This is a genomic window from Mesobacillus maritimus (genome assembly GCF_023715205.1).
Lineage (GTDB): Bacteria > Bacillota > Bacilli > Bacillales > Cytobacillaceae > Mesobacillus_B > Mesobacillus_B maritimus_C.
Window position 1 is genome coordinate 1 of sequence record NZ_JAMBNR010000016.1, and the last position, 57,671, is coordinate 57,671.

56 protein-coding genes, 2 rRNA genes and 1 pseudogene (1 of these 59 running past the window's edge) are annotated in these 57,671 nt (G+C 37.6%); 46 read left to right on the forward strand and 13 right to left on the reverse strand.

All coding sequences use genetic code 11. The features are described 5' to 3' along the window. A 23S ribosomal RNA gene (locus tag M3182_RS20030) occupies positions 1-121 on the forward strand; the annotation flags it as partial. 377 nt (positions 122-498) lie between these two features. Further along, positions 499-614, forward strand: a 5S ribosomal RNA gene (gene rrf / locus M3182_RS20035). Positions 615-747: 133 nt separating this feature from the next. On the opposite strand, the gene M3182_RS20040 is transcribed toward rrf, so the two are convergent. Beyond that, a complete protein-coding gene (locus M3182_RS20040) occupies positions 748-1,422 on the reverse strand; it encodes an SOS response-associated peptidase (RefSeq protein ID WP_251426595.1) in 675 nt (224 codons plus the stop codon). A gap of 28 nt (positions 1,423-1,450) precedes the next feature. After that, entirely contained in the window at positions 1,451-2,662 is a 1,212-nt protein-coding gene (locus M3182_RS20045; RefSeq protein WP_251559774.1) for a CynX/NimT family MFS transporter, read from the reverse strand. A 1,032-nt stretch (positions 2,663-3,694) separates the two neighbouring features. On the opposite strand from M3182_RS20045, the gene M3182_RS20050 reads away from it, so the two are divergent. Then, positions 3,695-4,450, forward strand: coding sequence for an NADPH-dependent oxidoreductase (locus M3182_RS20050; RefSeq protein ID WP_251426599.1), 756 nt, complete (start codon positions 3,695-3,697; stop codon positions 4,448-4,450). 54 nt (positions 4,451-4,504) lie between these two features. On the opposite strand, the gene M3182_RS20055 is transcribed toward M3182_RS20050, so the two are convergent. After that, positions 4,505-5,464: a D-2-hydroxyacid dehydrogenase gene (locus M3182_RS20055; protein ID WP_251426601.1), complete on the reverse strand. Its 960-nt coding sequence runs from the start codon at positions 5,462-5,464 to the stop codon at positions 4,505-4,507. 329 nt (positions 5,465-5,793) lie between these two features. Between M3182_RS20055 and M3182_RS20060 the strand changes: the two genes are divergently transcribed. The 3 genes from M3182_RS20060 to M3182_RS20070 all read left to right on the forward strand — a co-directional run bounded on the left by M3182_RS20060 (position 5,794) and on the right by M3182_RS20070 (position 9,283). After that, a complete protein-coding gene (locus tag M3182_RS20060) occupies positions 5,794-6,327 on the forward strand; it encodes a hypothetical protein (RefSeq protein WP_251426603.1) in 534 nt (177 codons plus the stop codon). A gap of 512 nt (positions 6,328-6,839) precedes the next feature. Further along, complete coding sequence (locus tag M3182_RS20065) at positions 6,840-8,489, forward strand: PTS transporter subunit IIBC (protein WP_251559776.1); 1,650 nt, start codon at positions 6,840-6,842, stop codon at positions 8,487-8,489. 2 nt (positions 8,490-8,491) lie between these two features. After that, positions 8,492-9,283, forward strand: a complete 792-nt coding sequence (locus tag M3182_RS20070) for an endonuclease/exonuclease/phosphatase family protein (protein WP_251559778.1) — start codon at positions 8,492-8,494, stop codon at positions 9,281-9,283. Between the two features lie 44 nt (positions 9,284-9,327). On the opposite strand, the gene M3182_RS20075 is transcribed toward M3182_RS20070, so the two are convergent. Then, positions 9,328-10,290, reverse strand: a complete 963-nt coding sequence (locus tag M3182_RS20075; RefSeq protein ID WP_251559780.1) for an endonuclease I family protein — start codon at positions 10,288-10,290, stop codon at positions 9,328-9,330. A gap of 254 nt (positions 10,291-10,544) precedes the next feature. Here M3182_RS20075 and M3182_RS20080 point away from each other — a divergent pair, with 254 nt between their 5' ends. The 3 genes from M3182_RS20080 to M3182_RS20090 all read left to right on the forward strand — a co-directional run bounded on the left by M3182_RS20080 (position 10,545) and on the right by M3182_RS20090 (position 15,418). Then, positions 10,545-11,336: an HAD family hydrolase gene (locus M3182_RS20080; RefSeq protein ID WP_251559782.1), complete on the forward strand. Its 792-nt coding sequence runs from the start codon at positions 10,545-10,547 to the stop codon at positions 11,334-11,336. A gap of 1,090 nt (positions 11,337-12,426) precedes the next feature. Continuing rightward, positions 12,427-13,905 (forward strand): NCS1 family transporter, encoded by a 1,479-nt coding sequence (locus M3182_RS20085; protein ID WP_251559784.1) that lies wholly within the window; start codon positions 12,427-12,429, stop codon positions 13,903-13,905. 169 nt (positions 13,906-14,074) lie between these two features. Further along, the gene (locus M3182_RS20090; RefSeq protein ID WP_285868937.1) at positions 14,075-15,418 is read left to right on the forward strand and encodes an aspartate aminotransferase family protein; all 1,344 of its coding nucleotides are present in this window, start codon (positions 14,075-14,077) and stop codon (positions 15,416-15,418) included. Positions 15,419-15,512: 94 nt separating this feature from the next. Here M3182_RS20090 and M3182_RS20095 read toward each other — a convergent pair whose 3' ends face one another. Beyond that, the gene (locus M3182_RS20095) at positions 15,513-15,908 is read right to left on the reverse strand and encodes a hypothetical protein (protein ID WP_251426616.1); all 396 of its coding nucleotides are present in this window, start codon (positions 15,906-15,908) and stop codon (positions 15,513-15,515) included. 412 nt (positions 15,909-16,320) lie between these two features. Between M3182_RS20095 and M3182_RS20100 the strand changes: the two genes are divergently transcribed. From M3182_RS20100 to M3182_RS20195, 20 genes are all read left to right on the forward strand, one after another. Next, positions 16,321-16,632, forward strand: a complete 312-nt coding sequence (locus tag M3182_RS20100) for a YbjQ family protein (protein WP_251426618.1) — start codon at positions 16,321-16,323, stop codon at positions 16,630-16,632. A 79-nt stretch (positions 16,633-16,711) separates the two neighbouring features. After that, positions 16,712-17,089: a DUF488 domain-containing protein gene (locus M3182_RS20105; protein WP_251426620.1), complete on the forward strand. Its 378-nt coding sequence runs from the start codon at positions 16,712-16,714 to the stop codon at positions 17,087-17,089. A gap of 497 nt (positions 17,090-17,586) precedes the next feature. Further along, positions 17,587-18,801, forward strand: a complete 1,215-nt coding sequence (locus M3182_RS20110) for an acyl-CoA dehydrogenase family protein (RefSeq protein ID WP_349775467.1) — start codon at positions 17,587-17,589, stop codon at positions 18,799-18,801. Between the two features lie 72 nt (positions 18,802-18,873). Then, the gene (locus M3182_RS20115) at positions 18,874-19,191 is read left to right on the forward strand and encodes a DUF3870 domain-containing protein (protein WP_251426623.1); all 318 of its coding nucleotides are present in this window, start codon (positions 18,874-18,876) and stop codon (positions 19,189-19,191) included. Between the two features lie 284 nt (positions 19,192-19,475). Beyond that, the gene (locus tag M3182_RS20120; protein ID WP_251559786.1) at positions 19,476-21,158 is read left to right on the forward strand and encodes a sigma-54 interaction domain-containing protein; all 1,683 of its coding nucleotides are present in this window, start codon (positions 19,476-19,478) and stop codon (positions 21,156-21,158) included. Positions 21,159-21,608: 450 nt separating this feature from the next. Beyond that, positions 21,609-22,757: an acyl-CoA dehydrogenase family protein gene (locus M3182_RS20125; RefSeq protein ID WP_251559788.1), complete on the forward strand. Its 1,149-nt coding sequence runs from the start codon at positions 21,609-21,611 to the stop codon at positions 22,755-22,757. A 108-nt stretch (positions 22,758-22,865) separates the two neighbouring features. Next, a complete protein-coding gene (locus M3182_RS20130; RefSeq protein WP_251559790.1) occupies positions 22,866-24,824 on the forward strand; it encodes a TRAP transporter permease in 1,959 nt (652 codons plus the stop codon). A gap of 18 nt (positions 24,825-24,842) precedes the next feature. Next, positions 24,843-25,859 carry a TAXI family TRAP transporter solute-binding subunit gene (locus M3182_RS20135; RefSeq protein ID WP_251559791.1) on the forward strand — a complete coding sequence of 339 codons (1,017 nt, stop codon included), beginning with the start codon at positions 24,843-24,845 and terminating at the stop codon, positions 25,857-25,859. Between the two features lie 17 nt (positions 25,860-25,876). Then, complete coding sequence (locus M3182_RS20140; RefSeq protein ID WP_251559793.1) at positions 25,877-27,499, forward strand: long-chain-fatty-acid--CoA ligase; 1,623 nt, start codon at positions 25,877-25,879, stop codon at positions 27,497-27,499. Beyond that, a complete protein-coding gene (locus M3182_RS20145) occupies positions 27,489-28,370 on the forward strand; it encodes a 3-hydroxyacyl-CoA dehydrogenase family protein (RefSeq protein WP_251426652.1) in 882 nt (293 codons plus the stop codon). The genes M3182_RS20140 and M3182_RS20145 overlap by 11 nt, the downstream gene beginning before the upstream one ends. A gap of 11 nt (positions 28,371-28,381) precedes the next feature. Next, complete coding sequence (locus M3182_RS20150) at positions 28,382-29,155, forward strand: electron transfer flavoprotein subunit beta/FixA family protein (protein ID WP_251426654.1); 774 nt, start codon at positions 28,382-28,384, stop codon at positions 29,153-29,155. Between the two features lie 14 nt (positions 29,156-29,169). Then, complete coding sequence (locus tag M3182_RS20155) at positions 29,170-30,147, forward strand: electron transfer flavoprotein subunit alpha/FixB family protein (protein WP_251426656.1); 978 nt, start codon at positions 29,170-29,172, stop codon at positions 30,145-30,147. Positions 30,148-30,203: 56 nt separating this feature from the next. Continuing rightward, a complete protein-coding gene (locus M3182_RS20160; protein WP_251426658.1) occupies positions 30,204-31,064 on the forward strand; it encodes a 3-hydroxyacyl-CoA dehydrogenase family protein in 861 nt (286 codons plus the stop codon). Then, entirely contained in the window at positions 31,064-32,218 is a 1,155-nt protein-coding gene (locus tag M3182_RS20165; RefSeq protein WP_251559795.1) for an acyl-CoA dehydrogenase family protein, read from the forward strand. Before M3182_RS20160 ends, M3182_RS20165 begins: the two co-directional genes overlap by 1 nt. Before the next feature lie 26 nt (positions 32,219-32,244). Further along, positions 32,245-33,441 carry a thiolase family protein gene (locus M3182_RS20170; RefSeq protein WP_251426663.1) on the forward strand — a complete coding sequence of 399 codons (1,197 nt, stop codon included), beginning with the start codon at positions 32,245-32,247 and terminating at the stop codon, positions 33,439-33,441. Positions 33,442-33,499: 58 nt separating this feature from the next. Then, the gene (locus M3182_RS20175; protein ID WP_251427625.1) at positions 33,500-34,279 is read left to right on the forward strand and encodes an enoyl-CoA hydratase/isomerase family protein; all 780 of its coding nucleotides are present in this window, start codon (positions 33,500-33,502) and stop codon (positions 34,277-34,279) included. 79 nt (positions 34,280-34,358) lie between these two features. Beyond that, positions 34,359-34,580 carry a YozE family protein gene (locus M3182_RS20180; RefSeq protein WP_251426666.1) on the forward strand — a complete coding sequence of 74 codons (222 nt, stop codon included), beginning with the start codon at positions 34,359-34,361 and terminating at the stop codon, positions 34,578-34,580. A 179-nt stretch (positions 34,581-34,759) separates the two neighbouring features. Next, positions 34,760-35,458 carry a germination protein YodN gene (locus tag M3182_RS20185; protein ID WP_251426668.1) on the forward strand — a complete coding sequence of 233 codons (699 nt, stop codon included), beginning with the start codon at positions 34,760-34,762 and terminating at the stop codon, positions 35,456-35,458. A gap of 321 nt (positions 35,459-35,779) precedes the next feature. Next, positions 35,780-35,953: a YozD family protein gene (locus tag M3182_RS20190; RefSeq protein ID WP_251426670.1), complete on the forward strand. Its 174-nt coding sequence runs from the start codon at positions 35,780-35,782 to the stop codon at positions 35,951-35,953. 502 nt (positions 35,954-36,455) lie between these two features. Beyond that, complete coding sequence (locus tag M3182_RS20195) at positions 36,456-37,226, forward strand: sporulation protein (RefSeq protein ID WP_251426671.1); 771 nt, start codon at positions 36,456-36,458, stop codon at positions 37,224-37,226. Between the two features lie 44 nt (positions 37,227-37,270). Here M3182_RS20195 and M3182_RS26250 read toward each other — a convergent pair whose 3' ends face one another. Further along, a complete protein-coding gene (locus tag M3182_RS26250) occupies positions 37,271-37,399 on the reverse strand; it encodes a hypothetical protein (protein ID WP_285868950.1) in 129 nt (42 codons plus the stop codon). A gap of 170 nt (positions 37,400-37,569) precedes the next feature. Between M3182_RS26250 and deoD the strand changes: the two genes are divergently transcribed. The 4 genes from deoD to M3182_RS20215 all read left to right on the forward strand — a co-directional run bounded on the left by deoD (position 37,570) and on the right by M3182_RS20215 (position 42,057). After that, on the forward strand, positions 37,570-38,274 hold the full coding sequence (gene deoD / locus M3182_RS20200) for a purine-nucleoside phosphorylase (protein ID WP_251426672.1): 705 nt from the start codon (positions 37,570-37,572) through the stop codon (positions 38,272-38,274). A gap of 170 nt (positions 38,275-38,444) precedes the next feature. After that, on the forward strand, positions 38,445-39,224 hold the full coding sequence (locus M3182_RS20205) for a M15 family metallopeptidase (protein ID WP_251559797.1): 780 nt from the start codon (positions 38,445-38,447) through the stop codon (positions 39,222-39,224). 390 nt (positions 39,225-39,614) lie between these two features. Continuing rightward, on the forward strand, positions 39,615-41,120 hold the full coding sequence (locus M3182_RS20210) for a lmo1851 family serine protease (protein ID WP_285868990.1): 1,506 nt from the start codon (positions 39,615-39,617) through the stop codon (positions 41,118-41,120). Positions 41,121-41,232: 112 nt separating this feature from the next. Then, positions 41,233-42,057, forward strand: coding sequence for a hypothetical protein (locus M3182_RS20215; protein WP_251426675.1), 825 nt, complete (start codon positions 41,233-41,235; stop codon positions 42,055-42,057). 30 nt (positions 42,058-42,087) lie between these two features. On the opposite strand, the gene M3182_RS20220 is transcribed toward M3182_RS20215, so the two are convergent. Then, positions 42,088-42,330 (reverse strand): DNA alkylation repair protein, encoded by a 243-nt coding sequence (locus M3182_RS20220; protein WP_251426677.1) that lies wholly within the window; start codon positions 42,328-42,330, stop codon positions 42,088-42,090. 252 nt (positions 42,331-42,582) lie between these two features. Between M3182_RS20220 and M3182_RS20225 the strand changes: the two genes are divergently transcribed. Continuing rightward, positions 42,583-42,744, forward strand: coding sequence for a hypothetical protein (locus tag M3182_RS20225; RefSeq protein WP_251559799.1), 162 nt, complete (start codon positions 42,583-42,585; stop codon positions 42,742-42,744). Here the strand turns inward: M3182_RS20225 and M3182_RS20230 are convergent. Beyond that, positions 42,712-42,837: pseudogene (locus M3182_RS20230) on the reverse strand (response regulator); the annotation flags it as partial. The gene M3182_RS20225 and the pseudogene M3182_RS20230 overlap by 33 nt on opposite strands. Positions 42,838-43,121: 284 nt before the next feature. Between M3182_RS20230 and M3182_RS26615 the strand changes: the two are divergent. The 3 genes from M3182_RS26615 to M3182_RS20245 all read left to right on the forward strand — a co-directional run bounded on the left by M3182_RS26615 (position 43,122) and on the right by M3182_RS20245 (position 44,497). Then, positions 43,122-43,268, forward strand: coding sequence for a helix-turn-helix domain-containing protein (locus tag M3182_RS26615; RefSeq protein ID WP_490715556.1), 147 nt, complete (start codon positions 43,122-43,124; stop codon positions 43,266-43,268). A gap of 435 nt (positions 43,269-43,703) precedes the next feature. Then, positions 43,704-43,886: a cell wall metabolism sensor histidine kinase WalK gene (locus M3182_RS20240; RefSeq protein ID WP_251559801.1), complete on the forward strand. Its 183-nt coding sequence runs from the start codon at positions 43,704-43,706 to the stop codon at positions 43,884-43,886. A gap of 287 nt (positions 43,887-44,173) precedes the next feature. Beyond that, the gene (locus M3182_RS20245) at positions 44,174-44,497 is read left to right on the forward strand and encodes a sensor histidine kinase (RefSeq protein WP_432806727.1); all 324 of its coding nucleotides are present in this window, start codon (positions 44,174-44,176) and stop codon (positions 44,495-44,497) included. A gap of 236 nt (positions 44,498-44,733) precedes the next feature. Here the strand turns inward: M3182_RS20245 and M3182_RS20250 are convergent, their stop codons facing one another. Together M3182_RS20250 and M3182_RS20255 are read right to left on the reverse strand one after the other, a co-directional pair. Beyond that, entirely contained in the window at positions 44,734-45,252 is a 519-nt protein-coding gene (locus M3182_RS20250) for an Hsp20/alpha crystallin family protein (RefSeq protein ID WP_251426686.1), read from the reverse strand. A 19-nt stretch (positions 45,253-45,271) separates the two neighbouring features. Continuing rightward, the gene (locus M3182_RS20255; RefSeq protein WP_251427634.1) at positions 45,272-45,745 is read right to left on the reverse strand and encodes an Hsp20/alpha crystallin family protein; all 474 of its coding nucleotides are present in this window, start codon (positions 45,743-45,745) and stop codon (positions 45,272-45,274) included. 167 nt (positions 45,746-45,912) lie between these two features. Here M3182_RS20255 and M3182_RS20260 point away from each other — a divergent pair, with 167 nt between their 5' ends. The 4 genes from M3182_RS20260 (at position 45,913) to M3182_RS20275 (ending at position 49,905) form a co-directional block, all read left to right on the forward strand. Continuing rightward, positions 45,913-46,692, forward strand: coding sequence for an SDR family oxidoreductase (locus tag M3182_RS20260; protein ID WP_251426688.1), 780 nt, complete (start codon positions 45,913-45,915; stop codon positions 46,690-46,692). 214 nt (positions 46,693-46,906) lie between these two features. Continuing rightward, complete coding sequence (locus M3182_RS20265) at positions 46,907-47,431, forward strand: YbaK/EbsC family protein (protein WP_251427636.1); 525 nt, start codon at positions 46,907-46,909, stop codon at positions 47,429-47,431. A 404-nt stretch (positions 47,432-47,835) separates the two neighbouring features. Then, on the forward strand, positions 47,836-48,591 hold the full coding sequence (locus M3182_RS20270; RefSeq protein WP_251426690.1) for a CAP domain-containing protein: 756 nt from the start codon (positions 47,836-47,838) through the stop codon (positions 48,589-48,591). A gap of 111 nt (positions 48,592-48,702) precedes the next feature. Next, on the forward strand, positions 48,703-49,905 hold the full coding sequence (locus tag M3182_RS20275) for a DHH family phosphoesterase (RefSeq protein ID WP_251426692.1): 1,203 nt from the start codon (positions 48,703-48,705) through the stop codon (positions 49,903-49,905). Between the two features lie 62 nt (positions 49,906-49,967). Here M3182_RS20275 and M3182_RS20280 read toward each other — a convergent pair whose 3' ends face one another. Together M3182_RS20280 and M3182_RS20285 are read right to left on the reverse strand one after the other, a co-directional pair. Then, positions 49,968-50,528 carry a GNAT family N-acetyltransferase gene (locus tag M3182_RS20280; RefSeq protein WP_251426694.1) on the reverse strand — a complete coding sequence of 187 codons (561 nt, stop codon included), beginning with the start codon at positions 50,526-50,528 and terminating at the stop codon, positions 49,968-49,970. Positions 50,529-50,984: 456 nt separating this feature from the next. Continuing rightward, entirely contained in the window at positions 50,985-51,764 is a 780-nt protein-coding gene (locus M3182_RS20285) for an undecaprenyl-diphosphate phosphatase (protein ID WP_251427639.1), read from the reverse strand. A gap of 157 nt (positions 51,765-51,921) precedes the next feature. On the opposite strand from M3182_RS20285, the gene M3182_RS20290 reads away from it, so the two are divergent. The 5 genes from M3182_RS20290 to dapF all read left to right on the forward strand — a co-directional run bounded on the left by M3182_RS20290 (position 51,922) and on the right by dapF (position 56,452). Next, positions 51,922-52,242 (forward strand): DUF4870 domain-containing protein, encoded by a 321-nt coding sequence (locus M3182_RS20290; RefSeq protein WP_251426696.1) that lies wholly within the window; start codon positions 51,922-51,924, stop codon positions 52,240-52,242. Between the two features lie 405 nt (positions 52,243-52,647). Then, a complete protein-coding gene (locus tag M3182_RS20295) occupies positions 52,648-53,493 on the forward strand; it encodes a patatin-like phospholipase family protein (RefSeq protein WP_349775468.1) in 846 nt (281 codons plus the stop codon). Between the two features lie 102 nt (positions 53,494-53,595). Further along, positions 53,596-54,366, forward strand: a complete 771-nt coding sequence (locus M3182_RS20300; RefSeq protein ID WP_251559803.1) for a hypothetical protein — start codon at positions 53,596-53,598, stop codon at positions 54,364-54,366. A 101-nt stretch (positions 54,367-54,467) separates the two neighbouring features. After that, the gene (locus M3182_RS20305; protein ID WP_251559805.1) at positions 54,468-55,043 is read left to right on the forward strand and encodes a redoxin domain-containing protein; all 576 of its coding nucleotides are present in this window, start codon (positions 54,468-54,470) and stop codon (positions 55,041-55,043) included. Positions 55,044-55,495: 452 nt separating this feature from the next. Further along, positions 55,496-56,452 (forward strand): diaminopimelate epimerase, encoded by a 957-nt coding sequence (gene dapF / locus M3182_RS20310; protein ID WP_251426704.1) that lies wholly within the window; start codon positions 55,496-55,498, stop codon positions 56,450-56,452. A gap of 130 nt (positions 56,453-56,582) precedes the next feature. Here dapF and M3182_RS20315 read toward each other — a convergent pair whose 3' ends face one another. Further along, positions 56,583-57,671: the 3' portion of a DNA ligase D gene (locus M3182_RS20315; RefSeq protein ID WP_251426707.1), read on the reverse strand. Its footprint extends 753 nt past the window's final position; only the last 1,089 of its 1,842 coding nucleotides appear in the window; the start codon falls outside the window, past its right edge — the gene reads right to left on this strand; the stop codon is at positions 56,583-56,585.

Sequence of the window (57,671 nt, forward strand, 5' to 3'; positions counted from 1 at the left end):
AGATTTCCTTTTAGCATTAGCTAAGTAAGATCCCTGAAAGATGATCAGGTTGATAGGTCAGAGGTGGAAGCGCGGTGACGTGTGGAGCTGACTGATACTAATCGATCGAGGACTTAACCAAAAATAAAAAGCGGAAGAAGCCCGTTTAAACCGCTAGGATGTTGGAGCTCTCGAGAAGAAGTCGCTTTTTGATTTCGCAGGAGAGAGCGAAACAGCCGTACGGTTTGGCTTCTGGAGCTAGATTGCGAAAAGCGAAGGCGACTGTTCAACTTCGACAGACGTTGGAGAGCCGGCCATGCAAATCCCGGTTTTGGATTTGTTTGGACGGATCGAAAGGGCCGAGAAGTTAGGAGCCGTAGCTAGACAAATTGAAAGTTATTTTCGCTAACGCGAAAAAACTTAGATACTCAGTATTTACTTTTCTTCTTACAAACATTATCTAGTTTTGAGGGAACAAATATTTTTGCGATAGCAAAAGATCTCTCCTTAATTAAATAGTCTGGTGACGATGGCGAGAAGGTCACACCCGTTCCCATGCCGAACACGGAAGTTAAGCTTCTTAGCGCCGATGGTAGTTGGGGGTTTCCCCCTGTGAGAGTAGGACGTCGCCGGTCAACTAGAAAACAACCAACTATGGTTGTTTTTTTGTTTCTTCTTATAAATGCGAAACATTAAGAGACCATTCTACATTAAAATCGATTTGATAAAACAGCACACCCAATTAAATTGGGTGTGCTGTTTAACCATTTAACAAATCTTTTGAATCAGGCCAATTGAGTTGTTTTTTGGAGAATTCACTAATGAGCTAACCTCGTAAACTTCTAATAAGTTTTCCTCAATTGGTTTAAGCAAAGGTTTAAGTTCATTCATAGGTGTATTTGGGTCTAGCCAAATCTTTTCTGTTTCTGGTTCTAAAATAACTGGCATCCGATCATGAATATCTTGAACAAGTTGGTTTGCAGTAGTAGTAATAACTGTACATGTAAAGATGGCCTGGCCGGTAGGGGATAACCATTTTTCCCACAAACCAGCCATACCGAATAATTCGTTTGATTTAAGTTTGATTCTCATCGGTGTCTTATCTTTCCCATTCTGACGTTTCCATTCATAAAAGCTATCGGCTACAATCAGACAGCGTTTCTGTTGATAAGACTTGCGGAAGCTCGGTTTTTCCTCCAATGTTTCTGCTCTTGCATTTATCATCTTGTAACCTATTTTTTCGTCCTTTGCCCAAGGAGGGATTAATCCCCATCTGAGATAGCCCATTTTATTTATCTCCCCGTTATTAATTATTGCTAATACGGATTGAGAAGGTGAGATATTATACTGAGGTTGATATGGAACTTCTAATGCAAAAGATTCGATAACAAACCGGTCTATGACCTGTTCAAAAGTTGCAGTCAGTGTAAAGCGACCACACATATTTTTAACCCTCTTTCACTTTATAAAATTACCTAACATGGCTAATACTCTCTGTATTTTTTTGAAGAACAAATTGATTACGACCGGCGCCAAAACCAGCAATCGTAAATAGGACCGAAACAACTATAAGGAGAATAAGTGGAATCATCCAAGTTGAAAAGATATCAAATAAGTAACCCAAAATAAATGGCCCCATTGAAGCAAGGAAATAGCCGACTGATTGAGCCATTCCAGATAAATCGGCTGCTTGGTGTGAATCGGCAGCACGTAGAGTAATCAAAGTTAAAGCATGACTTATAGCTGCACCTAATGCAATGCCTATTAAAATAATACTAATCGTTAAAAATAGTGAGTTTCCACCAATGAAAAGCCCGGCAAGGCCTAGAAAACAAAAAAGGCCAATTCCAAGTGCAATCCCCTTTTGATGTGGCAGTCTGTCTGCTAAAACAGGAATTAGGAAATTGGCAGGTAAACCCGAAAATTGCATAAGTGTAACCATCCAGCCAGCTGTAGCAATGTCCATTCCTTGGCTATTCAAAATTTCTGGTAACCAAGCTGTTAAACTAAAGTATATCATAGACTGAAGTCCCATGAACAAGGTGACTTGCCAAGCGATTGGAGATGTCCATAATGAGGTCATTGAAGTTTTTGTTATGGCCAGAGCTGGTTTACTCTTTTTTACTTTAAGCTGTGGTAGCCAAATCAAAATGGCCGATAATAATAGAATAACCCAAATTGCAAGAGACATTTGCCAACGCGTTTGGAATGTTTCGGCCAAAGGGATACTAAACCCTGGAGCTAAACCAGCAAATACGGCCATTGAAAAAGTGTAACTACCAGTTAAAAGGCCAATTTTTCCTGGGAAGGACCGTTTAACCATGCCTGGTAGCAAGACATTACAAATAGCAATCCCAAAACCAATGAAAATGGTTCCTATGTATAATGGAGCTATAAATCCAGTTGATCGAATCAGAATTCCTGCACCTAATAAGCAGAGCCCAATGAAAATACTTCCTTCCGTTCCAAATTTATTAGCCATTCTTGGGGTAAATGGTGAAATAAGTGCAAAGGACAAGAGTGGGAGAGTAGTTAATAAACCTGCCAATCCATTTGAAATTCCCATATCTTCTCGAATAAAACTTACAAGTGGTCCTACAGCCGTGATTGCTGGTCTTAAGTTAAAGGCCACAAAGATAATTCCAAGGATTAAGAGCGTATTTTTTAGTTGTTTTGCTTCCATATCGATGTCGCCTCCGATATAAATGATCGTTAGATGATTCATACTATTCGAATTATTATAAGAAATATTTTCATTTTTGTATATGATAATGTTTCAAATATTTCCCTGTTTATTGTTTGTAATTTAGGGAAAAGAACAGAACCAAAGCAAAAACATTGGATATGCTTTAGCAGGAATTCTCAAACGTTCTGTCGTATTACTAAGAAATCCATAAATTTAAAGGAGGGAATAGATGATGACAAAAAATTACTGTAAACAATGCATGGGTTTTACAAAAGATAGACTAAGATGTGATCATTGTGGCAACGAGGAAATTGCCCAAATTGAGATTTTTAATCAAAAATAATTACATCATTTTTTAGTTTCTTGCTTCTTTTAGGATTTTCCCCATTTATTCTGTGTAAATTAAATGTCTTTTCACTTACTTTCCTCACATAGAAATCTAAGAAATTACCAATTTATGTAATCTTATTACGGTGAACTGGTTAAGGGAGAGGTATTTTAAAACTTATAGAATCGCGCGTCCACTGTCAAATATATTCATGAAAAGCTGTGATAGTTCATCCCGCATTAACTGACAGTAAGACCCAACTTCAAGACTTGAGGAGGACGCAAAAAGGATAAGTAGGGAATCAACTGAAAGTCAAAAGCCCGATAGGTGAATGATCAATTAGGCTATGCGTGACTAATATTCAGTGGGGGATAGAGAACCCCCACTGAATGAAGTTCCGCTTTATCTAGCTTTGTTACTAAGAAAAGAGGGAGTAAAAAACAGAACAATCATCGTAACGGGGTTTGAATCACAAATATTAAATATGGAAGTCAAAATGAGTGCATTTTGCATATAAAATTGACACTCATTTTTTATTGGTGTAAAGCCCAAGATGGAAATAACAACGCAGTAAAAATTGGCAGCACTTTCAGGTGTTGTAACAGTACGGAATCTGTTATTATCATCATTCTGGTTTTTTGGTCACATTATTTGATTCTATTAGATGCGTTCAGTTAAGGTGAAGATGAGGAGTGATTGCAATGAATGATATTATCCAATTATTAAACAACCATCGTTCAATCCGTGAGTATGACCCGGACAAACCTGTAACGGAAAAAGAGTCGCAAATGATTATTAAAACAGCAATGGCGGCTCCAAATTGGATTAATGGACAACAAGTGAGTGTTATTGAAGTACGTGATAAAGAAAGAAAGGCAAAATTAGCCAAAGCTGCTGGTGGGCAAAGCTGGATCGAAGTTGCCCCGGTGTTCTTTGTCTTTTGTATGGACTTTTATCGTGCCAAGCTAGCGGCAGAAAAGAACGGAAAAGATTTCCGAATTGCCGATCATATTGAAGCAGTGATTGTAGGAAGTACAGATGTTGGGATTGCAATAGCCAATGCTAGTGCAGCTGCGGAATCACTTGGCTTAGGAATCGTTCCGATCGGAGGAATCCGTAAAAATCCTGATACTGTTATTGAGGTTTTAGGATTACCAGATTATGTTTTCCCTATCACTGGTCTAGTTGTAGGCGTACCAAAGAATGTACCAGATAAAAAACCTCGACTTCCGCTTGATGCTGTTTACCACGAAGAAACTTATCAAGAGGAAAAGCAGTTAGAACTAATCAATCAGTATGATGAAGAGATTTCAAACTATATGGTAGAACGAACAAATGGCTTGGATCAATCAACCTGGTCTTCAAAAGTCGCTGAATTTTATGATCGTGGATTTAAAAACTATGAAGAGGCCGTACCACCAGCCTTGAAAAGGCAGGGATTCCGCTACAGGAAATAAATCTTATTATACATATAACGTAAAAAAAGAGGGAAGGAGCAGCTCCTTCCTATTTTAATAGCCTTTTTTAAAGTCCACGACATTTATAAATGGAATTTGATTGTTTAAATATCCTCTGAGGTTCGGTATAAAGATGTCCTCTATCACCCTTGTTGCATAATGTTCGGTTGAACCAGCTGTATGTGGGGTAATAATAACATTCTCCATTTCCCATAATGGGCTGTTTTCATTTAAAGGTTCTTTTTCGAAAACATCAAGGCCGGCAGCTGCTATTTTCTTATTTTCTAATGCTTCGATTAGAGCCGCTTCATCAACAATTTGGCCACGGCCTATATTGATGAAAATCGTGCTTGGTTTCATCTGTTGAAATTGACTCGTACCAAACATCTGCCGTGTGTTGTCTGTGAGTGGAAGTGTTACGACTACATAATCACACTGGGGGAGCACTTCATTCAGTTCGTTTGCTAAATACATAGCGTCTACATATGGCTCAGATTGTCCCGAATTTCGAACACCTAAAACAGTCATACCGAATGCCTTAGCGATCTTCGCGGTTTCTTTTCCTATTGCTCCTACGCCAATGATTCCTAATGTTTTCCCGTGTAATTCTAATTTAAGCCCAGAATGGTTCCAAGTTTTTGAAAGTTGGTTTCTGACATAAGTATGGATATTTCTAGTTAAGGATAACATCAACGCAAAAATTGTTTCAGAAATTGGATAAGCATGGACTCCATTTGCACTTGTTAAAACCACATGATTTGATTTTAACTTTGTTAGTGGCATACTGTTGACTCCAGCACTCCAAGATTGAAGCCATTTTAGTTTATGCTCATGGTCAAATAGAACACTCATTTCTTTTTTCCAGCCCACAATAATTTCTGCACTTTGGAGATGATGATTCCAACTCGAGGGTTCTCTGCCAATAATAACTTCCCAGTCAGGTACAACCTCCTTAACCGACTCAATAAGATTTTCATTAAGATTATGAGTTATGATTAATTTCCGTTGCGTCATTTTTTTCCTCCCTTTCTGTTTTTCCGTATAAATCAATAGAGCTAAGCAGAAGCAAAAGGAAGAAAAGCTTCATTAGGCGTTTCCATCCCTTGTGCTTCTAATGTTGTATAATATTTTTTCAATTTGCAAGTTTGATTTTGAAGATATAAAAGGAACTAAATCTCCAAAGGGTTTTCATACAAATTGAGTTTACAAGAGTTTTTCTATTAATTCAAAATTATTTTAATAAAGAAAGGAGGGATTTTTCTTTTTAAAAGGAAGAAATAATAGAAGTGGTTTTAGTAGCAATATTATTCAAATAACACATACCGTTGGGAGGGGGAGTTCAAATGTTATCTTTTGATGAGAAGAAGGAAATTTTTCGTTCATTTGATTTAGTCGAAAAAGAAATGAGCAATGGAAAATTAAGTTATCACTATCCAAAAAGTAAACAGCGAGGTCAGGTTTTAGCGACTCAATTGCATACAACTGGCAACGGCTATGTTATTGGAAAGTATATGTCCGAGGAGATCGTTATCGCAAATGATTTTCAAGTCGATTCAAGAGGATGGATTTCAATTAAAGAGTTCTCCAAAGAGGAATTAAAAAATCTCATATCACACGCGATGGATTCGATGTTAAATGTTGATGAGTCAGAGCAGCAAGAACCAAAAGAAGAGTCTCCAACTGTAGTTCAAGGTGAGCAAGAGGTGAGGAGATTAAATGTAGACAAGCAACAACAAGCGGTAGAAAATAAAGTAGCTTCCTCTGAATCTCAAAGTCGCTATACACCATGTTTCTTCTATTGGGTGGGAGTGACGAAATCCATCTTGCGCTTTCAAAGCACAATGTGGAATGAAGTTAGAAAAACATTTAACTCATAACTAAATGTTCTTGAGCTAATGAACCAGTAGGTTCATTAGCTCTTTTTCATTTTAAATCTATCTCTTTTTCAAACTATTAATAATAATAAATTTTTGCGCAAACGATTGCACGAGGAGAAAAATTATGTTATTTTTAATTCAGAGTAAAGAAGGTAGTTCTGTAAGCGATTTATTCGAAATCGAAAGTATCGTTTATCTGTTCTACTTTTTATGAACAATCATTTTTTAATAAATGGTTCCATACAAATCATTTTTATAGCCTGGGCGGTACTAACTTGTATTGAAGCAATAATAGAGAGTACTAGTAGGATGGGGGTTGAAGATTACAGAGGGGTTCAAAAAGAATCATTTTTAACGATAAGATGTAAACGTTTTGATTTTGAGACTGATAATATATTATAGGTCGTCTAAATAGTTATATTTGTGGTTTTTTGGCAAGCGATTACGAAATGATTTCTTTGAATTATTCGTGCAAACGTTTGCCTGAGATTAAGTAAAAGGGAGATAAAACAATGAAATTCATGTCATTTGATTTTTGGCAAAAGTTTGGTAAAGCGTTATTAGTCGTTGTTGCTGTTATGCCAGCTGCGGGGATTATGATCTCGCTCGGAAAATTAGTCGCTATGGTAGGTGGAGACATTGGTCTGGTTCACACCATTGCCGTCATTCTAGAGGAGATTGGTTGGGGAGTAATAGGGAATCTTCATATTCTATTTGCTGTAGCGATTGGGGGATCTTGGGCAAAAGAACGTGCGGGCGGTGCTTTTGCAGCTTTAATCGCGTTTATTTTAATTAACCGTATTACAGGAGCAATTTTTGGTGTGAACAGCGAGATGCTAGCAAATCCTGAAGCAACTGTAAACTCGCTATTGGGGAATGAATTAATTGTATCGGATTACTTCATTTCAGTTCTAGGAGCTCCTGCATTAAATATGGGGGTATTTGTTGGTATTATCTCTGGTTTCTTAGGGGCCAATTTATTTAACAAATATTATAACTTTAATAAACTACCTCAATCTCTTGCGTTCTTTAATGGAAAGCGTTTTGTTCCGTTTGTTGTTATTGGAGGATCTATTTTAACAGCCATTATCTTATCGCTTGTTTGGCCATATATTCAAGGAGCTTTAAATGACTTTGGCCGTTGGATTGCTTCCTCAAGGGATACAGCGCCTGTTGTTGCTCCATTTGTATTTGGATCTTTAGAACGTTTGTTATTACCTTTTGGTTTGCATCATATGTTAACGGTACCAATGAATTATACTGAATTAGGTGGAACTTATACCATTTTAACAGGAAGTAGTGCTGGTACAACCGTTGCTGGACAAGATCCTTTATGGTTAGCATGGATTGCAGATCTTAACAATTTGCTTGCGACTGGTGACACCGCTGGTTACCAGGCTCTATTAAACGACGTAACACCTGCACGTTTTAAAGTTGGACAAATGATTCTTTCAACAGCGGCTTTAATCGGGATTGCATTTGCAATGTATCGAAATGTAGACAAAGATAAGCGTACAAAATATAAATCTATGTTTTTATCAGCTGGATTAGCAGTGTTTTTAACAGGTGTAACAGAGCCAATCGAATTTATGTTTATGTTTGTTGCTCCAGTTCTTTATGGTGCATATGCAGTAATGACCGGACTAGCATTCGCGATTGTTGATATTGTGAATATCCGAATTCATTCATTCGGGTTTATCGAACTATTAACTCGTACACCAATGATCTTGAAGGCAGGCTTGTGGCTTGACTTAGTTTATTTTGTTGTAGCGTGTTTGTTATTCTTCGGATTAAACTTTGCGGTTGCAAACTTTATTATTAAAAAGTTTAAGTATGCAACACCAGGTCGGTTAGGGAACTATATTGAAGAAGATGCTACAGAAGCTTCAACAGGCTCTGATAAGGGTGTAAAACAGCAAGACGATTCTCTAGCAAACACAATTATTGAATTACTTGGTGGCGAAGAAAACATTGAGGATGTTGACGCATGTATGACTCGTCTTCGTGTTACTGTTAAAGATATTGAAGCTGTAGCTACTGAGAAGGAATGGAAGCTAAATGGAGCATTAGGCTTAGTCTTAAAAGATAAAGGGGTACAAGCTATTTATGGCCCCAAAGCGGATGTCTTAAAATCTGATATCCAGGATCGATTAGGGGCGTAAGTATGAAATTATTAACATTAAATTGTCATTCTTGGCTTGAAGAAAATCAGTTAAATAAAATAAGGATCTTAGCTGAGGCAATTAAAGAGCAATCCTATGATGTGATTGCTCTTCAAGAAGTAAGTCAAAAATTAAATCCGGAAAACATTGACGGAGAACTGAAGCATGATAATTTTGTTCTCTTCTTATTAGAAGAATTAAAACAAATCGGTGTAACTGGTTATGAATTTGTCTGGGAATGTGCACATATTGGCTTTGATATTTATGAAGAAGGGGTAGCTCTTCTAACAAAACATCCCGTCGAAAAAACTTATTCTTTCTTTGTGACGAAATCTAGTGATATCACGAATTGGAAAGCGAGAAGAATTGTCGGTGCTAAAATTCGTTATCAGGGGAAACTTGTCCGATTTTATAGCTGTCATCTCGGGTGGTGGCATGATGAACAAGAATCATATGAGCATCAAGTAGACTCTCTATTCAGTAAAATAAACGAGGAATCTCCCTTCTTCCTAATGGGAGATTTTAATAATGATGCGAACACAAGACATGAAGGGTATGACTACCTTCTAAGCAAAGGTGTTTTCGATGCTTACCATTTAGCGAATACAAAAGACCATGGTGCGACCGTGGTGGGGGAAATTAAAGGATGGGATGATAATAAAGAAGACCTCAGAATCGATTTAATCCTTACTAGCACGGATGTTGAGGTGAAAAGCAGTAAAGTCATTTTTAATGGAAAACATAAACCAGTGATTTCTGATCATTACGGCATAGAGGTCGAAGTAAATCTCTAGGATAAAAAGGTATAGCCACAGCTATACCTTTTTGCGATTTCGCTTTACTTTTTCATGGGAAATTCAACGAAATCAACTAATCTGGGAAAATCGATAAAAGGGTTTCGGTTTCCTTGAATAAGAAAAATGGCTTGATTTCGATGTTTTTCGTAAAGAGTAATTGGAAATTGACGATGCCAGTTTACCAGCAAAGGAATGTCAATCAGTTCTAAAAAAGACTTTTTGATTGCATGTGGGTACCGAAGTAAGAAATAGAGCATAGCCCGTGCACATTTCCCTTTACCGTGTTCTGGTTCAAACTTGGCATTAACTGTGATTCCACAATGGTTTTGGATGGGCTCATTTGCCAATTCTGGAGTATAGAATGCGAAATCAGTATAAGGAAAATTGGATCTTGATATATTGCACTCAGGCTGACAGGTAAACAGATGATGTAAATCACCCTTCATTGGTTCAAGACCATTAAACCAGGATTGTGGTACGATGTGCTCGGTATTATACTTATACTTCCATTCTATCGTTTTGATTTTTTTTAAGGGCAGATAATCATCGTGACCTAACTCTTGTAGAGTTTTTATAAATTCTTTGTATCTAAGCTCAATGATTTCATGATCTTCTTCAATTAAAGAAGCGGGGTTTTTTTCTTCTCCTGAGTATATACTTTTCACGGATCCGTCTGGATATAAATCAACCCAAGTATATAAATACAAGTCTTTGCTAATAGAGTAGGGGACTTGATTTTTATGTGTATTTGCTAGTAATTTTGTGAGTGCTTGAGTATTAATGAATGGTTCATTACTATCTGATAAAATTGAGCTATAATATTGTTTTATCTGTTCTTGATTTGATATTTCACTAAAGTAGATTTCATCATTCGAAAGCATTCTCCGTTTATTTGAAGACAAAAAAGCTAATTGTTTCCGTAAGTCAACTTTTTCATTTGGATTTGTGTTAAGACGATTAGCTTTACTCTTTTTGCGTACTCTCTTTTGCTTCCTTCTTCGCATTCGTCTCAATCCGTTCTTTTCTGTTTGTTTCTATTATACAAAAAAGAGATTCACAGTATAATGGATTGATAAAGAAGATCAAAAAAAATGCTAGTGAATCATCCAAATTTAATTAGATAACATATTAGAAAAGTATTGGAGAAGAACTTTGAAAACAAGTAAGCCCTAAAAAATAGTTTCATTTTTCGTATATTCATTCTATTTAAATAATGATAAACTAGTAAAAAATAAAAATGTAGAAAGAGCGAGGACATATGATAAAAGCGATTTTTTTTGATTTAGATGATACGCTTCTTTGGGATCAAAAAAGTATCAAGGAAGCATTTGTAGCAACTTGTAAAATAGCTGAGGAACGCTACGGAATTCATACCGAACAATTGGAAGAGGCCGTCCGCGAATCCGCACGAGAATTATATGCATCCTATGAAACGTATACGTTCACACAAATGATTGGCATTAATCCATTTGAGGGATTATGGGGCAACTTTTTAGATGATCATGACCAATTTAGAAAAATGAAAGAGATCGTCCCTACCTATCGAAAAGATGCGTGGACCCAGGGATTAAAAAAGGTAGGAATCGAGGATCCAGAATTTGGGCGTGAATTGGCGGAAACCTTCCCAGTAAAGAGAAAAGAACTACCTTTTGTATATGAAGAAACATTTAAAGTACTTGAGAACCTGAAGAAAAATTACCGTCTTTTATTATTAACAAATGGTTCGCCAGATTTGCAACAAACGAAATTGACGATTACAGCAGAACTGGTTCCATTTTTTGATGAAATAGTAATTTCAGGGGATTTCGGTAAAGGAAAGCCAGATCCAGGTATCTTTCAACATGCATTATCTCTCATGCAATTGACAAAAGAGGAAGCCATTATGGTGGGTGACAATTTAATGACTGACATCCTTGGAGCAAATACAATCGGGATGAAATCTGTTTGGATTAATCGTAACGGTAATAAGCGAAATGAAGTGAACCCGACTTTTGAAATACAGCATTTAGAACAACTGTATCCATTACTTGATAAATTACAAGATTCCTAGCATTTTAAATTAAACTCTTATTTTTCTTTTGCTTCATTTTTTAAAATCAGAAAAAGGCATCATGCTATTGCGGGATGCCTTTTTCTTATGCTCAAGACGTTTGTACCTTGCAATTGTGAGTTTTCTTCTTATTGTGGGTTCTTTTTTTCGTAACGCATCTGACTAGCTTCTTTTTCTCCTTTTTGCTTGTTTCTTTTCCCTTTCAAGTTCACATTAGGATAATTTACTTGTTTATCGCTCATTCTGTTCACCTCCATTTAGTAGTTTTTTCTAAAGGGGCGAGAATATGTTATTTAATTTGCAGGGATAAATACCTACAACTTTTGTTTCAAGAGTCATTTTTTTCACTTCCATAAAATATGTTAGATATCATTACAAAAATAAGGCAAACCTTATTTGGTTGATATATTCTTAGTGCATTAAAAAGGCAAGAACTTAGGTAAAAACCTATGTATGGATCAAAAAGAGGAATGTCAGATTATCTAAATATTTATTTTCTGAATATTCAATTATTAGGAAGGGATACCTAGTTGATTGCAGAAATTAATATATTGGAATGGTTTATACTAGCTTTTTAGTAACTACTTTAACAAATGAATGGTCCATATCCAGGATTGGAGGGATGTTTTTTATGAATTAATAAATGGTTCGTATTGAAGAAACGCTTGAAAATGACTCCTCCTATTTCAACTTGCTCTTTCACAAACCTTGAAGGTGAGATAGAGGATATGGGCTTATCATCATTAGAATATATCCAATACTTATGAGAAATGTGTTAGCAAAGTTATTTCTAATTTAAAGCTGTTTTCGTAAAGATTGTTGTTAAAATCCTACAGCCGATTTTAATGCAATTGTAGCTTTTTCTTATGTTTGAATTAAGTTTTCAAGCTCTTTTCTCATAAGTGAAGCGGTTTTAATATAAAACTTAGCTCATACAGCAGTATTTTTTGCTCTAGACAACAAAGTTTGAGAAAAGAGCCTAATTTAAATAGCAAACGTTACAAACATGCCTGCTTTAAAATTAAAACCTACTGGCGATGTCTGGTTATTATTTATGCAATATTCAAAATATATTTAAAGGGTGGTTATGATGAAAAAAAATAGTAATTATTTGAAATCACCAGATTTATTCCCAATTACTCATGGAAAGCGTAATATTAGTCCATTCGGTTTCGCAGTCATTTGGGTTGGTATGGCGATTGTTCTAGCCGCATTTGCCATTGGTGGTGGAGGGATTATTAATCTTCCTCTAGGGATGGTCATTCTAGCAACCATTATTGGGTCTGTTGCTATTGGTATATTTATGGTTGTCATTGGTGATATTGGGGTCGAACATGGTTTATCCTTTCCAGTTTATATGAGGGCTCCGTTTGGTACGATTGGTACCCATATTCCATCGGTTGTCCGTGCGGTGACAGCTTCTTGTTGGTTTGGAATCAATACCTATTTTGGTTCTGCAGCGATCAACGGAATCTTAAATTTATTATTCGGTTGGGATAATTGGTTTGTCTGTTTCCTGCTCTTTGCAGCCGCTCAATTAATTAATACCTCACTAGGGATTAAATCAATTGAACGATTCGCTGATTTGGCTGCACCAATTATCATTATCATTTCTTGCTGGATGTATGTAACGTTGTCTGGGAATGCTGCCGACCAAGGGAAAGATATCTGGAATTGGGTGGAAAGCCCTGTGACCGGATTGTCCGCTTTCACCGCGTTCATGGTAGTAGTTATGGCCAATATGGGATTCTGGGCAACTTTAGCCGCTGACATGCCATCATTATCTAGATTTTTTAAAGCCCCCAAAAATGAACGTAATTGGTTTAAACGAAATAAGACTCAGCTAATTGGTAGTTTAGTTGTAATGCCTATTTTTAATACGTTTATGGTTACGATTGGTGCTGTATCTTATATTGCTGTATCAAATGCAGATCCTGTGTTTGCTTTACAAGAAGCAGCAAGCGGCTTTATCCTAGGGATTTTATTGTTAATGATTGTTCTAGCTCAATGGTCTACGAATACATCGGCAAACGTTGTTCCAGCTGCTACAATTTTTTCAAATGTCGGTGGCCCAAAAATTCCGTTCTGGGTTGGGGTAGTCGTAGCGGGGATAATTGGGACACTTGCACAGCCATGGAGCTTATTTGATGTATTAAACTCTGCCTTGCTAATAATTGGAGGGATTTTATCATCCGTTGTTGGTATTTTATTTGCTGATTATTACTTGTTGAGAAAGCGACGAGTAAATGTGCATGAATTATATGAAACAAGTGGGCAGTATCGATATTTGAACGGCTTTAATATGGCAGGAATGATTGCTTGGATTATTGGAGGGATTATTGCCAACCTATTACCGGCCTATTCCTCAATTGTTGGCTTTGTAGTTGGCGCCGTTCTATATTATGTGTTAGCAAAGTTTTGGTGGTTTAAGAAATATTCTCAAGCAGAAATTGAAGATCCTAGTGATGATAAGTATTTAGGAATTACAGTTGGTCGTGATTGGACGATCTCCACCGAAGAAAAAGTGATTGTTACATCAGCATCTGAAACGGTTAATGAGCATTTGTAAAAATTCTTGATGCAATATAATGAAAATGTCTGCTTAAACGGTTCTATCGTTAAAATGTGCAAAATAAGAATGGTAGAAAGGGACTGGTGACCATTATTAACGGGTACAGTCCTTTTCGCATATTACTGTTTGTTTTTGTATAGGGAGAATTATTGAAGGAGGGAGTAGTTTGAGGGAAGAAAAGGATCTGCTGTCAACGGATAAAGATTATTTATGGCATGCGATGAAACCATATAGTCCATCAGCCACGATGATAGCGGAAGAAGCTAAAGGTTCTTGGGTAACTGATCATAAAGGAAAGCGTTACCTAGATGCTATGGCCGGTCTCTGGTGTGTGAACATTGGATATGGAAGAACGGAGCTAGCTGAAGCCGCTTATGAACAATTGAAGAAAATGGCTTATTTTCCGCTTACTCAGAGTCATAAGCCAGCAATCCAATTAGCAGAGAAGATTAATGAGTGGCTCGGCGGCGATTATGTGATTTTCTTCTCCAATAGTGGGTCCGAGGCAAATGAAACAGCTTTTAAAATTGTGAGGCAGTATCATCAACAAAATGGAGATGTAAATCGACATAAATTCATTTCGAGATATCGTGGATACCACGGTAATTCGTATGGAGCACTAGCCGCCACCGGCCAAGCCCAGAGAAAATACCGCTACGAACCTTTGGCACCGGGGTTTATTCATGTTCCACCACCTGATTTGTACCGTTCCTCGGACAAAGCTAATGACAAAGCAGAAGAACTAGAGTCCGTTAAGCATTTGGACAATGTTATGACTTGGGAATTAAGTGAAACAGTTGCCGGTGTGATTATGGAACCTATTATTACAGGCGGCGGAGTCATAATGCCTCCTGAAGAATATATGATTGGCGCAAAAAAGGTATGTGAAAGGCATGGAGCTTTATTAATAGTTGATGAAGTAATATGTGGATTTGGGAGGACTGGAGAGGCATTTGGTTTTATGAATTATGGGGTAAAGCCTGATGTGATTACAATGGCGAAGGGTATTACTAGTGGGTATTTACCATTGTCAGCAACTGCCGTAAAAAAAGAGATTTATGATGCTTTTAAAGGGTCGGAGGAATATGATTATTTCCGCCATGTTAATACATTTGGTGGCAATCCTGCTGCATGTGCATTAGCATTGAAGAATCTCGAGATTATGGAAGAGGAGCAATTGTTTTCACGATCTAAATCTTCAGGGGAATATTTAAGACAAAAGTTAACAGAAGCTATAGAAAAGCACCAATTTGTAGGCGACATTCGGGGGAAAGGTTTGTTAGTTGGAATTGAACTTGTAAAAAATAAGCAGACAAAGGAACCGCTCGAAGTAACTCATTTAAATAAAGTGATTGCAAATTGCAAAGAAAAAGGACTCATTATTGGAAAAAATGGAGCAACGGTTGCTGGTCACAACAATGTTATTACAATTTCTCCACCATTATCGATTGGAAAAGAGGAGCTTGATTTCATTGTAAGCACGTTATCTAACGAGATAAACAAGTTGTAAAATGAAAACTGGATGGTGCTCCATCCAGTTTTTTTTAGAGCTTCTTCATTTAACTATTAAATATCTACAACAAAAGAGAAATGAGTATAAAGAATTAGTTCATCTTTACGTAAGAACATTCTTTAACATCCCAATTAAACAATCCCTCTTCTAGTTCAATCGTAGTACTGAATGGTGGCGTAATAGTATTTGTTGTTAATTCTTCACCCTGTGCTAAATATTCCTTTTTTAGAGGGATTAGATCGTCTTTTGTTGCAAGCCGGAAGACCATGCCAAGAGAAATTTCTTTCTCCGTGATATGGCGTGCTGCACAGATTTGTTCTCTAAACTTTTTATTATAGCTAATCATCTTTTCTAAATCTTCGATAAAGGCAACTCCAAATACATCTTTAATCGTATTTTCATATTTTACTTCCGATTCGGTAGCAATCATCGTAGCTCCAGACTCAGGGTTTTCCAACCAGTAAATTTTTTCAGCGCGAATCCCCATCAAAAACATCCTTTCATATAAAAAAATTTATTCAGTTATCTTGCCGACTGGCGTTTGTGAAGTTGTGGAATATGAGAGGTGGATGATAGACTATACTTATATCACATGAAAAGGCTTGATTGAGCTGGACTTATTTGCAAACACCAGTTTGTTTCCCTTATTGTTTAGCCTAGTAATGATATTACCCAAGTTGGGGCGATAGGTGCGATGATAAGTCATCGTCATTCTGATTCTCTAGTTGCCAACGTTCACGATGAAACAATTATTTCTATTATACCACATATTTATCCTTTAAAGTGTGAAAGGATAATTGTGGGATTATAATGACCTAGAAATGTTAAATAAGTAAATATATAAAGTAAGTGTAGGTAGGAAGAAATTGAAAATCATTTTTCCGTAGGAGGAAATCAAAATGATCATGGTAACAACGGAGACTGTTGGTGATAAAAAAATCAAAGAGGTAAAGGGTTTGGTAACTAGCAGTATCGTCCAATCTCGAAATATCGGGAAAGACATACTATCAGGTTTGAAATCGATTGTTGGCGGGGAGCTTAAAAGTTATACAGAAATGTTAGAGGACTCAAAAACAATGGTAAAGAGTCGTCTTATTAAAGAGGCAGAAGCATTAGGAGCAAATGCGATTGTCGGTCTAAGACTAGAATTAGCGGCTGGTCAAGGGACATCTGAGTTGGTTGGGTATGGAACAGCTGTTGTGATTGAATAAGATTAATCCTGAAGAAATAAAATAGAAGCACATTGGTTGCTTCTTTTTTATTTCTCGTTTTGAGAAAGGAGGTTGTTCAGTGTCAGAGATTGTAATTAAAAGAATCTATGAACCATTTGAAGAGCAAGATGGGTATCGAGTTTTAATAGATCGATTGTGGCCAAGGGGAATCTCCAAAGAGCAAGCACAACTAAACGAATGGGCAAAAGAAATCGCTCCAAGTCCCTCTTTAAGAAAGTGGTTTGGACATAAACCTGAACGGTTCATTGAGTTTAAAAATCAATATCTAATCGAGCTTTATGAAGATCATGTGAAGGTAAACAAAATGAAAGAGATTATTCAGAAATCCAACTTTCAAAAAGTTACACTGTTGTATGGTGCCAAGAATTCCAAATATAATCATGCAGTTGTATTACTAAATGAATTGCTTCTCCAGCAGTCAACTAATCATGAATAATGCTTTTTTCTTAAGCTCTGTTGCTTTTGAACAAATAATACGACTTAATTGAGCAATGTTATAAAAAATAGTCTTATAAGAAAAGTGCTTGCAACCTTTTTATTAGTCTAAATCTCACCATGAACAGCACCCTGGGTGTTTACTAGAAAACTAAAAAATGTGTGGTCACGTATTATTTCATGGGTATCTAGATGGCTAGAGACTTAGTATTTTCAAGGGTGTATTTAAAATATTTATTGAAATAATGTTCTAAATTTTCAATAAATATTATTGCATTCAAGCAATGAACATTGTATACTTTCATTAAGCCTAAACATCTAAAGAGTTAGCCCTCTTAAGATCTGTTACTAAGGCCCACTTGGAAGCTTATTTAAACTTATAGTATGGTTTTTTTGACTGTCTAGTCTGAACTACGTAAACAACCACAGACAAGAGCCGGTTGCATTTTCTGTGCAGCTGGCTTTTATTTTTAAAAGATTACTAGAGGAGGAATTAGCGTGTTAAATTTCAATTTAAGTGATGAGCAAGTAGCTGTTCAAAAAATGGTAAAGGAATTTGTCGATAACGAAATTAACCCGTATATCAGGGATTGGGATGAGAAAGGGCATTTTGAATCGTCCATACTGAGAAGGCTTGCTGACTTAGGTTTAATGGGTGTTTGTATTCCTGAACAATATGGTGGTAGCGGGATGGATTATAATACACTCGCAATCGTTTGTGAAGAGTTAGAGCGAGGCGATACGGCCTTTAGAACAGCTGTTTCTGTACATACTGGATTAAACAGTTTAACTCTTCTCCAATGGGGAACAGAGGAACAAAAACAAAAGTTTCTCGTGCCACAAGCAAAAGGTGAAAAAGTAGGAGCTTTTGGATTAACAGAACCTAATGCTGGATCAGATGTTGCTGCAATGCAGACTTCGGCAGTACTTGATGGCGACCACTACATACTGAACGGTCAGAAGACGTGGATATCACTTTGTGATGTAGCGGACCACTTTCTTGTTTTTGCTTACACAGACAAGAGCCAAAAACATCACGGAATTTCAGCCTTTATTGTTGAGCGGACCATGCCAGGTTTCTCATCAAAAGCCATCAAAGGAAAACTTGGAATTCGTGCCGGAAACACTGGTGAACTATTTTTTGACAATGTACGTGTGCCAAAAGAAAATCTGCTAGGGAAAGAAGGAGAAGGCTTCAAAATCGCGATGTCGGCACTTGATAACGGGCGGTTTACGGTTGCAGCTGGAGCTGTCGGACAAATTCGTGCCTGCATTGAAGAAAGCTTAAAGTATTGTCATGAAAGGAAAACTTTCGGAAAAGAAATTGGAAAACATCAATTAGTTCAGCAAATGTTAGCAAAAATGGAAGCTGGATATCAAATGTCGAGATTACTTGTATTCCGTGCAGGCTGCCTTAAAAATGAAGGAAAGCGTAATACCCGAGAAACATCTCTAGCAAAATGGCAAGCTTGTGATTTTGCAAATGAAGCGGCGAATGATGCCGTCCAAATACATGGTGCTTATGGTTTTTCAAATGAGTACCCAGTTGAACGATTCTTACGTAATTCGAAAGCCCCAGTTATATATGAAGGTACAAGAGAGATTCATACAGTTATGCAAGCTGAATATTTACTTGGGTATCGCGAAGACAAGCAACTTAGCAATCCTCTTCCTGCATGGCCATTTGAACAAAAAGAGACTATAAAGAACTAATTCTTCAGTTGCAAATTTATGTGCAGGAGTCTACCGATTCATTCACGAAATAATTGGCTGAGGTGAAAATAGATGGTAGAAACGATGTTTATTGCTGGTCATTCTCGACTTCCAGCAGGTATGGCGGCCAAAAACGTATATGAAACACTCACGATAACGGTAGAGTTAGAAAAAAAGTACGGGGTCATTCTCGAAGCGTCCTGCACACTTGCAACTGAACATGGTCGTGATTATATTGGTAGATTATTGCGAGGATCCAGTATTCTTCATGGAGTTGAGGAATTAATCGAAATCGTAAAGAAAAACTATTACGGAAAAGCTACAAATGCAATCATTGCTGCATTATCGGACTTACATTATCAATTTCAACAGATCAAATTGAAAAGTTAACGGTCTATCCTGTTATTCGAGGAAGCTAGGTTGCTAACCACTTTTTGTAGGGTGGTATCTTTTACCTAGCTTTCTATATAGGTAAGAAACAGGTAGCTCATTTATTAGCTATACGACTATATAAAAGTCTACTTTTATTCTGAAAAACAGCAAAGTTTGCGAGAAGAGCCTTATAAAGAGTGCACAACGTAATTACATAATTAGAATTTGTCTTACCTTAGTGAAGCAAAGGAATTAAGTAGTTTCATGGCCCAAAGATCACAGATTTTCCAAGGGGTGAAAGTATGGCGGCGGTTTTGACCGATAATCTTCCATTTTCAATGTTTATAACCTCATCAAATGGAACGATTCACTATAGTAATGAGTATCTTGTTCAAAATTTGCCGATTAAAGAACTTAACAGCAAACATATACATGAAGTGTTCTCGAACTGGCAAGAGTTGCGTGGAGGGAAAATTATTTACGCTAGTTGCCAAGGGACAAATTGTATATTTATGAAAGAAAAGCTCCCTCATTCAGAGGATTTTGTTTTTGTTGGTACATTTTCCTCGGAGTTGACCTCTCTTGTAGAGGAACTAGAGCAAGCTAGACGGGTAAATCGTGAACTTGATGCCATAATTGAGAATTCATATGATGGAATTTACATTACTGATCGAAATGGCGTTACTGTTAAAACAAATTCTGCGATTGAAAGAATTACCGGGATACCGAAAGAGTATTACCTAGGCAAAAATGTGAATGATTTAATGAAAAGGGGAATCCTTCAAAATTCGGTTACACACCGTGTTCTTGAGAAAAGAAGAGTGGTCTCACTCGTACAAGAAAACTATCTAGGTCGTGAAACATTGTTAACGGGGAACCCTGTTTTAAATGAGGAAGGGGATATTGAGGGAGTTGTAACAAATATTCGTGATTTGTCGGAGTTAAATGAGCTTCAGAGTGCACTACATAAGGCAAATGAGTTGAACAATACGTATAAAAAAGAAATTGAACGTCTGAAAGGTAAGGGCGCTCGACCAAAAGGTGTGATTATACGTAGCGATTCAATGAAAACGATCTATGATACAGCAGCTAGAGTTGCAAATGTGGACGCAACGGTTTTGATTCTTGGAGAGACTGGTACCGGGAAAGAAGTCCTTGCACGTTTTATTTATGAAAATAGTGAAAGAAGTCGGAAGGGGGATTTTATTAAAATAAATTGTGGCGCGATTCCTCCGGATTTATTGGAATCAGAATTATTCGGTTATGTGGGAGGAGCGTTTACAGGGGCGAATTCAAAAGGGAAACCAGGTATGTTTGAGTTGGCGAATGAGGGTGTTTTATTTTTAGATGAAGTGGGAGAGCTTCCGCTACATCTACAAGTGAAATTATTGAGAGTGATTCAGGAGAGAGAAGTCCAACGAATAGGGGGAATGAAACCCATTCGTTTAGATGTGCGATTAATTGCAGCGACAAATCGGAATCTGAAAGAAATGGTTTCAAAAGGCACATTTCGGGAAGATCTCTACTATCGGTTAAATGTTGTTCCCATCTCAATCCCACCTCTATCTGAGCGGAAAGATGATATCCTTCCATTGGTAAATTATTATTTTGACGTGATGAACACCAAATACCAAAAACAGAAGAAAGTTTCATCTGCCCTTAATGACTTCTTTTATCAATATAATTGGCCAGGAAATGTTCGGGAGTTGGCTAATTTAATTGAACGAATGGTCCTAGTTACGGAGGAAGACCTCTTAATGGTTGCACATTTACCTACCGAGTATCGGGAATCAAAGGAGGCAGCATTTCAAGTTAATGGACTGATGACATTGAAAGAAGCGGCTGAAATGGCCGAAGAACGAGTTCTTCAGTTAGCAGTTACTAAGTATTCGAATACATATCAAATAGCCGAGGCACTAGATTCAAGCCAACCAACCATCGTCAGGAAATTAAAAAAATACAATTTAAAACTAAAGGATGCTTGATTTATTATAAGTTAACCACTTTTTCGACTAAAGAAAGAGTGGTTTTTTCATTTTCATTTTATTTAATGGCTGTTTTCGTAACGATTGTTGTTAAAATCTTAAAGCCGATTTAACGCAGAATCAGGCATTTTGTGTGTTCGTACTTTGTTTGCTTGCGTTTTTCTCCTAATCTAAAAAGTCTTTTCCAGTGAAAATAAAGTGATTTCTCATTATTTCATCTCGAAAAGCAATAAAGTTTGAGAAAAGAGCTGATTTAATTCAATTTTGAATCGATTGATTCAGTATTGAATCCTATTGTTAAGTGGGAATTTGTCACTTTATGCGATTTATTAATTCAATTTTGAATTAATTCTCTACTAGAAAATAATGAAAACCCTATCCTAATAGGGTTTTGTAAGTTGGCATACTTCTTGCATCATATAAAGTATTAGAAAAAAGGAGGCAATACATATGTTAGCAACTTTACCGCAAGAAATTGAGCAAATGAAACAAATGGTGAAAAATTTTGTTGATCGAGAAGTAGATCCATATGCACAGCAAATTGAAGATGAAGACAAAATTCCACAACATTTGATTGAACAAGCGAAAGAGTTAGGTTTATTTGGGTTAAGTATACCTGAAGAATATGGCGGGATTGGATTAAATACCGTTGGAAAAGCGGTTGTGCTTGAGCAACTTGGACGTACGCATAATGGGTTTGTGAGCTTAATTAGTGCTCACACAGGAATAGGAAGTACGGGACTTGTCAAATTGGCATCAGATTATTTAAAGCAAAAATATTTACCTGATATGGCGGCAGGGAGAAAAATTGCTGCATTTGCTCTTTCTGAACCAGGTGCAGGTTCAGATGCAACCAATTTGTCGACTCGCGCAGAAAAAGTTGGCGATAAGTGGATTTTGAATGGAACAAAGCATTTTATTACCAACGCTCCCGTTGCAGATGTCTTTACTGTGTTTGCTATGAATGATAAAGAAAAGGGTGCAAAAGGTGGTATTACAGCATTCCTCGTAGAAAAAGGCTTTCCTGGTTTCACGATTGGAAAACAAGATAAGAAAATGGGCTTGCGAGGATCTTATACAGCTCAATTGATTTTTGAAGATTGTGAAGTACCTGAGGAAAACGTAATTGGTGAAGTAGGTATGGGTTATATGTCAGCGTTAAAAATTCTTGGAGAAGGACGTATTGGCTTGGCTGCAAGAGCGGTTGGCTCTTGTGACAAATTAATTGAATTATCAGCCTCTTACTCGAAGGAACGGATTCAATTTGGTCGTCCGATAGCAGATAACCAAGCAATTCAATGGATGTTAGCCGACATGGCAACTGAGACGGAAGCGGCGAGAACGTTAACATTAAAGGCTGCTTATATGGTGGATGAAGGAAAAACAGTTATAAAAGAAGCCTCAATGGCAAAATTATTTGCTTCCGACGTATTTAACCGGGTTGCAGACAAGGCTGTTCAAATCCATGGTGGCATGGGATATGTTTCCGATTATCCAGTAGAACGTTTCTATCGTGATGCAAGGATCACAAAAATCTATGAAGGTACGAATGAAATCCAACGATTAATCATTGCAAGAAGAATTTTAGAAGAGAATTAATCAGTATGTTTGCCAGTAATAAAATTACTAAACTATACGACGTTGGCTGTTAGATGCAAAGTTGAAACGAAGAAATGGCCAAGTCGAATATGAAAAGGAGGCGAAAAGATGGATCAAACACTTAAGCCTGAAAAAAAAATAGATACATCAGTTAAGGAAAAACCGGCTTATATTGAGGAATTGTGGCGTTCTCGAAAAGAAGGCTGGAATAAATCAAGAATATTAATGTTGATTATTTCGGTTCTTGCAATTGGGATGTCAGTTTTCCATATATATACTGCAGGTTTTGGGACATTGCCTTCTTGGGAGCAGAGAAGTATTCACGTAGTCTGGGCACTACTTCTCATCTTTCTATTGTTTCCGTTTAAAAAGAAAGGGAAATTTGGTGTAATTGATATCATTTTTGTTGTCATTACCCTAGTAGTTGGAACTTACATTATGTTCGGTGCAGAAGGTATTCAAAGTAGGCAAGGGAATGTATCTTCAAATGATATGATTTTCGGAACACTCCTTCTTGCTCTCGTTTTAGAAGCAACAAGAAGAACAAACGGATTTTTTATGATGTTAATAGGATTGTTCTTCCTTGTCTATATTTTCTTTGGACAGTACTTTCCAGGAATACTTGCTCATCCAGGAGCGAGGTACGGAAAAATGATCGACCAGATGTTTAATAGCACATTGGGACTCTTTGGTTCGCCAATCTATGTCAGTTCTACCATTCTGGTATTGTTTGTCGTATTTGGATCGTTCCTGATGAAATCCGGTGGAGGTCAGTTTTTCACCAATTTTGCTTTTGGCGCACTTGGAAATAAGACAGGTGGTCCTGCACTTTCATCGGTAGGTGCTAGTGCCTTAGTTTCAACGATTACAGGGAATGGTGCAGCCAACGCGGCAATTACAGGTTCCTTCACAATTCCATTGATGAAGAAGCTTGGATATTCGAAAAAGTTTTCTGCTGCGGTAGAAGCGGTCGCTTCACAAGGTGGACAAATCATGCCACCAATAATGGGAGCTTCAGTGTTTATCATGGCAGAGGCTACAGGGATTCCTTATATCAAACTCGCATTATACGCGTTAATCCCTGCTGTTATCTACTTTCTCATTGCTGGATTTATCGTATATTTCCATGCAAAACGACTTAAACTTGCTGGGATTCCGAAAGAGCAACTACCTGATCCAAAAAAGATTCTAATAAGAGAAGGGTATCTGTTCCTCCCAATCCTCATTATTATTGGTCTAATGGTCTATGGTTATAGTCCGATGAAGGCTGGTTTTTACGCGATTCTATTAACGATTGTGATTAGTTGGATTCGCAAGTCGACGAGAATGGGCTTCTTAGATATTCTTGCAGCATTAGAAACTGGTATTCGAGGAGCTCTAGCAGTTATTGCGGCATGTGCCACTGCAGGGATTATTGTCGGGGCAGTTTCGTTAACAGGATTGGGCCTAAACTTTTCAAGATTTGTTATCGACTTAGCAGGCGGGCAATTGCTTCCATTATTGCTCTTGATTGCAGTGGCATCAATTATTCTCGGGATGGGAATGCCAACTGTTTCTGCTTATGTCATTCTTTCTGTTTTGGGTGTACCAGCTTTAACCGACGCAGGGGTTAATTTAATTGCGGCTCACATGTTTGTGTTCTATTTTGGAGTACTATCTGGATTAACACCACCTGTAGCGATTACTGCCTACACGACAGCTGGAATTGCAGGATCAAATCCAAACGCGACTGCACTATATGCAATTCGAATTGGTGCAGGAGGATTCTTAATTCCGTTTATATTCGTCTATAACCCAGAATTGTTATTGCAAAATGGGAACGTATTCGAAATTACGTTAGCGGTAGTAAGCGCGCTGTTTAGTTGCTTTTTGTTTTCGGCGGCAATGGAAAACTACTTTATAAGCGAGATGAATTTAATCCAAAGATTACTAATGTTTGCTGCTGCAGTAACCTTAATCATCCCAGGTCTAGCAACAGACCTTGCTGGTATTCTTTTATTTGTTCTGATTTATTTCTGGCAAAAACGGTCCGTTGACCAAAGTTCAACAAAATCAGTAAATGCATAGACGTGAGGAGCGATTTTATTGAAAAGAAAAGGAAAACTAATTTTATTGTTAATCATCTGTACTTCGTTGATTCTAGCAGCATGTGGTGGAGGGAACAATGAAGCCTCTGGCGAAGAAGGGAAGTTGACAGCACCAAGTAAATTCCTGCGTATAGGTTCAGGTCCAATGGGGTCTGGGTGGTTTCCAATCACAACTGTCATGTCAGAGGTGTACATGGATGAATTTGGTGGATTGAATGCATCACAACTAGAAGGAGGTTCAACCGCTAACCTTAAATCGCTCGATGTTGGGGATGTTGAAATAGGACTTAACTATACATCAGATTTTGCAGATGCAATTGTTGGTGAAGGAAGCTTTGATAAACCATTAAAAACGGTTACTGGTATTGCATCTTTGTATCCGGTTTATCAAACGATTGCAACTCTAAAGAAAAAGGATGATATCAATAAAATTGAGGATATTGTTGATAAACATATTTTCTTAGGCCCAAAAGATGGCGGTGGTCCAGTCGCATTTTGGAAAATGATGGATGAATATGGAATTGATGAAAAAACAATTAAAGCTGCCGGTGGGAAAATCTCTTATGGTAGCTATAATGATGGAGCTTCGATGATGGCGGATGGAAATGTTGATGTTTTCCTAGGTGGCGGTGGTCCAGCAATTGCTGCCTTACAGGAAATCGAAATGACAAATGAATTGAAAATCATTCCGATTGATCAAGACAAACTAGAAAGCATTAATGAAAAGGGATTTGGAATCGCCTATGATAACCTTCCTGCTGGGACTTACAAGGGGCAAGATGAGGATGTTCCAACCTATACAATGGTAGCAATGTTAACCGCTCAAAAAGATTTGGATGAAGAATATGTTTACAATTTAACTAAAGTTTTCTGGGAAAACATGGATTCGTTTGAAGCGCAAATTCCTGAGAGGGCAAAGTATTTTACTTTAGATACTGTTTTAGACGGAATTGACCCAGAAACTCTTCACCCAGGAGCAAAGAAATACTATGAAGAACAAGGTGTTCTTAAATAAGAGTGGGGGAATGAGGATTGCAAAATCTAAAAAACCGACCTTGGTATAAATTTTACAAACAAAATGCGGATATTCAGTTACCAGAAATGTCCCTGTACTCGATGTTCGATCAAACCTCAAAAAAATATGCGGATAAAATCGCGATTATTTTCGAGGATGAAAAGGTTTCTTACCGGCAATTGAAAGAACAAGTGGATCTCTTGGCAGGGGCTTGGAAAGAGATGGGATTAAAAAAAGGCGAGCGCATAGGTTTAATGCTCGCCAACCATCCTGACTATATCATTTCTTATTATGCAGCCCAAGCTCTAGGAGTGACGGTTGTTCAAATCAATCCAATGTATACACCACGTGAATTATTACAAATTGTTAATGATTCAAAGATTTCTTCAATCGTTGGTGATACCGTATCTAAAAAGACCATTCAAGAAGTGAATCATTTGTATCCGTTTAGATACCTTTTTGGATCTCAAACGGAACCGATTGGAGACTGTGAATTTAAAAGTTTGGATGAACTGATTCCTTTCTCAACACCGCTTGAGTCTCCTGAAGCGATCAATGTACACGATGATATTGCAGTTATTCAATACACTGGTGGGACAACAGGGAAAATGAAAGGCGCGATGCTTACACATTATAACCTTCTAGCGAATGTGGTTCAAAGTTATTCTATGTACGGTGATAATATGGTCAAGGGTGAGGAAACGATTTTAACAGCGACACCACTGTACCATGTCTATGCAATGACGAGTGCTATGAACCTTGGAATCTACATTGGCGCAGAGCTTTTGTTATTTCGCAAATTTGAAGTAAATGATGTACTTGAGAAGGTTGATAAGTATCGTCCTACTTTCTTTCCTGGAGTTCCAAAAATGTATATCGCATTTGTAAACCATCCAGAAATAGAAAAACATCGTTTAGATTGTCTAAAAACATGTTCTTCAGGTTCTGCTCCACTACCTGTTGAGGTGATTAGAAAGTTTGAGAGGTTAACAGGTGCAACAATTGGTGAAGGATTTGGATTATCTGAAGCTTCCCCATCGACTCATCGAAATCCACCTTTCGGGATTAGGAAAGTAGGGAGTATTGGTATTCCTTTTCCGAAAACGGATTGCAAGATTATTGATGATAGTGGAAATGAATTAGGAGCCAAGTCTGTTGGTGAGTTACTAATCAAGGGGCCTCAAATTATGAAAGGCTACTGGGGTAATCCCGAGGAAAGTGCAGCAACACTTCAGGATGGATGGTTGCATACAGGAGACCTTGCAACAATGGATGAAGAGGGCTATTTCTATATTGTTGGTCGAAAAAAAGAAATGATTATTGTTGGTGGTTTTAATATTTACCCACAGGAAATTGAAGGTGTTTTATATGAATATCCTGAAATTCAAGAAGCTGCAGTTGTGGGAATACCTCATGAAGAGCATGGAGAAATAGTTAAAGCATTTGTCGTTCCGAAAACAGGAATGGAAATTGACCTTGAAGAGCTAAAAGGATATTGCTATTCAAAACTGACTCCATATAAAGTACCAAAGCAAATTGAAATTAGAGATAAGCTTCCGCGTAACACTGTCGGAAAATTATTGAAACGACTTCTTGTCAAAGAAGAATTAGAGAAAGGAGCGGGGAATAATGCCGACTGAAAATATTAATAAAGTAGCCGTTATTGGAGCAGGTACGATGGGAGCACAAATTTCCATGGTATGTGCATTGGCCGGATATTCAGTTGTTCTTCAAGACGTAAGCGCTGACAGCTTAGAAAACGGAAAAGGAATCCTAGAGGAACAAATGATGAAGCGGGTGAAAAAAGGGCGACTAACCTCTGAAAAAGTTAGCGAGGCCTTTAACTTAATTCAGTTCACCACTTCTCTAGAGGATTTAAAAGAGGTCGACTTTGTTGTTGAAGCAATTGTAGAGAAATTAGATATAAAACGAGATTTATTCGCTAAGCTTGATCAAATTACACCGAAGCATGCAATTCTAGCAACAAACAGTTCTACAATTGTCAGCTCAAAACTTGCGGATGCTACGAATCGTCCTGAGCAGGTTTGCAATGTCCATTTCTTTAATCCAGCTCTTGTTATGGAGTTGGTAGAAGTCGTTCGAGGTCCACATACCTCGACTGAAACAGCTGAAACAGCAATGGAGTTTGTTAAATCTATTAATAAATATCCTGTTCTATTAAATAAGGAGATTTCTGGTTTTGTGGCAAATCGAATTCTTGGAAAGTTAATGGATGAAGCTGTTTACTTGCTCGAAAATGGCATTGCAAGCCACGAGGATATTGACATTGTATGTAAAAAAGCATTAAATCACCCAATTGGTCCATTTGCATTAATGGATTTAACAGGACTTGATGTGAATTATCTCGTACGGATGCAACGATACCAAGAGTCAGGTGATGAACGTGATAAACCATCCAAAATTGTTAAAGAGAAGGTTGAAAAAGGAGAATTAGGAAGGAAGACAGGAAAAGGTTTTTATACGTATGAAAATACACCTGCAAAAGTTTAGGAGGGAAATTGATGAATATTTTTGTTTTATTAAAAAGAACGTTTGATACAGAGGAGAAAATTGCAATAGCAAACGGTGCGATTAATGAAGAGGGCGCTGAGTTTATTATCAATCCTTATGATGAATATGCTGTTGAAGAAGCAATTCAAATCCGTGATCAACACGGTGGGGAAGTAACTGTAGTAACCGTAGGAAATGAAGAAGCTGAAAAACAGCTTAGAACAGCATTAGCAATGGGTGCTGATAAGGCTGTCCTCATTAACACGGAAGAGGATGTTGAAGTGAGTGATCAATTCACAACGGCCAAAATTTTAGCGGAGTATTTAAAAGATAAGGAAGCGGATATTATTCTTGCTGGAAATGTAGCGATAGATAATGGTAGCGGGCAAGTTGGTCCACGCGTTGCCGATTTGTTGGATATTCCTTATGTGACCACGATTACGAATTTAGAGATTTCAGGTGAAACGGTAACGGTGGTTCGTGATGTTGAAGGAGATTCAGAAACCATCGAGACTCAATTGCCTGTATTAGTTACAGCTCAGCAGGGCTTAAATGAACCACGTTACCCATCGCTTCCTGGAATTATGAAAGCGAAGAAAAAGCCGCTTGAGGAATTAGAAATAGACGATTTAGATTTAGACGAAGATGATGTGGAAGCAAAAACGAAAGTCGTTGAAATCTTTTTACCACCTAGCAAAGAAGCAGGTCGTGTGCTTGAAGGAGAGTTAAATGAGCAGGTACAAGAATTGGTGAGCTTGCTGCATAAAGAAGCAAAAGTAATTTAAGGGGAGTGCATAAAATGGGAAAAAAAGTAACGGTTTTAGGTGAAGTTCGTGACGGAGCATTAAGAAATGTATCATTTGAAGGAGTTGCGGCAGCAAGAACCATTGCTGAAGATGGTGAAGTGGTTGCTGTTCTGTTGGGGGCAGAAGTTAAAGGGTTGGCAGAAGAACTAATTGCTTCTGGTGCTGACCGTGCAGTTGTAGTAGAGAATGAGAAATTGGCTGAATATACCTCAGATGGCTTTGCTCAGGCGTTTTTGGCAGTGATTGAACAGGAACAGCCGGATGCTATTATTGCTGGACATACCGCACTTGGAAAAGACTTGTCCCCAAAAATTGCGAGTAAATTAGGATCTGGTTTGATTTCAGATGCAGTAAAAGTTGAAGTAGAGGGTGGGAATGTTGTTTTCACACGCCCGATATATTCTGGTAAAGCATTTGAGAAAAAGATTGTAACAGATGGAGTGATTTTTGCAACGATTCGTCCAAATAATATTCAGCCACTAGGGAAAGATGATGCTCGTACTGGGGATGTTTCCGAGCTTACCGTTGAAATTAAGGATTTACGTACAATTGTACGGGAAGTGGCCAAAAAGGCTACTCAAGGGGTAGATTTATCCGAAGCAAAAATAATCGTTGCTGGTGGACGTGGAGTTAAAAGTGAAGACGGCTTCAAACCATTGCAGGAGCTTGCTGATTTGTTAGGAGGAGCAGTGGGTGCTTCTCGTGGAGCTTGCGATGCAGAATATTGTGATTACTCGTTGCAGATTGGTCAAACAGGGAAGGTTGTAACACCAGATTTGTATATTGCTTGTGGAATTTCTGGTGCGATTCAGCATCTTGCCGGGATGTCTAACTCGAAGGTCATCGTAGCGATTAATAAAGATCCAGAAGCGAATATTTTCAATGTGGCAGACTATGGTATTGTCGGTGATTTATTCGAAGTGGTCCCAATGTTAGTTGAAGAATTTAAAAGTTTACTAGTTGAGGCATAAAGTGAAGAGTCCCCGTTGTACGGGGACTTAATTCCGGTTAAAAGAAGGGGACTAGTATGGAAAAAATAAGTGTAATTGGTTCCGGAACAATGGGCCGAGGAATTGTGTATTCGTGTGCAATAGCAGGATTTTCAACTGTTGTGCAGGATATATCTCAAAACTCGTTAGAAACCTGCCGAACCTATATTGATAAACAATTGCATCGAGCTGTTGAAAAAGGCCAATTATCTCAAGAAGAAGCTAAAGCTGCAAAAGATAGAATTCAATATACTACTAGTATAGAGGAAGCTGCTAACGGAACTGATCTAGTGATTGAGGCCGTATTGGAGCTAATGGATTTGAAAATAGAAGTATTTAAGCAATTGGATCAGTTTGCACCTCCTCATGCGATTTTAGCTACAAATACATCTACGATGAGTCCGACAGAAATTGCGGCACAAACGAGCAGACCAGACCGTTGCATCGCCCTCCATTTCTTCAACCCTGTACCAAAGATGAAACTAATTGAAGTGATTTGTGGATTGGAAACGTCGGAAGAAACGATTGATCAATGTTTTGAGTTTGGAAAGTCACTAGGTAAAGAGTGTGTAAAAATCAATGAATATCCAGGTTTTGCGGTTAGTCGGATGAATTGTTTAATTGGAAACGAAGCGATGAATATGGTCATGGAAGGTGTCGGAAGTGTTGAAGACATTGATAAAGCAATTAAACTTGGATTGAACCATCCAATGGGGCCATTAGAACTAGCCGATTTAGTAGGGCTCGATACAAGACTTCGAAATATGGAATATCTCCATAAAACATTAGGAGAGAAATACCGACCATGTCCAATCCTTGTAAAATATGTAAAAGCAGGGAGACTAGGCAAAAAAAGTGGGCGAGGATTTTATAACTACACTGAACAGGGGGAAGCATAATGGATTTTCGCTTAGATGAAGAGATAGAATTTTTGAAAAAGAATGTCCGTGATTTTGTTCAAACAGAAGTAGAAGCTGTTGCGATGCAGATTGAAGAAGAGAATCGAATTCCTCAAAAAATCATTGATATGTCTAAAGAAATGGGTTTATTCGGTTTAAGTATCCCTGAAGAATATGGTGGACTTGGAATTGGAATGGTTGGAAAATGTGCTTTATATGAAGAAATAGGCGCAACACATAATGGATATACGACATTAATTGGTGCCCATACAGGAATTGGAACTGTTGGAATTGTCGAAATGGGGAACGAAGAACAAAAGCGGAAATATCTTCCTGAAATGGCCGCAGGGGAAAAAATTGGAGCATTTGCGTTAACAGAACCTGCTGCAGGATCGAATGCTACGAACTTGAAAACAACCGCTGTACGAAAAGGCGATAAATATATTTTAAATGGGACAAAGCATTATATAACCAATGCAACCGAGGCGGATGTGTTTACTGTTATGGCGGTAACAGACTCTTCTAAAGGTTCTAAAGGAATCACTTCCTTTATCGTGGAAAAAGATTTTCCTGGATTCCATGTTGGGGCTGTTGAAAGAAAAATGGGGTTGAGAGGCTCTCATTCTGCAGAAGTAATTATGGAAGATTGTGAAGTACCAGCTGAAAATGTCTTAGGAGTAGAAGGGCAAGGGTATGTAAATGCTCTTAAAATTTTGGCAAATGGTCGTGCAGGGTTGGCTGCCAGGAACTTAGGCTCTTGTCAAAAACTTCTTGATATGTCTGCTACCTATGCGAATGAAAGAATCCAGTTTGGTGTACCGATCATTGACCATCAAGCGGTGGGGCATATGCTTGCTGAGATGGCTATGGATATTGAAGCACTCCGTTCATTTACGTACCGTGTTGCTTGGATGGTTGACCAAGGAATGAAGGTAATCAAAGAAGCTGCGATGTTGAAATTGTACGGTTCCGAGGTTTATAACCGTGTAGCAGATAAGGCGGTTCAGGTTCACGGCGGAATCGGCTATATTGCTGATTATCCAATTGAGCGTTTCTTCCGCGATGCTCGAATCACAAGAATCTATGAAGGAACTTCCGAAATTCAGAAGAATATTATTGCTGGGCAATTAAAAAAAGAATACGCAATAGATTAATAAGGTAGAAGAGAGGAGCAGTTGGAATGGGAGAAAAAGAAAACATTGTCATTGTTAGTGCTGTACGTACACCAATTGGACGCTACGGCGGTGCTTTTAAGGAAATAAATTCTGGTTTTTTAGCTAGTCATGTTATTAAGGAAGCCGTGAATCGGGCGAATCTTTCAACAGACCTGGTAGACGAGGTAATTATGGGAGAAGTTCGACAAAGTACGGAATCTTCAAACGTTGCTAGAGTTGCGGCATTAAGAGCGGGGATCCCTGAGAGTACACCAGCTTTCACAATCAATCGTTTATGTGCTTCCGGAATGCAAGCGATTGCATCTGGTGTTCAACAAGTCCAATCAGGTCAAGCAGAAGTCGTCGTTGCTGGCGGAACAGAGAGTATGAGCTGTTCTCCGGTTTATTTACGCGGGTCCCGCTTTGGAGGGGATCGTGCTCATTTAGTAGATTCAAACACAGAAGCAGGACAACAGCCGAAAGAAATATACGGCGAGAATCTTGGTATGGGAATCACTGCTGAAAACGTGGCTGAAAAGTATCAGATTTCTCGTGAAGATCAAGATCAGTTCGCGATCGAAAGTCAACGTAGAGCAAGTGTAGCGATCCAAGAAGGAAAATTTAAAGAAGAGATTGTTCCATTTGAAGTAAAGAACAGAAAAGGATCTGTTGTGGTTGATACAGATGAACATCCTCGCCCAGATACAACGTTCGAGAAATTAGCAAAATTAAAACCAGCTTTCCGGAAAGACGGGACAGTAACCGCTGGAAATGCGTGTGGACGTAATGATGGAGCATCTGCTGTTGTCCTTATGACAGAGGAAAACGCGAAGGCGAAGGGCTTAAAACCTCTAGCAAGAATAGTCGATTGGGCTGCTGTTGGCGTTTCACCTGAAATCATGGGGATTGGTCCTGTCCCAGCAGTTAAGAAACTACTTGAGAGAACAGGGAAGAGCTTAGACCAAATTGACCTATTCGAGTTAAATGAAGCATTTGCATCCCAGGCATTAGCAGTCATTCGAGAACTTGGACTGAATCAAGAAAAAGTCAATGTAAATGGCGGTGCCATTGCTCTAGGACATCCTGTAGGAGCTACTGGTGCGAGGATTGTTACGACTTTACTATATGAATTAATTCGTCGAAAGCAAAAGTATGGAGTCGCTACTCTATGTGTTGGTGGTGGCCAAGGGATGGCAATAATGATTGAAAATATTTCGGAGTAAGCATCTTTAAGGTCTGAAAAATTGTTAGCTATTTATCTAGGAGAGGGGATGTGTGGAATTGAACTTTGAGAATATAGAAGTAACCCAAAATGGGAAACTTGCTTATGTTGTTATTAATCGACCGCAGCTTAGGAATGCTCTAAATACAGAAACTTTGCAAGAAATTGTTAACGCACTGGACTTGTTAAATCGAGATAATTCTGTAGGTTGTGTTGTTTTTACTGGGAAAGGAGAAAAATCGTTCGCAGCGGGTGCAGATATTGCTCAATTGAAAGAGAAAACCGCATTAGATGTGTTCAAGCCAAACGGAATGCAAGAAGTTTACGATAAAATTGAGATGTTCGAAAAACCAACGATTGCGATGGTAAATGGTTTTGCTCTAGGTGGGGGCTGTGAATTAGCTCTTGCATGTGACATACGGATTGCCTCTACTAATGCAAAGTTTGGTCTTCCAGAATTAAATTTATCAATTATACCTGGGGCAGGAGGTACCCAACGTTTAGCGCGTGTAGTGGGTAAGGGAGTTGCACTAGATATGATTTTGACTGGGAGAATCCTTGATGGGGAACAAGCTCATCGAATTGGCCTAGTTTCAGAAGTTGTTTCTCAGGAAGAACTTGAAGCTAAAACAGTAGAAATTGCCGAGAAAATTCTAGCTAAGGGACCGCTAGCAGTAAAATTAGCTAAGCTGGCTGTACATGCTGGCTATGAAACAGATCAAAAAACCGGGCAAATTATTGAAAAGTTAGCACAGGCTGTCTTGTTTTCAACTGAAGATAAAAATGAGGGCACTGCTGCGTTTCTAGAAAAACGAAAAGCTGAATTTGCTTCGAAATAACGTGGCAACCTCTTGTACAATGATGAGGCAATCGTTTATAGTTAAAAAATATAGCTTTAACGATTGGTAGGCGGATAAGATGTACAAGAGTTTTTACCATTTTCTAATGAAATACCGACATCCCAAACCAAAAGATGATATTAGTCGGTTTGCAAATGATGCTTATGAAGATCATAGCTTTCCAAAGAACTCTGAGGATTATGATGAAATTAGCACTTACCTTGAGTTCAATGCTCATTATTTGGATAGTATGTCCATTTTTGATGAAGCATGGGAATTATACTTACACTATGAAGGGTAGAGGTTATTCTCTCCCTTCATTTTTTCGTAAAAGTGAAGAAAACGGAAAACCTCCTTCTCACTTCAATTAATATAAGTGGGAATGGGCACTAATTCTGTTTATGAGCGTGTCGATTTCCCTTATTCCGGCATATAATGTGGTAATAAAATTCACGACGGATCATTGAGGGGATGGAGGAAATGGCAAATAGGAAGGAACCGAAATATAAAATCGGTGATACAGTCGTGATCACAATTTATGGGACAGTTGGGAAAGTAACAAATATTAAATGGCTTGATGGATTATATGTGTATGAAATCAATAAAGGGCAAGGCCTATATCTTGAATCCAGCCTGATGCCGTTAGATGAATATGAGGGAAAGCTCCTTGAAAAAGAGCATATTGATATAGAATATAAGTTTTTTTTCGGTGACCTTGTCCAAGTTAAAGGATATGGTTCTGATTTATTTAAAATCGTAGGGTTTCGTACCGAAATATGGCGTTACAAGGAGGATTCTTGGGAGGATGTCATCTATGAGCTTTCTCGTCTAAAAGACGGGGAATGGCTCGAAGCAGGGGAAGAAGAATTAACGCTTATCGCCGACGCCGAAAGTGCCGATCTGTTCATTAAGAAGTTTGGTTTGCTGTTGAATACAGATAAGAAAATATTATCTGGTCAAGATGAAAAGAAACAAACTTCTTCTAGAAGAAAATCGGAAAAAGAGGAGTTGCGAAAAAAAAGCATGAAACAAAGTTTAATTGACAGCATGCTTGATCTTTATAATGATTATCGAATCCTACATGAATGGTTCGGAGATGAAGAGTATGCAAAGGTGATGAAGGTGGTCTTAAGAAAGCTATCTGTTATTGTCAACAATGATGGCAAAAGTCATGTTTAAATTGTGATAGTTTCAAGTAAAACGTAAATAATGAAAGGTACTCCGAATAATAGTATTATCTTAAAAAGCCAATCTGTACCCTTTCCTAGCGCTCCTATCAATAAACTATCCTCTGAATTTAGATCTTCAGTCATCGTTTGAACAACTAACTTGAACTTGTCCATCTCAACACCCCTATATTATTTGATGATAAATTCTATGCTTGTCCAGACTGGAATAGACATAATAAAAGGATTTTTATCTTTTTAAAATGCTTACAACGTTAGTAGGAATGAATTGATAAAAGCCCTCATACATTCAGTACAAAGGGGGGCGATTCTAGTGAAGGAAATTGAAGTTTTTATTGATACGGAAGAAATTGCGGAATTTTTCTTTCATGAGTTAGTTAAAAGGGGATACGTTCCCAACGAAGGAGAATTAGAGGAAATTGCCGATATTACCTTCGAGTACTTACTAGATAAGTGCATTATTGATGAAGAAGTTGAAAATGATTAAAGAAGCGGGCCTGTAGGGTCCGCTTTTTCTTCTATATAATTTGGCCAGTTGTATGCTTGAGTTTTATCGAAATTTTCAAGTGTATTTAAAGTCTGTTTACGCAAAAATCTCAAGGCCATGTCTTTATTTAAACAAATTTATAGAAAAATGGAACTTTGATCAGTCAAAATCGTAAATAGATTATTGGTGCTTTTTTAGTAGCTATGTGTATTCCCTATATTGTGATGGATGATAAGGAAGGAAAAAAGAATACAACAACTACTCTTTTCTGAAGGTAAAAAGAAAGAAGAACTCGAAACTTATATATAGGAAGTGAGTTGTTTGAAATCATCTTCAAACTTTGAAAAATAAGAGTAATTAAGAGAAAAAAGTTGGGAAGAAATATTTACCTTCTCGTTGTTGTTACAAGGTTGTTGGAAAAGAAGTCAAGGTTAAATAACTGGATGTAGATTCGAAGTATATTTATAAAAGTAAATAGGGAAAGTAAGGGGGAGTATACATTATGTCATTGTTTAATAAAGCACTTGCGAGTATTGGAATTGGATCAGCTAAGGTTGATACAAAACTTGAAAACGCTACTGTAGCGGTGGGTGAAGAACTTAGAGGGGTTGTAAATATTCAAGGGGGAAATACGGAACAAAAAATCGATGAAATCTTTTTAAGTTTGCATACGACCTACTTGAAAGAAGTGAACGATCGTAAACAAAATATTCCAGTCGTGATTGACCGTTTTCGAATAACGGAGTCATTTACAATTGGTCAAGGAGAAACGAAAAAAATTCCATTCTCGTTCATTTTGCCATTAGATGTTCCGATTTCCATTGGTAGAACGAAGGTTTGGGTTACTACCTCATTAGATATTAAAAATGCTGTTGATCCAAAAGATAAAGATTATTTAAAAATCATCCCAAATCGGATGATTGGGGAAGTACTAAATGTAATTGAAAATCTAGGATTTAGACTTCGAGAAGCTGATTGCGAACAGGCATCATATCGGTTACGAAAGCGTATGCCTTTCATACAAGAATTTGAATATGTCCCGGTCAATGGTCCATTTCGTGGGCGATTAGATGAATTGGAGCTCGTGTTTTTTCAAGTTTCCCAGGATACTTTAGAAATTTTTATGCAAGTCGATCGTAAGGCTAGAGGTCTTGGTGGTTTTTTGGCAGAGGCCTTGGAAAGAGATGAGAGTAATCTCCGTTTAATTGTAACCGAAAATGACCTTCCGATTTTAACACAAAAACTACATTCTACAATTGAACGTTATAGTTAATGGACAGAAAACGATGAAGTTTAAATACTTCATCGTTTTTTATGCTATCTTTTTCGCTGCTTAGCAGATTCGATTTCTTTTGCATGCGCTTCATGTTCTGCAACAATGGCTTCAGGTGGAGTATGATTATTCTTTTTAGGAGAGTTTATTCGATTTCGGTGTTTTTTTCCCATTACGAAACCCCCTTTCAACTTTCTCTAAAGTAGGCTACACCCCATCATCGGGCAAGCTATTCCTAGCTTTACCTGCTGCCATTAAAAATACTCGTACCGAGATTTCCCAGTGAACACAGAATATGGTATGATTTAGTCGAATCTGCTTAGAAAAGATGGAGGTTTAAATCATGAGTGTACATATTAATGCAAAAGAAAATGAAATTGCAGAAACGGTCCTACTTCCCGGGGATCCGTTACGTGCCAAATATATTGCTGAAACATTCCTAGAAGATGTCAAGCTATACAATGAAGTTCGTAATATGTTTGGTTTTACCGGTACCTACAAAGGAAAGAGAATTTCTGTTCAAGGAACAGGAATGGGTGTTCCGTCAATTTCCATCTACATTAATGAATTAATGAATAGCTATAATGTGCAAACCTTAGTACGGGTTGGAACATGTGGAGCAATCCAAAAAGACGTAAAGGTTAGAGATGTAATACTTGCAATGAGCGCTTCAACTGATTCACAAATGAACCGTTTAACTTTTGGTGGTGTCGATTATGCACCCACAGCTGACTTTGATTTACTTTTAAAAGCATACCAAGCTGGACAAGATAAAGGGTTAAATCTAAAAGCTGGAAATGTTTTTACAGCTGACCACTTCTATAATGATAATGCGGAATTAGAGAAATGGGCAAAATATAATATTTTAGCTGTCGAAATGGAAACAGCAGCGCTTTATACATTAGCCGCAAAGCTAGATCGCCGTGCATTGTCAGTCCTAACTGTTAGTGATCACATTTTAACTGGTGAAGAAACGACGGCTGAAGAAAGACAAACGACTTTTAACGATATGATTGAAGTGGCCTTGGAAGCAGTAATAAAAGAATAAATTTTAGCCCTTTCCTTTTGGAAAGGGTTTTTTTGGGTAAGAATGAAGAATATATCTTTTCTTTATGTTAAACTAGTCAGTGTTTTTCAATGAAGTGAATAGGATGATTTATTTTGAAAAAGATTTTTTTAACTTGTATAGTGTTAATGGTAGTTACAGGTTGTACACAAATGGATTTTTTGAAAGACAAGCTATCAATTGTTGAAAATGGTCCATTCCATGAGAATGACTCTTCGGTTGAGCTCCCTGAGGGTTCAGGCCTTGGACAAGCATCTGAGGATAATCTTGATGAACTGCATTTAGAAGCTTCGTTCTTTAACGAAACAATAACGGTAGACGGGAAAGAAGTAATTCAAAATGCTTCAAATACATTTGTCTTAGTGAATAAATTTATTGGGTTGCCTTCTAATTATTCACCTGATGATTTGGTTACGCCCGATGTACCGTTTTCTTTTGAAAATAAAAATCTTGAAAAAAGTAAATTGAGATCGGAAGCAGCTGATGCACTTGAAAGAATGTTTGCTGAGGCAGAGCATAGTGGAATAGATCTATATGCAATTTCCGGTTACCGCTCTTATGAACGTCAAAATCAATTGTACAATGCAGAAATTCAAAAAGTCGGTGAAGAACAGGCGGCTGAAGTAGTTGCTACACCAGGTAATAGTGAGCACCAAACAGGCTTGGCTATGGATATTTCGAGTTTGAGTGCAGGGTTGAAGTTAAATGAGGAATTTGGAGAGACCACTGAAGGCAAATGGCTTGTGGAAAATTCTTATAAATATGGGTTTATCCTTAGATACCCAGAGGGGAAAGAACAAATTACAGGATATATGTATGAACCGTGGCACTTTAGATATGTAGGGGAAGCAATCGCGACAATTATCTACGAAAGAGATTGGACCTTAGAAGAATATTTTGAAAATGTTACAAAAACGAAAGATAGTGTTTAGTGTCAATTTTTTAATATTGCGCTGTTCTATATAAAGACATAAGGGGGTTCGGATTTTCCTATACCGAACCCCTTTAAATTCTGAAGTTTACCTTTCCTTTTATGAGACCTCCTTTAGAAAAGGACATTTAAGACAATTGTACGGCATGCAATTGTTGACTAGGCAGATGGTGCGCAGATTAGTGCGGTCAGTGGGAAAGATAGAGTATTGGATTACTGCAATCTGGAAATATACTATTTATGCATTTAATTCCTTTTTGTTTTTTAGAATGATTATCTTGTTTTCTTTTAATTGATTTAGTAGTATTATTCTGTTTTTTTTTTTACAAAAGTGTTATCCTAAAAAATAGAGCAGCACTATGATAGCTAAGTGATTGAAAGTGGTGAAAAAATGGACCAAGATAAACCGAATGGTGAGCGTAGAGAGACAGAGGGTCCTTCTGAACAATTGGGAGAGACGGAAGAACCAAAGCAAAATGTTATGCAAATAAAAAAGTTTCATTTTGCCATGCTTTTATTTTTTGTTGTGTTTATTACAGCAGGGATTACAACATTTGCTCTCGCATTTGGTGATGATGAGACAGCTGTTAAAGTGATACGAGAAAGAGAAGAATTTGCAAAATTATACGAAGCGTATGATACATTAAAGGACAATTATTACACTGATCTTGACCAAGAAAAACTGATTGATGGTGCGATTAGTGGTATGGTGGACTCATTAGATGACCCTTATTCTGATTACATGAGTTTAGAAGATGCCAAAAGCTTCCATGAAAGTATCTCATCTTCATTTGAAGGTATTGGTGCTGAAATTCAGCAAAAAGAAGGACATATTGCCATTGTTTCTCCACTAAAGGGATCGCCTGCTGAAAAGGCTGGGTTACTTCCTGAAGATGTTATTTTATCTGTAGATGGAAAAAGCATTCAAGGCATGAACACAACCGAAGCGGTCGCATTGATTAGAGGAGAAAAAGGAACGAAAGTAAAGCTAATGATTCAACGAGGTAATGCTGAACCAACAGAGGTCACGATTACACGTGATACGATTCCAATTGAAACGGTATATGGGGAAATGCTTGAAGATGGAATAGGAAAGGTACAAATTACCAATTTCTCTGAAAATACTTACAAAGAACTAATAGACGTTTTGAAAGATTTGGAATCTCAAGGTATGAACGGGCTTATTTTAGACTTGCGTCAGAATCCTGGTGGTTTACTGGATCAGGCTATAAAAATTACCAGCTTATTTGTTCCAGAAGGTAAGCTGTTATTTAAAGTTGAAGACCGTGCTGGTAATGTCGAGGAATACGCCTCATCTGGAAATGACCTTGGGAATTTCCCTTTAGTAGTTGTCATTGATAAGGGAAGCGCCAGTGCATCTGAAATATTGGCTGGAGCTGTAAGTGAATCGGCTAATGTCCCGCTTGTTGGCCAGACTACATTCGGGAAAGGGACCGTTCAACGTGCTGAGGATTTTCCTGATGGTTCTAATATTAAATTAACAACGGAAAAATGGTTAACTCCGAAAGGCAATTGGGTTCATCAAAAAGGGATTAAACCAGATTATGAAGTGCCTATGCCAGAATACGCTTCTCTCCCGTTTATCGATCCGGAAATGGAATTAAAAATCTCAACAGCTTCTGAGCAGGTGAAATCGGCACAAAAGATGTTAAAAGTGCTTGGATATGACCCGGGAAGAGAAGATGGGTATTTTGATGATAAAACAAGTGAAGCAGTGAAACAATTCCAAAAAGATAAAGAACTAGAGGAGACAGGTTCCTTAAAGGAAGAGTCTACTATGGAATTGATGAATGCTGTTCGGGATAAAATGTTGGACGAAGATCCACAAATAGAAAAAGCAGTTGAGGTAATTCAAAAAGAATTAAGTAAAAAATAAACAAAAGCCAACTCCTATATAAATAGGGGGTTGGTTTTTTTGTGGAAAACGAATAACAAAGGGGGATTTAGCAAAAACTTTCTTCGCAGACCAAAATGGAAGCGGTGAAAAAATGAGTATCTTGCGCTCAACAATCATCATCTCTTTGCTGATTTTCTTCTTTCTTGAACATCAAGCAAATGCCCAAAAGGTGGAAGTTGAAATGCTTCCTTGGGAAGAGGTGAATGAAATTCTTCCCAGGTATAGCAAGTTCACTGTCATTGATTTCGAAACAGGGAAAAAATTTAAAGTTCAACGTCGAGCTGGCAATCGCCACGCAGACGTCCAACCAATTACAGAGGCGGATACCAAGATAATGAAAGAAATTTATAATGGAAAATGGAGCTGGAAAAGAAGGGCAATCATCGTTTTAGCGAAAGGAAAAAGAATTGCAGCTTCGATGCATGGAATGCCTCATGGTGCTGGCGCTTTAAAAAATAATTTTCCTGGTCATTTTTGTATTCACTTTTATGGAAGCAAAACTCATCGAACAAATTTTATGGATTTGTCGCATAAATTAATGATATTAAAATCAGCTGGGAGGTTGGACAGATATTTAGCTAATAGTAGTCCGTATGAGGCTACGAATGCATATCTTGCTGGCCTCAAACAACAGGATTGTAGGATTGTTCAATTAACCTCTATTCAAGCACTTAAATGGGAAAAAGTTTTCCCAAAGATTGAAAATGTCACAGTTAGCCGAATCGAAGTACCCAAAGAAGAACTAGCAGATGAACTAGTGATCGAAGTGCCTATAAGTTTGGTGTTACAACTTAAGGGGATTGGACCTTTTCGATATGATGGAAATCTTCGCGTCACACGTTTTTCCCCAGCGGAGGCTTGGAAAGTGGACAGTGTTGAGTTTCTAGATGAAATAGACATTGATTTTGTGAATTAGAAAAAAGGCTGAAAATTTTCAGCCTTTTTTCTAATTTTGTTCCCCGAATTTAATAAATCTCTGCTCATCCTCAATTAAACCGCAAACGCCACATTGGACTCGTAACTCTGGTCCCCGATAGGGTGTGTGAAATGGATCAAGCTGATTATTGGTAAACTCCTCGACAACTTCTCCTGATTGTGGATTTAGCTTGACGGATTGAGGAACTTGTCTAATCAGATTAAATCTACTTTTATTCGTCCGACAGTTTGGACAGCGATAAGGAACAGTCATCATATTCCCCCCTTTTTTTTATTCCCTATTTTTTACTTTAACAGGAGAATTTATGTAAGAATACAGGCTGCATAAGGACAAAGCGATTGAAAAAAATTGATAATATTTAAACGTGAAAATGATAACGTTAGAAAAAGCATTTGAGGAACTCTCCTTAGAAGTTTCACAATTGGTATGAAACGGTTGCAGTATAATGAATGTGATAAGGTCAAAGACTCAACCAACATGTTTTGTATTAAGGGAGAGAAGTACATGCACCCGATGAAAGTATTAATTGTTGACGATGAACAGGATATGCGAGATTTGGTCCAAATTTATTTGGAGAATTCAGGATATCATTGTTACCAAGCGGATTGTGCAAAACGCGCACATGAAATTTTGGACGTTATCCCATTCCTCTCCCTTGGCCGATAAAAAGATAATCGGGACTTGTGAATACGATCGAATTGTTTCACAGACTTGAAAACCATCTTCCTCTGGCATCATTATGTCTAATATCACTAAATCTATTTGTTCAAGTAAAGTAAAGGCTTTACAGTGAGGTGGGGATGATTACATTGTAAAACCCTTTAGCCCAGGAGAACTCATTGCCCGGATGGGCGCGGTACTACCAAGGAAGACTCCGAATGTTCAAGATGAAAAGATAACAAGGTATGGGAAGATTACTCTGGATAAAAAAGCTCGCCGAGTTTGTGCAGATGGAAAAATGATTCCTTTAACTTTGAAAGAATATGAATTACTAATTTTTTTTAATTAACCACAGTTCACAAGCTCTCAGTAGAGAGCAGCTGCTGCAAAATGTATGGGGAATTGCCTATGTTGAGAGTTTACGTACAGTCGATACTCATATAAAGACGCTAAGGATGAAATTGGGAATTGGTGATTATATCCAAACCATCTGGGGGGTAGGTTATAAATTTGAGGTGCTAGTAACTTGAAGTATATAGCGGACGCTTACTAAAGATGCTATGCCTAACCATTACTGTTGCAATCCTTATCACGATATCGGTACATTTATTTTATCTTATCTTTTTTATGAACGGCTTTATGTAGACCAATTGGAGCAGAGTTTAATTGAAACAGGAAAATTATTGGCACAAGATTATCAATCTGGGCCATTATCTGAGGAATTAAGGCAAAAAATAGCATGAAAAATCTGAACTGGAGGTTTTTTTAGTTCAAGATCCTACAGAGTTAAGTGGTTGTTTACCATACGAAGCTAGAAACGCTACGCTCATTTCCAAAGTGGAGCGAGGACAACTTGAGGACGGGAAAATGATCTCTAAAAAAGGACTTGAAAAGTTTTTTGGACGGAAAATATTTCTGTACTTATACCATTGTTAGATAACGACGAACTAGAAGGAATCCTATATTTGTACATACCTCTTGAGAACATTTCTGAGTTAACCCATGACTTTACAATTCTTTGGCTTCTTGGAGGCGTCATTTTTATTACAATTGCTCTCATGCTCGGATACATACTGATTAATCGGTTGACAAGACCTTTGGATGAAATGAAGCGAGCCGCCCAAAAAGTATCAAGTGGAGATTACTGACACCGATCTCTTACATCCGTGGTTATAGTGAAGGCTTGGTTTCTAGATACATCAAGTCAAGGACTGAACAAGATTAGTATCTTGGGCGGATGGGAAAGTTGGTTTCCGATTTATTGGATTTATCAAGAATGGATGCAGGACAACTTCGGCTTGAAAAACCCCCCTTTCCTTTGGGCAGTTACTTGAAGACTTCGTTCAAAAATATTCTCATGTATTAGAAGAAAAGCAGCTCAAGCTTTCTGTTTGATTAAATCCAGACATCATTATTGACGGGGACGAAGGTCGAGTTGAACAGATTTTTACAAAATATAATGGATAATGCCATTAGGTATACGGGTTCGGGGAGTGAAATTAATTTGACACTCACCAAACACCTCTTTGGTGCATGTGTTGAAATTTCGGGTACAGGAATTGGCATCCCTACTGAAGATCTTCAAAAAATTACGGAAAGATTCTATCGCGTTGATAAAGCGAGATCTAGAAGTAAAGGTGGCACAGGGTTAGGTTTGACTATTGCAGAAAAGCTTATGACTTTACATAACGGTAGGATTGAAATGTTAAGTGTCTACGGAAAAGGGACTTCCGTAAAATTGCTATTTAAAAGGACTTAATAACTGATATTACACGGTTGTACGGGTAGCGAGACTAAGTCTTTCGGGTTCTTAAGTGACTAAGCAGAAGGTCTATTTTGATTTTATATACTCTAATAGTTTAGTAACCATTAAACAATGGTTGTTTTAATGCTATAACAAGGCCCACTTTACTGCGTTAAAGAAATAACAAAGGATAAGGAAAAAGCCTAATAGATAAAGCGAAAGAGCCGTAATCAGGCTCTTTTCCCTTTTTATTATTGTTGTTTAGGATTCTCGCTGTATAAAGGAGATCGGTTTATTTCTATATAGATTGGAACAGCAACTTCTTCCTTAAGAATTGGCAGTGTAATAGTTAGAACACCATCTTGTAGATTCGAGTTTATAGCATTTTTTTTCACTTTTACAGGTAATTGAATGGCTTTTTCAAAACTTCGATCTGATCGTTCTTTTAAATAATATTGAAGTTTAGGTTGTAGTGTGCCATAGTTTCCAGCGATGAAAAGAGATTCGCCTTGTAGTTTAACGATAACATCCTCTGCTTTGATACCTGGTAATTCAGCTTGAATGTATAATATATCTTCTTTTTCATACATATCACAAGGTGGAAAGAGGCTTCTGACTTTCGATTCCTTCTTTACAGTAGAAAGAGCCGCTCCTAAATTTTCAGTTTGTGAGGAGGGCTGGTTTGTTTGATTAAAGACTTCTTTCCAAAAGCTTTCAGCAGCATACTGTTTCGTTAAATCGAGCCAATTCTTCCATTTTGTTTCATCCATTTTTATCCCTCCGTGCTTTCTATTGATCTTCACTTATCCCAATCTCAGATATATCATTTTGATTGCTTCTTGGGATCCGAATTTCAAGAATGCCATTTCGGTGGTTTGCTACGGCTCCTTTCTTTTTCACCGCTGCAGGTAATTTTAAAATATGCTTATCATCTAAGGTGGGGATATGTTCAATAATTGCTTCATGTGAAGTATGAAAAACTTTCATATTCTTTAACCAATTATCCTCTTTGATAGGAATACGAATAAAAACAAAATCATGTGTTTCAAAGAGTTGGGTATCCAGCTTGTTGGATGACAGAGGCTCATCTTGAATATTTTGCACACTTTTAAGCCATTCTTGAGGATTTAGCATCCCATCCATGTTTTTAGGAAACATTTTGGAAACCATATTTTGCACATATTTATCGATTTCATTTGGATTCAAGTTACTTAGTGATTTTTTCATTTCATCATTAAAAGGGAGATGATTCCAGGGGAGCATCAAGCTTTTCCTCCTTTATTGAGTTCCACTATATTGCAGTGTATGCAGGTATGAGCCTAGTTGTTAAGGAATATGAATATTATTAGAGTGTTTGGCTAAGATTTGCATAAACGAATTGTTGTCTTTACTATAATGGTAATAGCAATAAAAAAATGTGGGGTATGAATGTGGGTAAAAAAACAGCCTTTATAACTGGAGGAGCAACAGGGATTGGCAGGAGGACAGCGGTTGAGTTAGCTTCAATGGGGATTGACCTAGTAATAAACTACCGGAATAGTCGAGAAAAAGCAGAGGAACTTGCGAGCGAATTGACCCAGACTTATGGAACGGAAACCCACTTAGTAGCTGGGGATATATCAGATTATCAGCAATGTTGCCAAATGGTCGATGAAGCAGTCAAAAGAGGTTCAGCAATTGATATTCTAGTACTCAATGCAGGACCGTATGTTCATGAACGGATAAGAATGGCAGACTATAGTTTTAAAGATTGGCAATATATGATCAATGGGAATCTCAATTCCGCTTTTTATCTCTCAAGTTTGTTAATTCCTGCAATGCGGAAACAAAGATGGGGAAGGATTATTACAATTGGATATGACCGTGTTGAATCAACATCAGGATGGATTTATCGTTCCGCTTTTGCAGCAGCAAAAGCTGGTTTAGCTTCCCTTACAAAGACGATTGCTCTAGAGGAAGCGGAAAATGGAATTACCGCTAATATGGTGTGTCCTGGTGACATTGTAGGAGAATGGAAGGAAGAGGACATTCATCATGCAATTGGACAATTAGATGATTCTGTTCCAATCGGAAGACCAGGAACAGGTGAAGACATTGCAAGGGTTATTTCTTTTCTTATTGATGAAAAATCCGATTTTATTACGGGTGGTGTTATTTCGGTTACAGGTGGGAAAGATGTTCTAGGTAAGGTCTTTAGGAACGAAGGATAGTTGTTTTGTGTTTCAAAGCTGACCCTTGTTGGTTGGCTTTTTTACTGAGGACATTTAGTACATAAGCTATCTATTTTAAATATTTTCTGAACTTTAATATACTTAAAAGTAGACGGCTGCTTTTAAAATCTAAAAAGAACGAGATTAGGTTATTAAATCACGGTCGATACTGACTCGTGTAGAAAATAATAGAATAGGAAGGTAGATGAGAAAGGTGTCATTAGAAAGTGTGAAAGCTCATTTTAAGAAATGGAACCGTGAGAAAGATATAATGGAATTTGAATCTGTAAGTGCGACGGTCGAACAAGCAGCTGATACAATTGGGGTTATTCCAGCAAGGATAGCAAAAACTCTTTCATTTAGAGGGGAAGGAGAGAAAGCGATTCTTATTGTTGCAGCTGGAGATGCTAAAATCGATAATAAAAAATTTCGTCATACATATGGCTTTAAGGCGAGGATGCTGACTCCTGAAGAAGTTTTAGAGCAAACTGGGCATATGATTGGTGGAGTTTGTCCCTTTGGATTAGCAAACGATTTAGAGGTTTGCTTGGATGAATCATTGCAAAGGTTTAAGACGGTTTTTCCTGCTTGTGGAAGCATTAATTCTGCCATTGAACTGAATCTAGACGAGCTAACCCAATATTCTAATGCGAAGGCTTGGGTAAATGTTTGTAAAGGTTGGGAGCTAGAGGAGCCATCTGAACAGGCGTTACCTGTAAGTAGTGATTTTGGTTCCTAATATTAAAACATTATGGGAAAGAAATAAGGTAGCCTAATGAGGTTATTCACTTTATTGTTTTTCCGTAACCTAGAAAATCTATTGTTAAAACTAGTCATTTTACCGTAATCTATGTAAAAAAGGTTGGCGACATAAAATGTTGTCAACCTCTTTTTTGTTGATTTTTTTGGGTTTATTGGTTGGATTACACACTTATGGTTTTTAATGGTAATAACAAACTTTTATTCTTTTAACTTAGACAAGCAGTGGGTTTAACATCAATCGAATTGAAATCTAGTATTTTTCTCAAAGATAAATATGCGAAAAAATAGATTGGTGGAAATTTCTTACTGAAATATTACAAAAAACCGATGCTATGATGTAAGTGCAAGAAAGACATCAGATTTCTAGGGAGGAACTTATACATGAAAAAGAAAATGATGGTCACAGTAGCTGCAACAGCTGCAATACTACTAGGTTCAGCTGGAGTAAACCAAGCGGACGCAGCATCTCCATCCTATAATGTGGAGAAAAAAGTATATGTTTATCAAACTGATTCTTTTAATATGGATCATTTAAATAGCTTTTTACAAAAATATTTAAAAGACTATCAATTTAATTGGAACGCGGGTCAATCACCAGTGGAACAACCTGAAAAGCAAGAAAACACAAAAGAAGAACAGCAGCCGGTAAAAACACCTGAACAATCAACACCAGTTAAAGAGCAACCTACTCAACAGCCGACTGCACCAGTTAAAGAGCAGCCAACACAAAAACCAGGGTCAACGCAAGCTAGTTCAGAAGTAAGTGCTTTTGAACAACAAGTTGTTGAACTTACAAATCAGGAACGTGCAAAGCAAGGCCTTCCTGCCTTAAAGCTTGATACTGAATTAAGTAAAGTAGCAAGGGAAAAATCTTCTGATATGCAAAAGAATGGCTATTTTAGTCATACAAGTCCAACGTATGGTTCACCGTTTGATATGATGAAACAGTTTGGAATTAGCTACAGCTCCGCTGGAGAAAATATTGCCATGGGACAGCGTTCACCTGAAGAAGTTGTTAATGCATGGATGAACAGTGAAGGACACCGTAAAAACATCCTGAACAGCTCATTTACTCACATTGGTGTAGGTCATGTATCCAATGGGAACTACTGGACACAAATGTTCATTGGAAAATAAAGTAAGGTGCCAGGCACCATCCATTTTTTGGGTGCCTGGCTTTTTTGTGGTTAAAATGGTGAAAAGAATGATACCCTATGGGAAGAAATGTTTAGATAGCAGGTGAAGAGGATGTATAAATTATATACGCATAATGACTTGGATGGAGTAGGGGGTGGAATTGTCGCTAAATTGGCTTTTGGTGACAAAGTGGACGTACGCTATAACTCTGTAATGGGTCTAGATACGCAATTAGAACGTTTATTTGATCATGAGAAAAAACTCGACCAGTATCATTTATTTATTACCGACTTATCCATAAATGAAGAGAATACAAAACGGGTAGAAGAACTACATCGGAGTGGTGCAAAAGTAAATTTTATAGATCATCATAAAACGGCTCTTCATTTTAATGAGTATGATTGGGGTTCTGTTCGTGTTGAGTACGAGGACGGGAGATTGACATCAGCCACTTCGCTACTTTATGAACATCTTTTAGAAAACAAGTGGATTCAAAAAACTAAGGCGCTAGATGAATTTGTAGAACTAGTTCGTCAATATGACACATGGGAATGGGACAAAAACGACAATATCAAAGCAAAGCATTTGAACGATTTGTTTTTTATGTTTTCGATTGACGAATTCGAAGAAAAAATGTTGGAGCGTTTAACCACTCAAAAAGACTCCTTTGAATTCGATGAGTTTGAACAAAAGCTGTTGCTGATGGAAGAGGACAAAATTGAACGCTATGTCCGTAGGAAAAAAAGGGAATTAGTTCAAACGTTTATTGATGACTACTGTGCGGGGATCGTACACGCTGAATCGTATCATTCCGAGCTAGGGAATGAATTAGGGAAAGAATATCCTCATCTTGATTACATAGCCATTTTAAATGTCGGTGGTAAAAAAATAAGTTTTCGCACGATTCATGCCCATGTCGATGTGTCTGCAGTTGCCGGCCAATTTGGCGGAGGCGGACATGCTAAAGCATCAGGGTGTTCAATGGGAAAAGACGCTTTCGAACAATATGTAATCGATATTTACCCGCTAGATCCAATTCGCCAGGATGCTTTCAAAAATCGCTATAATGTAAAAGAATCTCCTAAAGGAACTTTATATGAGAATCGTCAAGGAGACAAATTCTTTATCTATCCACAAGCTGAAAATAAATGGGGAATTGAAACAAAAGCAAAAGAGTCCCAACTTAATGAGTCTTTTGCCGATTTTCAGAGTGCCGAAAATTATTTGAAAAGAAATTATGCCGCTGCGCTTTCACGAGATGATATTTATGTAAATTATTTAATCGATTATTATATAAAAGAAAAAAATAAATAAAAACGAAAGGGAGCAACATTTGTATGTGCTCCCTTTCGTTTTTACTAGAGTATATTCAGGCATTAAGCTTCTAAACGGTGTGTTTCTTCACCATTTTGTCCTTGCTCGCGAAGTTGATATAAAGTATATTGGTCCTTCGGAATTTCATAAAGGTCGTAGATTTCCCCGTCTGCGTTTAATTGATTATAGATGGAAGCTCGTGTGTCATTAGCTTTAACCACATATGGAAGCTTTTCAGCTGCTTTAATCGAGCGAATGTTTTCCTTTCGAATACGCATAAAGATCGTTTCAATACCTTTTTCATAAAATACTTCTTGGAAAAAAGCATCTTTGGCTGGAGCATTGTACCCTTTACCATGGTAAGGTTTCCCAATCCATGTTCCAAGAAACCCTGCATTGTCTTGAATGTCGAATAAGTTAATGGTTCCGATGGGGGCACCCCAGTCATCTAAAATAGTTCTTGAAATTAATTCCCCGCGCTCTTCAGCTTCAATGGTTTGTTTTGTGACGAAAACAAACTCATCGTAAGAATAGGCCTTTTGACGAACAAAAGGGAAAACATCTGGATGCGACATAAGCTCGAATAGAACGTGAGAATCTTGCAGTTCGCGTTTTTTGAGCATTTTTTGTATCCCTCCTAATTGCAGGGCAGATTTTCTCCATGTTCAAATAGACATGGCCCACCCTCGAAATTTTTTGTAAAGTCGCTAAAAAATTTCGGGGTGGGAATCGAACCCACTAGAACCAGGATACTGGTGGCGCACCATTTGCCTTCCCTTATTACATTTCCGATATGAATTTTTTCGGTAAAACAATTTCCATAGAAATCATACTAAAAAAAAGCGAAAAAGGAAATAGTTTTTTTTCGTCTTTTTCCCCCTTTTTTTGCCATTAAATTCGGAGAGTTAATTTTATAAAAGTTAATTTTAAAAATGACTTTTATAACTCCAGTTAACGTGGCAAAAGTTATTTTACATGCTGTAAGAAGTTGCTTTCCTAGTTTTAGTATTAGTGACTGATTATACACTGAAACAACTAACAAACACTTTTAAAAGTAACAAGATCTTAGAACACCGACTTTAAAATATACCAGTGAATTGTAGAACTAAGACAGCCAACCCTAGGATCCAAACATACACTGCAAAAACCTTTAATGACTTTTTCTGTAGGAATTGAATCATCCAAACAACAGCTACATAACCACAAAGGGCAGATGCAACTGTTGCAACCATTAAGCTGCCGAGTGATATGACCTCACTAGCTCCAGAAAAGAGCTCTGGTACTTTGTAAACCACTCCGCCTGCAATCGCAGGAATCGAAAGCAAAAACGAAAAGTAAGCAGCGGTTTCGCGGTCTAACTTTCTAAATAATGCAGCAGCAATGGTTAAACCAGAACGAGATAAGGCAGGCATAATTGCAGCGGATTGGAACACCCCGATGAATAATGCATCTCCGTAGGTAATCTGATTCATTTTCTTTCTTCCATTCCGAATGCCATCCGCCATCCAAAGAATGATCCCTGTAACAAGAAACTCCCAACCGATGGTAAGTCCACTTTTAGAAATTGAATCAAAGAAGTCATTGAACAACACACCAACGACTACCGCGGGGATTGTTCCAATAACTAGGAGTTTAGCCGTCTTACCTAGTGGGTTTTTCAAGACATCAAGAAGCTCATCCTTATAGATAACAAGAACTGCTAATAAAGTACCGGTGTGAAGCATGGTATCCAGTAACAAGCCAGCTTCGTCAAGTCCAAATAAATGCCTCCCAAGATACAAATGTCCAGTACTTGAAATCGGCAAGAACTCGGTGAATCCTTGAATGACTCCAAGAATAAATGCTTCGATTTTCGACATCATCTCCATAACTATCACCTCATAGAAGTTGCTTGTATTACAAATGTATTCAAGTTGTCCAAAACAAGAACTTCACATCTAGCAAGGCGAAAAATATAAAGGAACAATGAAACTTTTATATAAAGGGAAACGTAAGATATATAAAGGGGGAATGGGTATGCCTAGCAATGAGGAAAGAATATTAGCTGCGGCTATTTATGCTGTTAGTTTCTTTACTGTTTTTATTGGGCCCATTGTAATCTGGCTTGTGAAAAAGAATGAGTCGGCATTTATTGATTACCATGGTAGAGAATACTTAAATTTCTTAATATCTTATGCTGTTTATAGTTTTATTGGTAGTATTCTAATCATTGTGTTAATCGGTTTTGTTATTTTACCAATTGTAGGTGCTCTTGGAGTTATCTTTACTATTGTCGGTGCGATTAAAGCTTATCAAGGAACAGAGTATCGGATTCCGTTTATTTTTAGAATTTTATAAATACCAGTGGATAGGTTCATGAACCTATCCATTTTCTTTTAATAAGGCTCTTTTTTCAAACTTTATTGCTTTTGAAAAACAATACTTCAAAGAGCCTATTAACTAAAATTTAAGCTTACAAAATGATGATTACTACCTAAAATTCGGCGTTAGGATTTTAACAATCTTTACGAAACAGCATTCAATGAAGATTTATGTTCGGTTTTTTAAAGTGAATCCAAACTTGAGTCACTTAGTTGAGTTTGTCCTTCACCATGCCTGTTTTGAACGCAACCGAGTGGGGCTTTCTACACTATTTTTGTGTTAAAGATTACCAATCACGAGTTTTCACTGGCAGTTTACGGATTTTAATATGTTAAAATATGATTGAATGAATGGATTGTTTTAGAAAGAAGGGAAATAGTAGTGGCAATTAATGCAGGATTAGTCCTAGAGGGCGGTGGGATGAGAGGAGTCTATACCGCAGGTGTTCTCGAATACTTCTTAGAACAAGAGATTTCCTTTCCATATGTAATTGGTGTTTCAGCGGGTGCGGCCAATGCTGCCTCTTATTTATCTAAGCAAAGAGGTAGGAACAAGAAAGTGAATGTTGATATGGTAACAGACCCTCGATATCTCTCATGGAGAAACTTCTTTAAAACTGGTCAGGCTTTTGGAATGGATTTCGTTTTTGATGAAATTCCTAACAAGCTTGTACCTTATCATTATGATCAATTTTATCAGACTACATCTGAGTTTGTAGTAGGAACCACTGATTGTCATACTGGCGAACCGATATATTTTTCAAAGGAGGATTATGGACAAGACATCTTGAAGGTGATTCGTGCTTCCAGTTCTTTGCCGTTTCTTGCTCCAGAAATTCAGTTTAAAAATAAAACTCTTCTCGACGGAGGAATAACGGATCCGATTCCAATTAAAAAGTCTGTTAAGGATGGGAATAAACGAAATGTGGTCGTTTTAACGAGAAATGAAGGCTATTTAAAAAAACCATCGAAATTCAACTTCTTTGTGAAGCGAAAGTATCCTCATTATAGAGGGCTTCAACAAGCGTTAGCCAAAAGGTACCGAGTTTATAATGAGACAATCGCCTATTTGTCTGAAGAAGAAAAGAAAGGCAATGTGTTAATTATCAGGCCGACGGTACCACTTGAGGTTGGTCGGATGGAAAGAAATCCTGTTAAATTAGAAACATTATACTGGCAAGGATATGAAGATGCTAAAAGTATGTCTGATCGCTTGGCTACATGGTAGAAAATCGCCGCCTAATGATTTAGGTGGCTTCTTTTTTGCGAATGTTTTGGTAGAAGTGCTAATAGAATAGAGTAATACGTTATAGAAGTGTGAGGAATAGATATGAGCATTCAACAATACTATCATAAAACAGCCCAATCTTATTTGTATGCATTTGTGTTAGCGATCACTGTATACACTGCAGTTTTAGCAGTAGGCTTGCTACTCCCCTCAAGGCCGCCTCTAGGTTTGATTTTCTTCCCGTTTTTCGCTTTTTCACTCATTCAATACTTTGGGTATCTGCGCTTTAAAAAGCTATCTAAAGAGGTTTTATTTGGGATCCAAGGAAGCATAGGAAATCAGTTTTTTTCCTATTCGGACTATCTATTAATGTCGGCACCTGCCCCTGCCTTAAAGTTATTATTGTTTCATCCTAATAGTTTATTGATAGGAGAAATAAAAGAGATTCATCAGAATATTTGGCGGTATTTGATGCCCGACATGCTAGATAAGTTTCTAACAAAAACATATGGCTTATATGACTCTAGCGGGACTCTATTAGCTATGTTTATAGCTAACAATCAACGGATAGAAGTTCTAAGTCTTGAATGGAATGTTGAATGCATTTATGAGGTGAAAGATAAGGCAGGATTTATTTTTGATACCGGTGTGGAATTGAGAAGACAAAAGCATTCATCCATTTCTACGGATGTGCGGATGGTATCTGGAGTAAGAGAGGTATCTAAATTACAAAAGGGATGGATGCCTACCGAATGGAATCATCGTTTTGATGTAAATACCCCGATTTTATCATTTGACCTTTCAGCTAATCATTCGGACAAGCTACTTACATTTGCATCAATTATTAGTGATTTTCAATATAAAGATCATTAATAGGAACAATCGTTAGAAAGATTTCACTTTTTTGATGCAGTTTATGTTCGTTTCGATTTACAATGACATCAGGAGCTTTTTACAGAAGGGATGTTGGCTAGATGAAGAAGTTTTTAAGTGTAATTGGTATTTTATTAGTGGTATTAGTCGCTATAGACATGATTGTCTTTAAGGAAGATGGTATGTTTAATCAATTGGGTTTGACAGGGAAATATAAGAAAATAGAAAATGCCAATGAGCTTCCAATAGCTTTGGAGGTAGATAGTTTAGCCCCCAATTTCTCTTTAGTAGACTTAGAAGGCAATGAAGTCCAATTAAGCGACTATCGTGGGAAAAAACTGTTAGTAAATTTTTGGGCAACTTGGTGTCCACCATGCAAGGATGAGATGCCTTATATGCAGGAAATGTATGAAAAGTATCAAGACGACGGCTTCGAAATACTAGCAGTTAATTCTACGATAACCGAAAAATCAAAAGAAGATGTCGCCAAATTTATTTCTGATTATGAACTTACATTTACAATTCCAATGGATGAGAAGAACCGGGTTTCTAGCGATTATGAAATCATGGCCTATCCAACAAGTTATTTTATTGACTCGGATGGAGTGATACGGAGTATCACAGTCGGGGGAATGACTAAAGAACATCTTGAAGGTGAAATAAAGAAACTACCTTAATAATTAAGGCTGTTTTCGGAAGAAGGTTGTTAAAATCTTAAAGTCGATTTTAACGCAATTGTAGCCATTTCATATGTTTAAATTAAGTTTGCAAGTTCTTTTCGCGTAAATGATTCACCTAGCTCTTTAGTTTTAATTTTTGTTCTAAGGCAACAAAGTTTAAGAAAAGAGCCATAATTAAATACTTTCCGATTGACGAATTTAAGGTAAGGGTATGGGGAGTCGCGCAAAATTGTGACGGGCTAAAGCCCATATTACGCTTATTCTACTAAAGCATAGACCATCCAGTACTAGGATGGTCTGTCTTTTTTTGGCACTGGATTTGTTTGTGATAGAAGATAATTGAAATGAGAAATTGAAGTGGTTATGGGCGGAAATCATTGATTATTTGTTGAACAATCGAAAGTTTTGTGGCATCTTTTAATATAGTATATAGAGTGGAGGCGGCTTGTATGATGATTGAACTAATTAAATGTCATGGATCTGGGAATGACTTTCTTTTAATAGATGAAATGGATCAAGATTATGGGTTTACGGAGGACAGTAGAGCTGCATTAGCATTGACTATTTGTGATCGTAATACAGATCTAGGTGCTGATGGTATCTTGTTTATTCTAAACAGTAAAGTGGCTGATGCGAGAATGCGTGTCTTTAATTCTGATGGTTCTGAGGCATCAATGTGTGGCAACGGTTTACGCTGTGCTGGACGTTATATTTGTGAAAAACTTGGTGTAGAAGAAGCGGTTGTTGAAACGATGAAAGCGAATCTACAGGTTAAAAAAGAGGCTGATATTTACCCAGGTGTACCAACATACAATGTGGAGATTTCACCTGTTTCCTTTCAGCTAAAGGACCTGCCTTTACAGTTAGAGCAGTCTGAGTTGATTCAAGAAAAAGTTCCAGCACTGTCAAATGAGCTTCTGTTTACGGCTCTAGCTGTTCCGAACCCGCACCTTGTTGCAATTGTGGGGCAAGAACATATTGATTCAGACTTGCAAAAGCAGTTAAGTGAAAAGGTTAATGGCCCAAATGAATTGTTTCCAGATGGAGTCAATGTAAGTTTTATTAAAATACTGGAAAAGGGGAAAATCTACGTTCGAACTTTTGAACGAGGGGTAGGTTTTACCAACGCTTGCGGTACCGCAATGTCTTCTTCTTGTCTAGTCACTTGCTTAATTGGTGAAAATCAAGTAGGAGATACGATTTCTGTATATAACAACGGAGGTATGGTTCGTTGCGTGGTGCACAGGAAGCATAACCAGTACACAATAGATTTGGTTGGGAATGCAACATATATGTATAAAGCTAAAGTTGATTCAGAAACGAACAAAATTGTTGAGAAAAAAGAATACAATGAGCAAAAAGCGTATAATAACTTGCAAGAACATGCCCAATCTGTTCTAGCTTAAATAAAAAAACGTTACTAATACTGCACCCCAAAAGTTAGAATGAAGAATCTAACCTTTGGGGTGTTTTTGAATGCATTCGCAACGCTAGACTTAGTCTTTTCCCCGAAAACCTACGAATTATCACTACCAATTATATTTTTTTCTTTTTCTTTAGTACTGTGAGCACAGGATCGAAGGCTTGTTCTTCTTTTACTTTAAAATAGTCTGCAAAAGGCGAATCTTTTTCCTTGATTCTCTCAAGCATATTGTTAATTTTAAAGGATTGAATCGAGAGGTCTTCATTGACCTCTTCCCAAAATAAGGGCGCAGCAACCGTTGCACTCTGAGTACCACGTGGTGAAAATGGGGCAATAATCGTTTTTCCTTCTGCATGTTGCACATAGTCAACGTAGAGCCTGTTCCCACGACGTTTTTTTAAACGTTCAGTAGTAAACGAGTCAGGATGGTTGGACACTAAGTAATTTGCCATAAATGAAGTGAAAAGTCTTGTATCATCATAAGTGTATTTGTTCTTTGGCAATGGGATGTATATTTGCAATCCTTTATTGCCAGACGTTTTAATAAAACTAATCAGTTGAAGTTGGTCGAGCACATCTTTAATTAGTAATGCAGCTTTAATAGCTAAATGAAAATAATCTCGCGACGGTGGGTCGAGGTCAAATACAATTTCATCGGGTCCTATACTACTTATGTTTTGAAACGGGATATGATACTCCACCGCAATTTGATTGCCTAGCCATAAAAGTGTTTTTAAATCGTTACATACAATATAATTAATCCCTTCTGACATCTGCGTTTGAACAAATGGAGGTGCATAGTCAGGGGCGTTTTTTTGATAAAAGGCTTCCCCAAACATTCCGTGTGGGTAACGGATAACGGTTAATAAACGGTCTTTCAAAAATGGCAGCATGTGAGGTGAGATTTCCCTTAAGTAATCGACAAATTCAGTTTTGTTAATAGCAGGCTGTTGCCAAATTGGTTTTTCTGGATGTGTAAGCTCAATTTCGGTTGGTAGATTTTTTTGTTTTTGCACAAATTTATCGTAAGTGCATTGTTCAGGCTTTAAGTCAAAGCGAAATTGATGAAAATGTGGCTCCCGCATTTGGCCATCATATAGCTCAAGATATTTAACATCCAGACAGATTGCAGGATTAACATACAGAAAGCGATCATCTTCTCGGACATGATTTTCTTTGAGGATCTGGAATAAAGCATTTTT

Bases quoted from the DNA above. Each gene is read 5' to 3' on its own strand.
- M3182_RS20040 (WP_251426595.1), bottom strand. From the start codon at position 1,422: ATGTGTGGTCGCTTTACACTGACTGCAACTTTTGAACAGGTCATAGAC.
- M3182_RS20045 (WP_251559774.1), bottom strand. From the start codon at position 2,662: ATGGAAGCAAAACAACTAAAAAATACGCTCTTAATCCTTGGAATTATC.
- M3182_RS20050 (WP_251426599.1), top strand. From the start codon at position 3,695: ATGAATGATATTATCCAATTATTAAACAACCATCGTTCAATCCGTGAG.
- M3182_RS20055 (WP_251426601.1), bottom strand. From the start codon at position 5,464: ATGACGCAACGGAAATTAATCATAACTCATAATCTTAATGAAAATCTT.
- M3182_RS20060 (WP_251426603.1), top strand. From the start codon at position 5,794: ATGTTATCTTTTGATGAGAAGAAGGAAATTTTTCGTTCATTTGATTTA.
- M3182_RS20065 (WP_251559776.1), top strand. From the start codon at position 6,840: ATGAAATTCATGTCATTTGATTTTTGGCAAAAGTTTGGTAAAGCGTTA.
- M3182_RS20070 (WP_251559778.1), top strand. From the start codon at position 8,492: ATGAAATTATTAACATTAAATTGTCATTCTTGGCTTGAAGAAAATCAG.
- M3182_RS20075 (WP_251559780.1), bottom strand. From the start codon at position 10,290: ATGCGAAGAAGGAAGCAAAAGAGAGTACGCAAAAAGAGTAAAGCTAAT.
- M3182_RS20080 (WP_251559782.1), top strand. From the start codon at position 10,545: ATGATAAAAGCGATTTTTTTTGATTTAGATGATACGCTTCTTTGGGAT.
- M3182_RS20085 (WP_251559784.1), top strand. From the start codon at position 12,427: ATGAAAAAAAATAGTAATTATTTGAAATCACCAGATTTATTCCCAATT.
- M3182_RS20095 (WP_251426616.1), bottom strand. From the start codon at position 15,908: ATGGGGATTCGCGCTGAAAAAATTTACTGGTTGGAAAACCCTGAGTCT.
- M3182_RS20100 (WP_251426618.1), top strand. From the start codon at position 16,321: ATGATCATGGTAACAACGGAGACTGTTGGTGATAAAAAAATCAAAGAG.
- M3182_RS20115 (WP_251426623.1), top strand. From the start codon at position 18,874: ATGGTAGAAACGATGTTTATTGCTGGTCATTCTCGACTTCCAGCAGGT.
- M3182_RS20120 (WP_251559786.1), top strand. From the start codon at position 19,476: ATGGCGGCGGTTTTGACCGATAATCTTCCATTTTCAATGTTTATAACC.
- M3182_RS20125 (WP_251559788.1), top strand. From the start codon at position 21,609: ATGTTAGCAACTTTACCGCAAGAAATTGAGCAAATGAAACAAATGGTG.
- M3182_RS20130 (WP_251559790.1), top strand. From the start codon at position 22,866: ATGGATCAAACACTTAAGCCTGAAAAAAAAATAGATACATCAGTTAAG.
- M3182_RS20145 (WP_251426652.1), top strand. From the start codon at position 27,489: ATGCCGACTGAAAATATTAATAAAGTAGCCGTTATTGGAGCAGGTACG.
- M3182_RS20150 (WP_251426654.1), top strand. From the start codon at position 28,382: ATGAATATTTTTGTTTTATTAAAAAGAACGTTTGATACAGAGGAGAAA.
- M3182_RS20155 (WP_251426656.1), top strand. From the start codon at position 29,170: ATGGGAAAAAAAGTAACGGTTTTAGGTGAAGTTCGTGACGGAGCATTA.
- M3182_RS20160 (WP_251426658.1), top strand. From the start codon at position 30,204: ATGGAAAAAATAAGTGTAATTGGTTCCGGAACAATGGGCCGAGGAATT.
- M3182_RS20165 (WP_251559795.1), top strand. From the start codon at position 31,064: ATGGATTTTCGCTTAGATGAAGAGATAGAATTTTTGAAAAAGAATGTC.
- M3182_RS20170 (WP_251426663.1), top strand. From the start codon at position 32,245: ATGGGAGAAAAAGAAAACATTGTCATTGTTAGTGCTGTACGTACACCA.
- M3182_RS20180 (WP_251426666.1), top strand. From the start codon at position 34,359: ATGTACAAGAGTTTTTACCATTTTCTAATGAAATACCGACATCCCAAA.
- M3182_RS20185 (WP_251426668.1), top strand. From the start codon at position 34,760: ATGGCAAATAGGAAGGAACCGAAATATAAAATCGGTGATACAGTCGTG.
- M3182_RS20195 (WP_251426671.1), top strand. From the start codon at position 36,456: ATGTCATTGTTTAATAAAGCACTTGCGAGTATTGGAATTGGATCAGCT.
- M3182_RS26250 (WP_285868950.1), bottom strand. From the start codon at position 37,399: ATGGGAAAAAAACACCGAAATCGAATAAACTCTCCTAAAAAGAATAAT.
- deoD (WP_251426672.1), top strand. From the start codon at position 37,570: ATGAGTGTACATATTAATGCAAAAGAAAATGAAATTGCAGAAACGGTC.
- M3182_RS20205 (WP_251559797.1), top strand. From the start codon at position 38,445: ATGGATTTTTTGAAAGACAAGCTATCAATTGTTGAAAATGGTCCATTC.
- M3182_RS20210 (WP_285868990.1), top strand. From the start codon at position 39,615: ATGGACCAAGATAAACCGAATGGTGAGCGTAGAGAGACAGAGGGTCCT.
- M3182_RS20215 (WP_251426675.1), top strand. From the start codon at position 41,233: ATGAGTATCTTGCGCTCAACAATCATCATCTCTTTGCTGATTTTCTTC.
- M3182_RS20220 (WP_251426677.1), bottom strand. From the start codon at position 42,330: ATGACTGTTCCTTATCGCTGTCCAAACTGTCGGACGAATAAAAGTAGA.
- M3182_RS20225 (WP_251559799.1), top strand. From the start codon at position 42,583: ATGCACCCGATGAAAGTATTAATTGTTGACGATGAACAGGATATGCGA.
- M3182_RS20250 (WP_251426686.1), bottom strand. From the start codon at position 45,252: ATGGATGAAACAAAATGGAAGAATTGGCTCGATTTAACGAAACAGTAT.
- M3182_RS20255 (WP_251427634.1), bottom strand. From the start codon at position 45,745: ATGCTCCCCTGGAATCATCTCCCTTTTAATGATGAAATGAAAAAATCA.
- M3182_RS20270 (WP_251426690.1), top strand. From the start codon at position 47,836: ATGAAAAAGAAAATGATGGTCACAGTAGCTGCAACAGCTGCAATACTA.
- M3182_RS20275 (WP_251426692.1), top strand. From the start codon at position 48,703: ATGTATAAATTATATACGCATAATGACTTGGATGGAGTAGGGGGTGGA.
- M3182_RS20280 (WP_251426694.1), bottom strand. From the start codon at position 50,528: ATGCTCAAAAAACGCGAACTGCAAGATTCTCACGTTCTATTCGAGCTT.
- M3182_RS20285 (WP_251427639.1), bottom strand. From the start codon at position 51,764: ATGTCGAAAATCGAAGCATTTATTCTTGGAGTCATTCAAGGATTCACC.
- M3182_RS20290 (WP_251426696.1), top strand. From the start codon at position 51,922: ATGCCTAGCAATGAGGAAAGAATATTAGCTGCGGCTATTTATGCTGTT.
- M3182_RS20300 (WP_251559803.1), top strand. From the start codon at position 53,596: ATGAGCATTCAACAATACTATCATAAAACAGCCCAATCTTATTTGTAT.
- M3182_RS20305 (WP_251559805.1), top strand. From the start codon at position 54,468: ATGAAGAAGTTTTTAAGTGTAATTGGTATTTTATTAGTGGTATTAGTC.
- dapF (WP_251426704.1), top strand. From the start codon at position 55,496: ATGATGATTGAACTAATTAAATGTCATGGATCTGGGAATGACTTTCTT.